The organism is Shewanella waksmanii, assembly GCF_043643685.1.
GTDB lineage: Bacteria > Pseudomonadota > Gammaproteobacteria > Enterobacterales > Shewanellaceae > Shewanella > Shewanella waksmanii_A.
Map to the genome: position 1 here is coordinate 105497 of NZ_JBHZSN010000002.1, position 57671 is coordinate 163167.

General features: G+C 44.1%; 44 protein-coding genes and 1 other RNA gene (1 of these 45 cut by a window edge). 28 read left to right on the top strand and 17 right to left on the bottom strand.

Going from position 1 to position 57671, the window contains the following annotated elements:
• Positions 1-61: 61 nt before the first annotated feature.
• Positions 62-413: a transfer-messenger RNA gene (gene ssrA, locus ACHUFW_RS03330) on the bottom strand.
• A 100-nt stretch (positions 414-513) separates the two neighbouring features.
• On the bottom strand, positions 514-1008 hold the full coding sequence (gene smpB, locus ACHUFW_RS03335; protein ID WP_394200588.1) for an SsrA-binding protein SmpB: 495 nt from the start codon (positions 1006-1008) through the stop codon (positions 514-516).
• Between the two features lie 205 nt (positions 1009-1213).
• Between smpB and ACHUFW_RS03340 the strand changes: the two genes are divergently transcribed.
• A complete protein-coding gene (locus tag ACHUFW_RS03340; protein ID WP_394200589.1) occupies positions 1214-1645 on the top strand; it encodes an SRPBCC family protein in 432 nt (143 codons plus the stop codon).
• Between the two features lie 70 nt (positions 1646-1715).
• Positions 1716-2051, top strand: coding sequence for an RnfH family protein (locus ACHUFW_RS03345; protein ID WP_394200590.1), 336 nt, complete (start codon positions 1716-1718; stop codon positions 2049-2051).
• Positions 2052-2160: 109 nt separating this feature from the next.
• Here ACHUFW_RS03345 and ACHUFW_RS03350 read toward each other — a convergent pair whose 3' ends face one another.
• Positions 2161-2685 carry an outer membrane protein assembly factor BamE gene (locus tag ACHUFW_RS03350; protein ID WP_394200591.1) on the bottom strand — a complete coding sequence of 175 codons (525 nt, stop codon included), beginning with the start codon at positions 2683-2685 and terminating at the stop codon, positions 2161-2163.
• Between the two features lie 336 nt (positions 2686-3021).
• Between ACHUFW_RS03350 and ACHUFW_RS03355 the strand changes: the two genes are divergently transcribed.
• The 5 genes from ACHUFW_RS03355 (at position 3022) to ACHUFW_RS03375 (ending at position 10420) form a co-directional block, all read left to right on the top strand.
• Positions 3022-3825, top strand: a complete 804-nt coding sequence (locus tag ACHUFW_RS03355; protein ID WP_394200592.1) for an SAM-dependent methyltransferase — start codon at positions 3022-3024, stop codon at positions 3823-3825.
• A 57-nt stretch (positions 3826-3882) separates the two neighbouring features.
• Positions 3883-4098: a hypothetical protein gene (locus tag ACHUFW_RS03360; RefSeq protein ID WP_394200593.1), complete on the top strand. Its 216-nt coding sequence runs from the start codon at positions 3883-3885 to the stop codon at positions 4096-4098.
• Positions 4098-5876, top strand: coding sequence for a GGDEF domain-containing protein (locus tag ACHUFW_RS03365; protein WP_394200595.1), 1779 nt, complete (start codon positions 4098-4100; stop codon positions 5874-5876). The genes ACHUFW_RS03360 and ACHUFW_RS03365 overlap by 1 nt, the downstream gene beginning before the upstream one ends.
• Positions 5877-6904: 1028 nt before the next feature.
• On the top strand, positions 6905-8527 hold the full coding sequence (gene aceB, locus ACHUFW_RS03370; RefSeq protein WP_394200597.1) for a malate synthase A: 1623 nt from the start codon (positions 6905-6907) through the stop codon (positions 8525-8527).
• Positions 8528-8938: 411 nt separating this feature from the next.
• Positions 8939-10420 (top strand): HDOD domain-containing protein, encoded by a 1482-nt coding sequence (locus ACHUFW_RS03375; RefSeq protein WP_394200599.1) that lies wholly within the window; start codon positions 8939-8941, stop codon positions 10418-10420.
• 22 nt (positions 10421-10442) lie between these two features.
• On the opposite strand, the gene ACHUFW_RS03380 is transcribed toward ACHUFW_RS03375, so the two are convergent.
• The 6 genes from ACHUFW_RS03380 to ACHUFW_RS03405 form a co-directional block, all read right to left on the bottom strand.
• Entirely contained in the window at positions 10443-10961 is a 519-nt protein-coding gene (locus ACHUFW_RS03380; protein WP_394200601.1) for a nuclear transport factor 2 family protein, read from the bottom strand.
• Between the two features lie 42 nt (positions 10962-11003).
• The gene (locus ACHUFW_RS03385) at positions 11004-11825 is read right to left on the bottom strand and encodes a M90 family metallopeptidase (RefSeq protein ID WP_394200602.1); all 822 of its coding nucleotides are present in this window, start codon (positions 11823-11825) and stop codon (positions 11004-11006) included.
• An 81-nt stretch (positions 11826-11906) separates the two neighbouring features.
• Positions 11907-13625 carry a diguanylate cyclase domain-containing protein gene (locus ACHUFW_RS03390; protein ID WP_394200604.1) on the bottom strand — a complete coding sequence of 573 codons (1719 nt, stop codon included), beginning with the start codon at positions 13623-13625 and terminating at the stop codon, positions 11907-11909.
• A complete protein-coding gene (locus ACHUFW_RS03395) occupies positions 13622-15031 on the bottom strand; it encodes an ABC transporter substrate-binding protein (protein WP_394201119.1) in 1410 nt (469 codons plus the stop codon). Before ACHUFW_RS03395 ends, ACHUFW_RS03390 begins: the two co-directional genes overlap by 4 nt.
• 237 nt (positions 15032-15268) lie before the next feature.
• Positions 15269-15676: a CopG family transcriptional regulator gene (locus tag ACHUFW_RS03400; protein ID WP_394200606.1), complete on the bottom strand. Its 408-nt coding sequence runs from the start codon at positions 15674-15676 to the stop codon at positions 15269-15271.
• Complete coding sequence (locus ACHUFW_RS03405; RefSeq protein WP_394200608.1) at positions 15636-16379, bottom strand: AAA family ATPase; 744 nt, start codon at positions 16377-16379, stop codon at positions 15636-15638. Before ACHUFW_RS03405 ends, ACHUFW_RS03400 begins: the two co-directional genes overlap by 41 nt.
• Before the next feature lie 508 nt (positions 16380-16887).
• Here ACHUFW_RS03405 and ACHUFW_RS03410 point away from each other — a divergent pair.
• The 3 genes from ACHUFW_RS03410 (at position 16888) to ACHUFW_RS03420 (ending at position 18113) form a co-directional block, all read left to right on the top strand.
• Positions 16888-17112, top strand: a complete 225-nt coding sequence (locus ACHUFW_RS03410; protein WP_394200609.1) for a DUF3820 family protein — start codon at positions 16888-16890, stop codon at positions 17110-17112.
• A 132-nt stretch (positions 17113-17244) separates the two neighbouring features.
• Positions 17245-17547 carry an NrfJ gene (locus ACHUFW_RS03415; protein WP_394200611.1) on the top strand — a complete coding sequence of 101 codons (303 nt, stop codon included), beginning with the start codon at positions 17245-17247 and terminating at the stop codon, positions 17545-17547.
• A gap of 77 nt (positions 17548-17624) precedes the next feature.
• Complete coding sequence (locus tag ACHUFW_RS03420; RefSeq protein ID WP_394200613.1) at positions 17625-18113, top strand: GNAT family N-acetyltransferase; 489 nt, start codon at positions 17625-17627, stop codon at positions 18111-18113.
• Between the two features lie 36 nt (positions 18114-18149).
• On the opposite strand, the gene ACHUFW_RS03425 is transcribed toward ACHUFW_RS03420, so the two are convergent.
• Positions 18150-19898 carry a bifunctional metallophosphatase/5'-nucleotidase gene (locus ACHUFW_RS03425; RefSeq protein ID WP_394200615.1) on the bottom strand — a complete coding sequence of 583 codons (1749 nt, stop codon included), beginning with the start codon at positions 19896-19898 and terminating at the stop codon, positions 18150-18152.
• 135 nt (positions 19899-20033) lie between these two features.
• Positions 20034-21128 carry a CNNM domain-containing protein gene (locus tag ACHUFW_RS03430; protein WP_394200616.1) on the bottom strand — a complete coding sequence of 365 codons (1095 nt, stop codon included), beginning with the start codon at positions 21126-21128 and terminating at the stop codon, positions 20034-20036.
• Between the two features lie 274 nt (positions 21129-21402).
• Between ACHUFW_RS03430 and rlmN the strand changes: the two genes are divergently transcribed.
• The 8 genes from rlmN (at position 21403) to der (ending at position 30323) form a co-directional block, all read left to right on the top strand.
• Complete coding sequence (gene rlmN / locus ACHUFW_RS03435; RefSeq protein ID WP_394200618.1) at positions 21403-22524, top strand: dual-specificity RNA methyltransferase RlmN; 1122 nt, start codon at positions 21403-21405, stop codon at positions 22522-22524.
• A gap of 32 nt (positions 22525-22556) precedes the next feature.
• Positions 22557-23345 (top strand): type IV pilus biogenesis/stability protein PilW, encoded by a 789-nt coding sequence (gene pilW / locus ACHUFW_RS03440; protein WP_394200619.1) that lies wholly within the window; start codon positions 22557-22559, stop codon positions 23343-23345.
• Positions 23345-24379, top strand: coding sequence for a RodZ domain-containing protein (locus tag ACHUFW_RS03445; protein ID WP_394200620.1), 1035 nt, complete (start codon positions 23345-23347; stop codon positions 24377-24379). The genes pilW and ACHUFW_RS03445 overlap by 1 nt, the downstream gene beginning before the upstream one ends.
• Before the next feature lie 28 nt (positions 24380-24407).
• Positions 24408-25523, top strand: a complete 1116-nt coding sequence (gene ispG, locus ACHUFW_RS03450; protein WP_394200621.1) for a flavodoxin-dependent (E)-4-hydroxy-3-methylbut-2-enyl-diphosphate synthase — start codon at positions 24408-24410, stop codon at positions 25521-25523.
• Between the two features lie 138 nt (positions 25524-25661).
• On the top strand, positions 25662-26936 hold the full coding sequence (gene hisS, locus ACHUFW_RS03455) for a histidine--tRNA ligase (RefSeq protein ID WP_394200623.1): 1275 nt from the start codon (positions 25662-25664) through the stop codon (positions 26934-26936).
• Between the two features lie 13 nt (positions 26937-26949).
• The gene (locus ACHUFW_RS03460; RefSeq protein WP_394200624.1) at positions 26950-27561 is read left to right on the top strand and encodes a tetratricopeptide repeat protein; all 612 of its coding nucleotides are present in this window, start codon (positions 26950-26952) and stop codon (positions 27559-27561) included.
• A gap of 11 nt (positions 27562-27572) precedes the next feature.
• Positions 27573-28760 carry an outer membrane protein assembly factor BamB gene (bamB, locus tag ACHUFW_RS03465; RefSeq protein ID WP_394200626.1) on the top strand — a complete coding sequence of 396 codons (1188 nt, stop codon included), beginning with the start codon at positions 27573-27575 and terminating at the stop codon, positions 28758-28760.
• Positions 28761-28853: 93 nt separating this feature from the next.
• Entirely contained in the window at positions 28854-30323 is a 1470-nt protein-coding gene (gene der / locus ACHUFW_RS03470) for a ribosome biogenesis GTPase Der (RefSeq protein ID WP_394200627.1), read from the top strand.
• 120 nt (positions 30324-30443) lie between these two features.
• Here the strand turns inward: der and xseA are convergent, their stop codons facing one another.
• Complete coding sequence (gene xseA, locus ACHUFW_RS03475; protein ID WP_394200629.1) at positions 30444-31772, bottom strand: exodeoxyribonuclease VII large subunit; 1329 nt, start codon at positions 31770-31772, stop codon at positions 30444-30446.
• A 119-nt stretch (positions 31773-31891) separates the two neighbouring features.
• Between xseA and guaB the strand changes: the two genes are divergently transcribed.
• The 3 genes from guaB to ACHUFW_RS03490 all read left to right on the top strand — a co-directional run bounded on the left by guaB (position 31892) and on the right by ACHUFW_RS03490 (position 37186).
• Complete coding sequence (guaB, locus tag ACHUFW_RS03480; protein WP_394200630.1) at positions 31892-33358, top strand: IMP dehydrogenase; 1467 nt, start codon at positions 31892-31894, stop codon at positions 33356-33358.
• A gap of 103 nt (positions 33359-33461) precedes the next feature.
• Entirely contained in the window at positions 33462-35039 is a 1578-nt protein-coding gene (guaA, locus tag ACHUFW_RS03485) for a glutamine-hydrolyzing GMP synthase (RefSeq protein ID WP_394200631.1), read from the top strand.
• Positions 35040-35356: 317 nt separating this feature from the next.
• A complete protein-coding gene (locus ACHUFW_RS03490) occupies positions 35357-37186 on the top strand; it encodes an acyltransferase family protein (RefSeq protein WP_394200632.1) in 1830 nt (609 codons plus the stop codon).
• A 44-nt stretch (positions 37187-37230) separates the two neighbouring features.
• Here ACHUFW_RS03490 and ACHUFW_RS03495 read toward each other — a convergent pair whose 3' ends face one another.
• Positions 37231-38052: a GGDEF domain-containing protein gene (locus ACHUFW_RS03495; protein ID WP_394200634.1), complete on the bottom strand. Its 822-nt coding sequence runs from the start codon at positions 38050-38052 to the stop codon at positions 37231-37233.
• 214 nt (positions 38053-38266) lie between these two features.
• On the opposite strand from ACHUFW_RS03495, the gene tadA reads away from it, so the two are divergent.
• A complete protein-coding gene (tadA, locus tag ACHUFW_RS03500; protein WP_394201121.1) occupies positions 38267-38743 on the top strand; it encodes a tRNA adenosine(34) deaminase TadA in 477 nt (158 codons plus the stop codon).
• 597 nt (positions 38744-39340) lie between these two features.
• Here tadA and mltF read toward each other — a convergent pair.
• A complete protein-coding gene (gene mltF / locus ACHUFW_RS03505) occupies positions 39341-40771 on the bottom strand; it encodes a membrane-bound lytic murein transglycosylase MltF (protein WP_394200635.1) in 1431 nt (476 codons plus the stop codon).
• Positions 40772-41100: 329 nt separating this feature from the next.
• Here mltF and purL point away from each other — a divergent pair, with 329 nt between their 5' ends.
• The 4 genes from purL (at position 41101) to cydX (ending at position 49064) form a co-directional block, all read left to right on the top strand.
• Entirely contained in the window at positions 41101-44982 is a 3882-nt protein-coding gene (gene purL, locus ACHUFW_RS03510) for a phosphoribosylformylglycinamidine synthase (RefSeq protein WP_394201122.1), read from the top strand.
• Positions 44983-46220: 1238 nt separating this feature from the next.
• Positions 46221-47777, top strand: a complete 1557-nt coding sequence (locus ACHUFW_RS03515; protein ID WP_394200636.1) for a cytochrome ubiquinol oxidase subunit I — start codon at positions 46221-46223, stop codon at positions 47775-47777.
• A gap of 15 nt (positions 47778-47792) precedes the next feature.
• A complete protein-coding gene (gene cydB / locus ACHUFW_RS03520) occupies positions 47793-48932 on the top strand; it encodes a cytochrome d ubiquinol oxidase subunit II (protein WP_394200637.1) in 1140 nt (379 codons plus the stop codon).
• Between the two features lie 15 nt (positions 48933-48947).
• Entirely contained in the window at positions 48948-49064 is a 117-nt protein-coding gene (gene cydX, locus ACHUFW_RS03525) for a cytochrome bd-I oxidase subunit CydX (protein WP_394200638.1), read from the top strand.
• A 450-nt stretch (positions 49065-49514) separates the two neighbouring features.
• Here the strand turns inward: cydX and ACHUFW_RS03530 are convergent, their stop codons facing one another.
• The 3 genes from ACHUFW_RS03530 to ACHUFW_RS03540 all read right to left on the bottom strand — a co-directional run bounded on the left by ACHUFW_RS03530 (position 49515) and on the right by ACHUFW_RS03540 (position 55912).
• Positions 49515-51518, bottom strand: a complete 2004-nt coding sequence (locus tag ACHUFW_RS03530) for a methyl-accepting chemotaxis protein (RefSeq protein ID WP_394200639.1) — start codon at positions 51516-51518, stop codon at positions 49515-49517.
• A 207-nt stretch (positions 51519-51725) separates the two neighbouring features.
• Positions 51726-54797, bottom strand: coding sequence for an efflux RND transporter permease subunit (locus ACHUFW_RS03535; protein WP_394200640.1), 3072 nt, complete (start codon positions 54795-54797; stop codon positions 51726-51728).
• A complete protein-coding gene (locus ACHUFW_RS03540; RefSeq protein ID WP_394200642.1) occupies positions 54794-55912 on the bottom strand; it encodes an efflux RND transporter periplasmic adaptor subunit in 1119 nt (372 codons plus the stop codon). The genes ACHUFW_RS03535 and ACHUFW_RS03540 overlap by 4 nt, the downstream gene beginning before the upstream one ends.
• Positions 55913-56051: 139 nt before the next feature.
• Here ACHUFW_RS03540 and ACHUFW_RS03545 point away from each other — a divergent pair, with 139 nt between their 5' ends.
• Together ACHUFW_RS03545 and ACHUFW_RS03550 are read left to right on the top strand one after the other, a co-directional pair.
• Complete coding sequence (locus ACHUFW_RS03545) at positions 56052-56669, top strand: TetR/AcrR family transcriptional regulator (protein ID WP_394200644.1); 618 nt, start codon at positions 56052-56054, stop codon at positions 56667-56669.
• A 165-nt stretch (positions 56670-56834) separates the two neighbouring features.
• Positions 56835-57671, top strand: partial view of a DUF6268 family outer membrane beta-barrel protein gene (locus ACHUFW_RS03550; RefSeq protein WP_394200646.1) — the 5' portion only. It continues 51 nt past the right edge of the window; the window shows 837 of its 888 coding nt (coding positions 1-837); its start codon is at positions 56835-56837; its stop codon lies off the right edge, out of view.

Genomic DNA, 57671 nt, shown 5'->3' on the forward strand with positions numbered 1-57671 from the left:
TCGCCCACACCGCTAACCAATAAAAAAAGCCCCTATCTTGCGATAGGGGCCTTTTCCGAATTGGTGGAGGCGGCGGGGCTCGAACCCGCGTCCAAAAAGCCTACATCCTCGGCACTACATGCTTAGTCTTTCTTTTGGTTAACCAACTACACTCCGAAAGACAGGATTGCAATTGGCGAGTCCAGTACTGTTTCGCGGTTCACCCCTGAACAAGGTTCCCTCGCTATCAAATGTAAAGGTGACCATCTAAATACTCTGCCCATTTGAGAAACGTGAGCAAGATGGTAGCGAGCCTAAGCTGCTAGAGCGTTATCGTCGTTTGCAACTATAACTGTGCGGCTTTTTACGAGGCCAACCGCCCCTCGGCATGCTCCTAGGGTTTCGTGAATCTTGTCGAATCCAGAATCGCCCCCAAGTACAATTTGATTGTAACCTGTGCCACCCTCGATTAACAAGGATAAATGCCACAAGTGCAATCGATTGTTCGTTATGCGTACGTTTTAGCGGTTTAACTTACTGTTGAACCGCTTTTTTCATAGTACGTGATTTTTCAATTTTCCATTCGCGCTCTTTGGTATCGTCGCGCTTGTCGTGTTCTTTCTTACCTTTACCTAGACCAATTTCAATTTTAACCCAGGCCCCTTTTCGCCAGTACATAGAGATAGGGACGATGGAATATCCTTGACGGTCAACCAGACCTTGTAATTTATCCAGTTCACGGCGGTTTAGCAGCAATTTACGGTCACGCATAGGATCACAAACGACGTGGGTAGACGCAGTGTTAAGTGGCGTAATGGTGCAACCAAACAGGTAAGCTTCACCGTCACGTAAAAACACATAGCTTTCTGACAGGTTAACTTTACCAACACGAATTGCTTTTACTTCCCAGCCCATAAGGGACAAGCCAGCTTCGTATTTTTCTTCAAACTTATAGTCGAAGTTCGCGCGTTTGTTACGGGCGATAGTTGCTGGTGGGTTTTTTGATTTTTTTGCATTTTTCTTAGCCATAGGCGGCCATTATACGCGCGCCTTTATAATTTGGAATTCCCCTTTGTCATTATTTATTGAATTTCCCGCTTTGACGACACAGTTTGCGGTTTTTTTGTTCGCTTTTAGCTAACAGCCCACATTACTGTACTTACGCGTTAACCGTGGTAAAATTTGCCGCTTTCATTGTTTATTATTGTGATACGAGTATAGGTAACCCAAACAGATGACACAGATTTCCCGTAGCGTGTTAGTTCGCTTTAGTGCTATGCAAATGTACCAGCTAGTGAATGACGTCGAATCCTACAAAGAGTTCCTACCCGGTTGTGTTGGCGGTAAGGTGCTCGAATTTGATGGTGAAACTATGGTGGCATCGGTGGACGTGTCAAAAGCTGGCATTAGTAAAACCTTTACCACTCGTAATCAAGTGATTCCTGGTAAACGCATCCAACTCGCCTTGGAAAACGGCCCATTTAAGCACCTGCGTGGTGAATGGTTGTTTACCGAGTTAACTGAGGATGCCTGTAAAGTGAACTTTGAACTGGACTTTGAGTTTTCAAGTGGGGTTGCCGATATCGCTTTTGGCCGGGTGTTTAAAGAATTAATGGCCTCGATGGTCACCGCTTTTACTGAGCGAGCTAAGGTAATATACCGTTAAGCGCTAGCGAGTCGTTGCTACGAGCGTTAGTGTGATAATTCGCAAATATGTTGAGATATGATTGAGGCTTATGGTGTCAAAACAAGCAGATAGTTTTACGGTTGAGGTGATTTACGCCTTGCCAGAGCAACAAAAGCGTATTCAGGTTGCTGTATCCCCAGGTACTACGTGTATTGAAGCCGTTAAGCTTAGTGACATGGCAAGCTTCTTTCCCGATATCGATTTAGAGTCCGTCAAGCTGGGTATCTTTAGCCGCGCAGTAAAACATCATGAGGTTCTAGAGCCGGGTCAGCGGGTAGAAATCTATCGCCCTTTGATTGCTGATCCAAAAGACGTACGTCGAAAACGTGCTGAAAAAGCCAAAGAGGAAGGGCGTGCCAATAAGGTAACCGGTGGTCGCGCATAGTGAGAAGTATTATGTTTATTTAAATCAAAAGTGCTGATTTAAACAAAAAGTGCTGATTTAAATAAAAAAGGTCGAACATGTGTTCGACCTTTTTTATTAGAGTTAGCTTTTATTCAAACTCTTTGATTTCGTTCAGTTGCTGCTCATCTTCTTCAGGTTTAGCTTCTGGACGAACTTCAGGGTTGAGCGGTTCTAAATCGCCAGTTGTCGATAGCTCTTGGGCGATTTCTGGTAATGAACTTTGCTCAAGTGGCGTATTGAAGTCTTCATTTAACTCGTAATCACCATCGACCTTACTGAGCTGTTCACCATCAAAATGGATAATCAATTCTCTGTGGGTGATTTGCGCGTTGCGACCATTTTTGTAGTGATATACATAGTACCAAGTATCGTCGGCAAAGCTGTCACGCAAAACAGGACGACCAAGAATATACTCAACCTGCTCTTTGGTCATTTCGATGCGCAATTTTTCAACTTGTTGCTTCTCAACATAGTTCCCTTGCGGGATATCGGGTTTATAAACTAACCAGTCAAATACACCGCATCCACTTAATGATAATGAAATTGCAGCAGCGCCTATTAGCGTCAGACTTCGTTTTTTTATTGTCGTTTTACTTGGCTTTATATCGGTCATTGATTGCGTTACATCCTAAAAATCTGTCGGCCATGATAACCAAGCACTTACCCTGCTGACAAGCGCTATTATCTTCTATTATTGTCAAAACCTTGTCCATTGAGACTCATATCAGATGATTAAGTTCATCTTGGCGTGTATTTGGCTATGGTTTGGTGGCGTTTTAAGTTTTTTGGCTATCTCAACACCGACATTAACTTAGGGTGGGTAAATTGCTAATAAGCTATTGCAAAGTCATTATAAAGTCGCAACAATGCAATGAGTTAGATGAACAATTACCCAAATAAGCGAACGTTAAAACATTTACCGACCATCTTTATGAATACTGGAAAATAGATGACGCAAAAAAAGGGCAGTTTGGTGTGTGTAGGCACAGGAATGCAGCTAGCCGGGCAGATAACAGTACTTGCCAAAAGCTACATTGAGTCTGCCGATATTGTGTTTACCTTAGTTCCTGAAGCCTACACAGAGAGATGGCTTAAGAAGCTCAACGGCGATGTTCGTTCATTGCAAGGTTATTATGCCCAAGAGGGGGAGGTGAAGAACCGTCGTAATACTTATGATGAGATGGTTACAGCCATACTTACCGAAGTGCGCAATGGGCAAAATGTTGTTTGTGCGCTTTACGGTCATCCAGGGGTATTTGCCTGTGTTTCTCATTTAGCCATAGAGCAAGCGAAAGAAGAAGGCTATAACGCCCAAATGCTCCCAGGAGTTTCTGCAGAAGCTTGTTTGTGGGCTGATTTGGGGATTGATCCGGGTAGCTGTGGTCATCAAAGTTATGAAGCCAGTCAATTTATGTTTTTTGAGCATAAACCCGACCCATCGACCCATTTACTACTTTGGCAAATCGGTATAGCCGGTGAGCATACCTTGACTCAATTTAATACCTGTAGTGATAAATTGCAGGTGTTAGTTGAGCACCTACTGCAATGGTATCCAGTCGATCACAAGGTCGTATTGTATGAGGCTGCAAGTTTACCAACACAGGCTCCGCGAATAGAACGTATCTCGTTGAGTTTACTGCCACAAGCGCAACTTTCAGGTATTACGACATTGCTAATCCCGCCTTCGCAAACTTTGACCTATAATGAAGCGGTATTAACAAAGCTTGGTATTACCGCTGGGGATTTAGGCTGATGCCATGTAACGGGCAAGTCAATAAATAACAATCAACTGAGTTAAAAGGGAGAGAATATGTCAGATTTGAATGATTTTTTTGAACGTTTAGGTAGCGATGCCAAGTTGTTAGAGGAATACAAAAAAGATCCTGAAGGGGTGATGAAGGCCAATGGTATCAGTGATAAGGATATTGCGATTGTGATGTCAGGAGAGGAAGATCAATTACGTAAGCAATTAGGAGATACCAAATCTGCTAAGGCCTACATAATGATTCAAGCAAATAAGAAGTAATGTATCATTTTTTTTGGTTAATTGGTTTTTTCCTTGTGCATGCCTTGTTTTCGCAAGTGCATGCTGCGGATATTAATCAGCAATTAGATGAGCTGGATCTCAAGCTGACGACGTCAGTTTCTGACGCTAAGCAACTTATTAGTGACCTCAATGAAGTTGGAGACCAGCTTTCTTCTGAACAGCAAGCTCGATTATTGGTTGGAGAATCGGTTGTAAGTTTGCTGGAAAACCGTCAGCAGGATGCGCTGACTTCGCTTGCTGAAGCTGAAAAATACACCAATACAACCGGTATGTTAACTAAGGTGTATTCATATAGAACCGTTGCCTATTTATCATTAAAGCGCTACGCAGATGCCTTAGATACGCTCTCAATGAGCCTTGCGCGGGTTGAAACCCTCGATGACGTTGACATAAAAGTGGATGCCTATATTCGTGCTTCAAATTCTTTTTTAGAGTTGGGTGCATTGAATGAGACTATTTTGTATGCCCAGCGGGCTCAATCGGCATTGTCTGCGCAAGATCAACGCCATTGTAATTTGTATTTAATGGTCGCTGCCGCGAATTTGAGATTGGATAATATTGACGCTGCTGAAAATAACTTTAGCAGTGCCGAAAGCCATTGTAGCAAAGTTAACCGCCCCATGATTGCTACCATGGCACAAAAAGGCTTGGCCGAGGTTCAGTTGAGTCGGGAAAACTATCTGGCTGCTATTTCTCGGCTTGAGAAAGCGTTGGCCGGTTATCAAACATTCAATTATGTCGCCGAAATTAATCACGTATATTCGTTACTTGCTAAAAGTTACCTAGCGCTTGGTGAGCATGACAAAGCGCTGTTTTATGTTAATAAAGTCACTGATTCTGCGCTTGAACCGAGAAACCTCGAGTTTATGAAGGTGTCTGCTAAGGTCAAAGCAGAGCTAGCCTACCGTGAAGAGGATTATCGACAAGCATACGATAATATCGTGTTGTTCCAACAAATCAGTGTTCAAGAACTGGATGTCGCTCAGGCAAAAGAGCAGGCTTATCAGATGGCGAAGTTTGAAAATAATGAGATGAGTCGCCAGTTAAGAATGCTTGAGCAAGACCGCGAGTTATACAATGCCCGCCAAGAGCTGAAGGCACTGGAAGACAGTCGCAATAGTATGATTTTATTAGTGACACTCGGTGGTATGGTGTTAGTTTCTATTTTTGGTGTTACGACGTTAGTACAAAAGCAGCGTTATAAAAAGCTGGCCCAGTTTGACCCACTTACTGGCGCTTATAATCGCGGCATCGGCCAAGAATTAGCTGAAAACCTATTCGTAAAAACCGTGGCCTACCATAAACCCTTTAGTGTGATAATTTTAGATTTAGATAACTTTAAATCCATTAATGATAGTTACGGCCATCACGCAGGAGATTGGAGTCTAAAACAGGTCGCAAAAGTCGTGCGTAAATGCATTAGCGGCCAAGACATGCTTGTTAGAATGGGCGGTGAAGAGTTTGCTATTTTCTTGCCTAATCGTGATAAACAGACTGCGCAACAGTTGGCTGAATTGTGCCGTGAGGGTATTGCTGCCATTGAAGGCAAATACAATAATTACACCTTTGATATTACAGCAAGTTTAGGTGTCACTAGTAATTTGGAGAGTGATTTAAGTTTGGACCCTATTACCCATAGAGCGGATTTAGCTATGTATCGTGCCAAAAATCAAGGCCGTAATAATGTGGTGTTCCAGTTGGACAATAGTGGTGAGTCAACTGCGGATGCTTATCAAAGTAAATTTGCATTGGGTTAGCTAAAACTTAAGTGATTGACTCAAAAGCAAAGGCTTTGGCCTTTGCTTTTTTGTTTAAATACATGGGGCGAGCATTGCTATCACTAGCACTTGCACTATCAATTTCATTATCAAAGGTGTCAGTTTGATAGCTTATGCTAATCGTGCCAGTAAACTAGTATAACTGGGTATGAATCGGCTCAAGCTATTGGTGCTGTTTATCTGGGTTTGATTTGTGTTTTCAGCTGTTTTTTAGCTTTTCTTCAAGCTCTTCTTCAACTTCTCCTTCAGCTTTCCCTTTAGCTTTTTCTTTAGCTTTTTCTATAACATGTTCTAAAGCTGAGTCTTGACACTTTCCCTTGAAAGTTGATTCAAACTATTCAATTCAACTTGCTACGAGACCTCGTATACATTCAATACTTATGCAGTATTTTGTGCTGAATTTGCTGTTTTAAGTGTGATTTTTCAGTTTTTTTTGCCACTAACCAAATTAATTTTGGATGTTGATCGACATACACGTGCGGGCTAAATAAATGGCAAAACAGCCTTTTGATTCTATTTTACGTTAACGTCAAATTAAAACAGTTGTTTGAATTTGGTGCGAGCTACTTCATAGTTATCTTTATGTATTAAAAGGGTTTTGTTTGGTTACGCTAACGGAATAGCTAAACATTATCACGGGTTACCTGGAGCGAAAAGTTTGAGGTATAGCGTACTTATTTATTTACTGGTTCTAATTTAAGTACGTAATTTAATTACCATGTGGGTGCGTGGTCAATTTGTCTGACAATTTAATAACTTGGCTGTCGCTTTAGTTTTAGTTTGTTTTAAATCATTGTTTTTAATATTTTTAATGTTTTGGTTTTACCAATTTATCATTCATGGTTTACCTGAGGATATCGTGTTTTCAAGGTTACAGCTTTGTTGCAATCGGTTTTTTATGTGGTTAGGTTTTATACAAGTTTCAGTTTTTGTGATGTAGAGAGGCGCTGAAAGATATCGCTATCTAACTATCACTGCAGCCAAATAAATGGAAAGAGGGCAAACAGATGACAATTCAAACTATTGAACGAGCGCCAACTGCGACAGGAATTGCCATTACAGGAAAGCACGTTGCTGGCCAAGAGCAGGTGTTATCATCTGGTGCGCTTGGTTTACTGACAAAGTTGTGTGAGTTATTTGGTGGCGAGGTTGCGCAGTTGCTAGAAGCGCGTACTCAAAAGCAGCAACAGGTGGATGCCGGAGAACTGCCTGACTTTCTCATTGAGACGAAAAAGATTCGTGATAGCCGTTGGCAGATCCGCGGTATTCCTGAAGACCTTCAAGACCGCAGAGTGGAGATTACCGGTCCTGTTGACCGCAAAATGGTAATCAATGCGCTTAATGCCAATGCAAAAGTGTATATGGCGGATTTTGAGGATTCGCTGGCGCCGACATGGCGTAAGATCATTGAAGGTCACCAAAACTTGATTGATGCAGTCAATGGCACGATTAGCTATACATCACCCGAAACCGGTAAACATTACAGCCTTAATGATGATCCTGCAGTACTCATTTGCCGCGTACGTGGTCTTCATATGCTAGAGAAGCACCTCACATTCAATGGTCAAGCGATACCTGCTGCATTGGTTGATTTTTGCCTCTACTTTTACCATAACCATCGCCAGTTACTGGAAAAAGGATCTGGGCCTTATTTCTATATTCCTAAAATGGAAAGCCACCTTGAAGCTCGCTGGTGGGCAAAGGTACTTAACTATGTTGAGCAACGCTTCTGTTTAGCGCCCGGTACCATTAAGTGTACCTGTTTGATTGAGACGCTCCCAGCTGTATTCGAAATGGACGAGATATTGTATGAACTGCGCTCGAATATCGTGGCATTAAACTGCGGTCGTTGGGACTATATCTTTAGCTATATCAAAACCTTGAAACAACACAGTGACCGCGTGTTGCCTGATCGCCAAGACTTGACCATGGATAAAGATTTTCTTAACGCCTATTCGCGTTTACTGGTTAAAACTTGCCATAAGCGCGGTGCGCTTGCGATGGGCGGAATGGCAGCATTTATTCCTGCGAAAACGGATCATGAAAATAATGAAGTACTTGCCAAGGTACGCCGCGATAAAGAACTTGAAGCGCGCAACGGACACGATGGTACCTGGGTAGCACATCCTGGCCTTGCAGATACCGCTATGGGTATTTTCAACGAGTTTATTGGTGCAAACCATGTTAATCAGCTGCATATTACCCGTGATGTGGATGCGCCTATACAAGCGAGAGAGTTGCTTACTCCTTGTGAAGGTAAGCGCACAGAAGCGGGAATGCGCCTTAATATTCGCATTGCTTTGCAGTACATTGAAGCGTGGATCAGTGGTAATGGTTGCGTGCCAATCTATGGATTGATGGAAGATGCCGCTACCGCTGAGATCTCTCGGGCATCAATTTGGCAGTGGATTAAGCATCAACAGCGGCTAGACAGCGGTGAGTTGGTGACCAAAGCTCTATTCAAAACCATGCTGGTCGAGGAGTTGGCAGCGGTTAAAGAGGAAGTTGGCCCAGATAAATTCACTCATGGTCAGTTTACTCAGGCTGCCGTGCTATTAGAACAGATCACCTTAGCCGATGAGCTAGTTGATTTTCTAACACTACCTGGTTATGAGATGTTGACCGAATAGTGACCTGTTTCAATCTGCCACACGTGTGCTGATTGTTCCCGTGTTGTATTCCTACGTGCAACGCGGGCTTTTATTACCTTGTTGAGCTATCAAAATCTATTGCTGTTGTAGCTCTTGCTTGTGTTTGCGACTTGTATAAGTCGCTTTTTTTGTTTGCGCGCTGTGTGTTTGTCATGGTGATAGCAAGTTCGCCCCTTCATAAACCCAACTTATGTATGATTTAGGTCAAAAACTCATCTCCCTATAGTGATATAAGGTGAAAATACTAGGTATAACAGCGTATTCTCCGCTATGGTTATATTGGTGAGTGACTCCCTTTTACACTATTCATTAAAGGCAGCCGGGTAAGTTTAGCTTGTTTAATTTATCGAAGTTTCCGGGCTTTAGTGATGACTGAATACAGAGAGCGTATTGAAAATAGCTAACCTCCATTCCCATCAATCGAAAGGAGTCGATTACTGGACCCAGCGTATTAGCGAGCAGGAGATGCCCGCGTTATGCTCCACCGTCAAGTCTTTAGAGAAATTGGCTAAAGATGATGTATCTTCGTTGGCGATTTTAGGTCGCAGTGTGATGCATGACAACGCGTTGACCTCAAGAATTCTTAAAGTTGCCAATAGCGCAATTTACAGTAAAGGGATCACTCAAGTTACGACGGTAAGCCGTGCGGCTGTGGTGTTGGGGTTTGATACCATCAGAAATATTTGTATCACAGCGAAACTACTTAGCAGCTTGCTGGAAAACAAAGGTCTGTCCGAGAATGTCTATCAACGGTTGATCAAGTTGATGGCCAGCTCTTTTCAAGCGGCGATGCTGTCGAAAATGATGCTTAAAGATCATGGCGAAGACCTGCAAGAGGAAGTGTTTGTTGCAGCACTGCTTTACCAGCTCGGTGAAAGTGCGTTTTGGAGCATGGGGGGAGAGCCAACCGAACAACTTGATAGGCTGCTAAACGAGTGTGAGGATGAAAAAGGCCATAAGGCCGTGGTTCGCCAATACCTTGGAGGGTCATTCAATCAGTTGTCGATAGGGATCGCTCGCAGCTGGGGGCTTGGCGATGTGTTACTTAAATCATTAAGTCACCCTAATGAGCGCACACCTGAAATACGCGCTATTTTTTTAGCAAACCAAATCAGTGAGCTAATGGTGCAACCCCATGTTGATTTGCATCGATTGAACCAGAGAATTGCGCAAGCAGCAGAAATGCTAGATATCGAAGCCGACGAGCTTAAAGGCAGGATGATTCGATGCACTAAGGCAACGGCTAAACTTGCTGAAGCTTATGGCGCCAAAGTGTTGGTTGACTTTCTACCGAAAACTGAACTCTTGACGTTGCCAAATGAGCCTGTAGAGGCGCAACAAACCGTTCGTGAGCCCAATCAACTTATTCAGCTAAAAAAGCTGCGAGAACTGACCAGCTGTGCGGTGGAGCAAGCCGATTTTAATCGGGTTTTGACGGTGACGTTGGAGGGAGTGCTCGATGGGTTAGGGGTTGATCGTTGTGCGTTAATGTTACTGTCTCCCAATCGCAAGCGTTTGCAGCCAAGAATAGTGCTCGGTGAGCAAGCTGAAAAAATGAAGGCCGAGTTTCTGATTGACGTATCAGATAAAAGTGGCGTATTTGCGGATGCGATAGCGTTAAAGTGTCCGATGTTTGTTGATGATCCCCATTCAAGTAAGTGGCGCATGTATGTCGATGCAAGTCTGAAACAGCTTACTGGTGAGTGTAGCTTTATGTTAGCGCCGGTGGTGGTGGAATCTAAAGTCATCGGTGTGATCTATGCGGATAGGTTCCATACTGAGCGATCGTTAACGGCAACGGAGTACGATGGTTTTACGCATTTTGCCCAATTAGCCAATGTCTGTTTAGGCGCGACTTTGCACGCCCAATAATTTTAGCAGCGCTATTTCGACGCTATTTCGACGATTTGGTTTCGTGGGCCTTAATCATGCCCGTGATGTTTTTTGCAATGTCATTGGGGATAGGGAAACTCAAATGATATTGCGCGATTTGCCAACCATTTTCTGTCAAAATTAAGCTACCTGTACCACGGCTTGTACCATAAGACTGACTATCTAGTAGTTCATCAAATACCATGGTGTTGCCATATTGCACCATGCGGCGACTGACTGGGGTGTAACGCCATCCTTTAGTGGGTCTTGCATAAGATGCGAACTCATCCATGGTCCAATATTCATTGGCATCAGTACCGATAAATACCGCATTGTTGGTATATAAAGCGAAATAGTTATCCCAATCCGCATTCGCTGCGTACTGGTGCAGTTTATCCAGTTGTTTACCTGCAGCATCTTTTGTCATCGCTGTGGCCAGTTGTTGGCCTTCAGAGTTGGCATTGGCAGTGATGCTAAATAAAGCGAAGATAAAACCGGTTAAGATTAACAGTCGGCTCATAGGAGAAGGTTGTACTTTCATTGGTCAGCGTCATCCTTTGGTATTGATGAAGGTTAACTATGTTTAGTGCCAGTTTACTGGATCGAGTTTAAAAAAGTGACTGAGCTGTTGATATAAATGCCGATGCTGGGCAAAAAGCGCATGAGGCTGCTCAAAAAATACTTCGGTTATCACTGCGAAAAATTCGGCTGGGTTGGTCGCGCCATAATAACTAAACAGTGAATATTCGTGTTGGTGTGCTGCGTTTTGTAGTCGCTCAAACTCTCTAGCAAGTACAAGTGACCATTGTTGGTAGTCTTCGGTTTTTTCTAACTGCGGCGCGCCGTTAGCAGGTCCGGTTTCTTGATCTAGCTGATGGGCAAACTCATGTAATACCACATTGCTGCCGTCACAAGGATTCGCAGTATCTTTTTGAGTTGTTTGCCAAGATAAAATCACAGTGCCTGTATCCCATGACTCGCCTGCTAATACTCGTTGTTGTTCAGATACGACGCCTCCAGGGGCCGTGGTTTGATTATTGACGATAAAGGGGCTTGGGTAGATAAGTATTTTTTGCAATTTTGGATAATAATTGGTTGGACGATTTAGCAGTAGCAAACACGCTTGAGCCGCTACAGTGAGTCGAATTTCATCAGTTATTTTGATGCCGTCGCAGCCGATAAATATTTTTTCATGCAAAAATATCTGGATATGTTTTTTTAACTGCAACTGTAGGTCTGTAGGCAGATGTCGGTAGTAAGGCACTTTAGCTTGTAACGTTTTACGCCAAGGGTGCGGAAATGGCTGATTCGCTATGCGCTGACGCCGACGTTGTAGCCTGATTTGACTCGTTGCTACCCATAAGATAGCGGCAGCGCTTATCAGTAGAATCAGCACGATCATCATGGTTAACGTCCTAGTTTCAATTTATTAGTTAATATTGATATAGGGGCCTTTTTGTGGTTTTCAACATTAACCTTAGTGGAGTTAATCTGGTTCGTTAACTTTGATGGTGTTTCTGCCGCTGCGTTTAGCTAAATAGAGCGCTTGGTCAGCGCGTTCAATTAACGATATGGGGGTGTCTTGTTCTGTTACTGTGGTACAGCATAACCCTAGGCTAATGGTTAGCAGGCCAAAGTACTCGGAATCTTCATGGGGTATGGCCTGTAATCTAACGGCATGCTTCATCTTTTTGGCGATATTAAATGCATTGTCTCTTGAACAATTAGGCATTAGTACCACAAACTCTTCGCCGCCATAACGGGCAAAGGTGCCATGATTGATTTCATCCACCCGCTTGATGGTCCTAGTAATGGTTTTTAAACACTGGTCTCCAGCAACATGACCATAGCGGTCGTTATATTGCTTAAAGCTGTCTATATCGAACAAAATAATGGCAATAGGCTGTTGATAATCGGATGACTTTTTCATTTCGATTGCCAATTGTTGATCAAAGTAACGCCGATTAAAGACCCCTGTTAAGCCATCAATTTCTGAGATTGATTTAACTTTAGTGGCATATCGCTTTAGTGTGGTGAGCGCGTTGACCATTTGTTGTAGTTCAAGGTTGTTGGTTTGTGGTAAAGGATGGTATGGTTTTTCATTTGCGATGGCATGCATTGCCGAGCTGGTGGCTATAACGGGTCTGATGATACCCTGAGAAATCAAACGCCAATTAGTTAGGGCGATAACTAAGGTATATAGTACGCCAGCACAGAAAATTAAAACCACAAACCAATCACTTTCTTGTTTTAGCTGTTCTCCCCTTTGTTGTAGTTTATTCTCTCCTTTACTCACAAAATCAAGGGTATAATCAGAAATTCTTTGGGAAAACTTGGCTTGTAAATCAAGGTGGGCGTCTGCAATGCTATCGGTATTACTGGCGTTTCGATGCAACTGAAATAAATTATTTTGCCCTGTTATGAAACCATTTAATTGTTGGAACCACTGCGTTGATTGTGGCAGTAGCGACTCATTAGCTCGTTGCTGCAGCTGGATATACTGACGCAAAGATTGCCGCTGAATAAGGTTAATTTGGGTAATGTCTTTGGTGTGACGCAACTTAGCTAAGTTAGCAAATAACGACTGAAACTGTTGCTGCAATGCAGTCAATATTTGATGCTGATGAATGATAGCTTGTAATGTCGATTTTGGTGCTTGTTGTAGATGGCTCATCATCTGTTGATCATAACTCGATAACTGCGCCTGAATTTGTTGAAAAATTTGTTGTTCATGCTGCCTTAATAGGGCTTGTTTTTCGACAATGTCTTGCTTTGCCGCCAGTGCTGAACGCGTGAGTGAATTAAGCAGGGGTAACTGTGATTGCTCTTTGTTGAGTTTGGCTTCAAATTTTATCAACCGTTGTTGCTCGTGTTCGGGCAAAGGCATCAATTGCAGCTGTTGAGTGGCTTCTCTGAGCAGCTGCCATTGCTGTGACAATTGTTGCAATAACTGTTGTCGCTCGCTTTCTGTGGTAAATGATTTGAGTTGGTTGGTGACAACCTGTAATCGCTGTGCATCTTTAGCCAATCTTAATGCTGTGGTGATTTTCACTGTGTCATGGTTGACTAAGTTATCGATACGCTGCTGCAGTGCAGTAGATAGAAACAATGCAACGCTACCGATGAACAGCGACATCAGCGCAATAATGATAAAAATGAACTTTGAGCTTTGTTTTAAGCTTTTTAATGGTTTTATGTCTGTCATTTGACTATAGCTGGAACCTCACCATAATGATTTTGTATTTCCAAAATACGCTGTTGAAGCAACTGAACTTGGGTATCAATATCGTTATTCGGATTAGCAAGGTTATAACAGGCTGTGGTCAGTTCTGGGTAAATTCTGCCCATGGCACTGCTGGTGAAGTGGCCCTGTTGGTTAATGTTTTTTGCCCATGCAATATTAGCTTTATGACTTGCTGTAAAAGCGCCATTGATACTTCTATGCTCTGGCTTGGCTAATTGGGTAGATAACACTACATCGGCTCGACAAGGGTTACCACCACCTAATGCATAATCATATTGCGCTTGGTATGACCCCATATATTTTAGCAACCAATAAGCAGCCCGTGGATTTTTTGAGTCGTAGGCAACGGCGAACGCATAGGCGCCATTATAAGGCTTGCCGCCTGGAACTTGAGCAACATTGAGTTTAGCACCTTCGACGTTTGCTTCGACAGCATAGGAAGCATGCCATAAATTGTTGTAGGCAAAAGGCCACATGGCAACATGGCCTTGTGCAATTGCATTAGCGGCTTGTTCAAATGCAAAGTTTGCGTCTGTAGGGTAAGCAAATGTTCGCAGTTTCCTGTAGATACCGGCTGCCTGTGCCAGCGGCGGGTTGTTGGCGGCAATCGTAAATAGCGTTAATGCTTGCGCTTCATAATGAGGTTTTAGCCAATTGCCTTCTAGGCTCCATAGGATCGCTGAAAATTCATCGTTGATATGAGGGCGGTTACCAGCCATTAGCGCTACGCCATAAAAGGGCGCAGTGAGTTTTTTGCCAGCCAGTTTTTCGCCAGCTTGGCGGGTGAAAAATTCACTGACATCGAGCAATTGCTGCATATCTATGGGGGGCGCCAAGGCGTAATCAAAGCGTGCTTTAAAGGCGGCTTTTTCTTGTGGGTGTTCAAACAAATCAGCACGATAATGATTGCCCATAACATAGTTGTTATAGGGGATTGCGTGTATTTGATTGCGATAAGATAAGATGTTGAGTAGCGAGGCGTAATAGGGCTCAAGATAATGATCTATAGATTGCTCACCAAGCGGGTCGTAGAGCTGCGCTAATTCGTTTAATGGAACGGTATAACCGTTAGAAGCCCACTCTTTAGCCCAGCCAGCCTCCATGGTTAACAAGTCAAACTGCCCTTCACCAGCAAGTAAAGATTGGGTTTGACGTTGATACATATCATCAAGTGACAATGAAATAACTTTGACTGGCACTTGAGTTTGGGCTGTAAATTTTGGTAACAGTTGCTGCTGCAAGTAGTCGGTCCAAAAACCTTTTTCAGCGACTAAGGTAAGCGGTTGTTTGTTTTCTAGCGGAGGAATTTGTGCCAGAGAAAATTGGGCCTCAACAATATGTGATGTTACGCCGAAGCTAAAGATAATAGTTTTAAAAAATACGCGAAACACCAAACATTACTCCGATAATATGTATTGGGTAGTGTATTAATACTATTCTAGTAGCAAGTTGTACACTTAAATTTTACCATCCATTTACAAGTGGCGGGTGGCAGAGGGAAAAAAACTGGCAGCTCGGAAAGTACTTTATGGGAAAAGTAAGCTGCCAGTGAAAGGTTGGGAGGAACCCAAAAGATTGCGTACATACTTTGGTTTTACAGGCGTCTACTCCACTATCATAGTGCTTTCGACTCGTCTACGTTCACTCTCACTGAGCGTGTAATGATGCTCAATCAGAAAACGTATTAGTTTAGATTTAGCGATGTCACAATCGTTCGCTAAATCAGTTAAGTGGGCGATAGCTGACTCACTTAAGGTGAAAGTGGCTTTGCGAAATGGCGCATTACCTTTACCTATTTTGCGAACAGTATCGACGTGTTGATTAGCCTCTTGGTGAGGTTTGAGCTCAATGATTTCAGCTAAGTTACTTTGTCGGCCGTCGCCTGCCGCGTATAACGTGGCTTGATCAATAAACCCATCAATCATGGCATTGAGTGACATCTGCTCAGGGGTATTGAGCGTTTGCCTACGATTAGACTGCGTAGAGTTTTTCTTGAGATCGGCTAGTCCCATAGTCACCCCTTAGTTTGGCTTGCTGTTTTTGTGCAAGTTGGTTGCGGATCTCTGTAGCACTTTTTACCTTAAACACTTCACAGGCAATATTACGGATCTCATCGGCTGCTTTGCCGTTAGGCTGAATTTCAATAACGGATAAGCCCGACTCTTCGCTGTCGTCATAGATGTTACGACTGTAGGTAATGGCATCGAGTACATTGATGTCATAGGTACGACACACATCTTTGGCTTCAAAAATACGATTGGCCTGATTAGGGAGGCTAGGGCACTGAGTGATCACAAATGAGGCTTGCATTTTAGGGTTGATCATCATGCAGGTCGCAACGATATCATCCATATGACTCACGGTTTTAAGGTCTCGACGTTTTGGTCTTAACGGCATGAGTACGTGAGAAGCTACCGACATGGTTGCTCTTAATGCTAAGTTGTCTTGGCCGCCACAATCGACTATCACATAGTCGTAATGTTGCTCCAAGCTCAGTAAGTCATTGCGAATTTTACCGTATAACTGCACGCAGTTGATGCCAGTTAATTCGGGGTTATTGTTTCGTGCTTGAATCCAGTCAGAAGTTGTTCGTTGGGGATCGCAGTCAACCATGATGATGGAGGCACCGCATTCAGCACTTAAAAATACTGCAAGATTTTGAGCAATACAGCTCTTGCCACTGCCTCCTTTTTCTCCGCCGACGAGTATGATCATATTGTTCCCCTTGGTAGCACCGATTTATAACGATAGGTCGAATTAGCTGCTTAAATAAGTTGTTATTTGGCCATGAGGTGGCATTTTGTCATAAATTTAAGCAGTTAACGCTTTTCTAATGTCAAATTTAGAGTGTAAAGATAATAGGGTCAACTGTATGATTTTTGACGATTTTTGTTTTTTTGACTGGCGTTAGAACGTTGACGGATTAGCTAATTAGACGGTTATTTGACAAAGGTAGCGTAAATTTAAGTCTAATTATTAATTATAAAGCAAATACAATATGTTATATCATTGTTATGGTTTGCGTTGTTAGCTTCAGTGGTTAACTTGGGGGGGGGGATTCACTCACACTGTTCATCTTTAATAACCAAAAACAACACTTTTTTCATTTATTATGTCTATTTGGTATAGGGCTGATGGATATTTTTAAAGCTATTAAGGGTTTACCATTTAGTTAAGGCTATGGTCCAATGGCAACCGATAATGGCAAATGGATGGTATTGAGGTGGAAGAGAAACAGTTAATCGAGGCAATTAATCAAACCATGCCTTTTGGTAAGTATGCAGGTTGTAAACTGTTGAATTTGCCAGAGCCCTATTTAGTCTGGTTTCACTCAAAAGGCTTTCCTGAAGGTAAACTCGGCCAGCAACTGGCATTGATGTATGAGATAAAATTGAATGGCTTAGAGCAGATGCTACAGCCACTACTGAATAAAGTTCCCAATAAATAGCCTCTCCTAGCAGCAAATGAGAGCTATGTCTAAAACTTTGCAATCCAACTGCAATTGGCTACTTTAGGTAGAGATTTATTATTGAACGCGTGCTTTAATAATTGGCAAATCTAAATCGTTAAGGAAATTGTAATGATAGCTAAATTGGTCAAACTCGCAGCTGCAGCAACGCTAGCGTTGGGTATTTCTAGTGCGTGGGCTGCTGGTGTTGTTCATGAAGGTACTGTTGTCGATACCATGAACGGTGGTGGTTATACCTACGTAAAGATCAAAGAGTCTGATAAGACTTTTTGGGCTGCTGGTCCACAAGTTGAGATTAGCAAAGGTGATACTGTAGTTGTTCAAGAGCAGATGTGGATGAATGATTTTACCAGTAAAACTTTAGATCGTACTTTTGACGAACTGTTGTTTGTTGGTCGCATTGATAAGAAGTAGTTCACAGATTTTTAAAACGGCGTTAATAGTTTACTATTAACGCCGTTTTTTTATCTGCGCCATTATAGGGAGGAGCCATGCAATTTGAATTAGTCGATTTTGATAACCGCTATGCTTCGCAAATCCCTTTGCTCTATCATCTAGCCGTACATGGCTATCAAGGTGACTTTTATAACCAAGCACAATTACAGGCATGGTCAGCGAGACCGCGCTCTGTCTATCATTGGCGTGCTAGGTTAAATCGCAGTCGCTGTTGGTTGGCGCTGATTGAAGATAAATGTGTTGGATTTATTAACGTCGAAACCCATTATCATACCCGTGGCTACGTAGACAGCCTTTACGTGTTACCCCAGTATCAAGGACTCGGAATCGCAAGTGCACTGGTTGCTAAAATGGAAAGCTGGGCGCGAGCACAAGGCTATATTCAGCTTAACGTTGATGCCTCTATTTCATCTAAACCGCTATTTTTACGTCATGGATTTAGCTTGCACCACAAACGCTACCAGCAAAAGCGCGATCAAGTGATTGTTGGTTTTGCCATGGTCAAACAGCTTGAAAGTTCGTAAGCCAAGTGCCTAATCACTTTCTTATGCCGATTGGTACTATTCATTGTGGCTATTGTATTGGTGGTGGCTTTGATAATTCACTTGTGGTGAGAGTACATCATCAATATGTTGCTCTTGCATGTAGGCGATGAACGCGGATGGTAAAGTGACACCATCTAATGTTTTCTGCCAGCAAGCTTGCAGTAGCGGCGCGTAACCTTCTTTGCCCGATGTGGTGTAAGCCGATGAGACACCATGATAGTAATGATTCGGATCGATGGTTAACCAGTTGTCAGTATGCTGGTGACTAAGGACTTCGACTTTAACGATGCGCTGACCAATGGGCTTACGGCCATCATAAAAATACCTAACGCCGTAGGTATAGGGAAAGCTGCCTGCGCCAGTTCCTGTGACACTGTTATTGGTCGCACTGTTGATTGCCGATTCTAACGCTTCAATTAAGTAGGTGCCCTTAATACGATACTTAACTAAGGGTAAGTCGAAGGGTAAAATACGCCCAACTACATCGGCAAGGGTGAGCTTACCTTTGTTGAGTGATTGTCGTACACCGCCAGCGTTGTGCAATACAAAATCGATTTTACAGTGATGTCGCTGTACTTGGTGATAGATACTTTTACAGATCCAAGGGGCGATTTCACTGCCATGGGGAAGGGCTTTACTGGGTAGTCGTGTATGGACCAAGTTACGCGGAATGAACCCTAAAACTTGATGTTCCATGGCATCGATAGCTGGGCGATAATGATCATCAATAACCTGTTGTACTTTTCGGCAGCGCTCGTCAGTCAACAGGTTTGGGTGCTCAGCGATGATCTTGGCTAGATGTTCATGTTGGTGCTGGCTGACTCCAGAGGCTGATTCAGCAAGGAAAGCTTTATCAAGCATGAAATAGTTGCTACCGGTGAGCTTAGTGATTCGGCCTTGTGCATCAAATTCCATGCTGGCTAAACCTATGGTTTCCGCATACTTCCCTGCTTGTACGATGGGGGTGTGGTTATGCATCTCGCCATAAGGGGTCGCAACTAACCCTAGTTGTTGAAAATCGCCCTGTAAGCTATGGCTGTGACCACCGACAATAAGGCTGATGCCATCCACTTGTTGTGCAAGCACTCTATCTTGAATCAAGCCCAAATGACTCAACACAATAATATGATAAATACCTTGCTGGTGTAGATGAGCGATGGTGTTGCGCGTGGCCTCGATAGCATCGACAAATTCTGTGTCTTCATCAGGGCGGGCAATCAGTTTCATTTGGTCTAAAGTGATACCAATAATGGCCAATTGCTTGTCATGGAAAGGCTTTAGTATGTACTTGGCAATACCTTGCGTCGCATCAAAATCGTACAAATTGGAATGATTCGCCAATTGATGGGATTTGTGTGGGCTCTCTGCGCTCAAATCCATGTTACCCGCCAGCAGAGGGAATTGAATGTTATCGAGAAAGTCACACACAGGCGCGTTACCAGCATCGATTTCATGGTTACCCAAAACCATCGCATCGGGTGCCAATAGGTTTAATAGGTGCGCGTTGGCTTTGCCTTTAAACTGGTTAAAATACAGAGTTCCTTGAAAACTGTCGCCACCGTGTAGAAACAAAAACGGCTGTTGATTGGCTGTGGCTAGTGCGCGGGCTTTGTCAACTTGGTAGGCAATTCGTGCTGCACCGCCACTGTGGCTATAGACTTCAAATAGCTTATCATCTAGCTGAATATCGAACTGCACATGGTTAGGGTCAAAGTGCGAGTGGGTATCATTAATGTGTGCTAGCGACAGCGAATAAGTAGTCATAAATTTCCTCAGATAACGCGGCCGCAAAGTTTACCATAGCTTTTGTGGGCCAAGCTAAGCGTTTTACACTTTAGTTTGTAAGTTTTGGCTTCAATAAAAAAGGGAGCCGTAGCTCCCTTTAAAGTTGTTGTGATTTTAATTGTCTTTTTCAGCTTGAGGCGTTTCTACATAGGAGTCAAATTCGCCATCAGATGACAAGCGAATTCCTTTATGCTTCATGCGGCGCTTCCACAGTTTACGGGCAAGTTGCTGCATGTCCGTCACTGGGTCATTGCTATCAACAATCTCTAAACCTAATAAAGATTCAATGATATCTTCAAGGGTGACAATACCTTGTCCACTGCCATACTCATCGACCACCATCGCCATTTTAGTATTACGCTTAATCATCAGTTCAAACAGCGGTAATATTTTTGCTGTTTCTGGCACAACAATCAGACTGCGCTTTAGATCTAAAATGCGACTTTGCGGCGTTTGACGCTCAGCCAGCAAAATATCATTACGATTAATAAAACCGATAATATCATCAGGTTCATTATGGTAAATCGGTATGCGAGTAAATGGTTTGGCTTTATGGAGCGTCGCAAACTCTTCTTGGGTCATATCGCTTGGTAAGCTAAACATCACCGTACGCGGCGTCATGATTGCCGTCACAGGCATCTCTTTTACTGACAGCATCTGCGTTAGAATTTGTGACTCTTGTTCATCCAGTTCGCCTGATTCTTGACCGATTTTCGCCATCGCACTCATTTCTTGACGAATATACTGGCCCTCATCACCTTTACCCATTAATTGGGTCACCTGCTGTGACATCCATATTAGCGGCTTAGTGAGACGTTCCATCCACATCAGTGCATAAGACACTGTTGGTGCGAGTGAGCGCCAATAATTGGCACCAAGTGTTTTTGGAATAATCTCTGAAAAGAACAGGATTAAGAAAGTAAGCACACCTGAGAACACACCAAGCATTTCATCACCAAACACTTTAGCCGCTTGTGCACCTGCAACGGCGGCACCCACGGTGTGAGCAATGGTGTTGAGTGTCAAAATAGACACTAGCGGCGATTCTACATTGGCTTTTTGTCTACTTAGGCGATCGGCAGCCTTGGCATTAGTTTGACCTAATGTCGCAATATAACTAGGCGTGACAGATAGTAGAACAGCTTCAAAAACACTACAAAGAAATGATATCCCGATAGCTACAAGGATAATAACAATGAGGGTGACCATGTGGGTGGAAGAATAACTCCGAGTATCAAGCCAAAATTAGCTCGTCTGGATTCTAACACAGTATTTTTAAAATGTGCTTAAGATCTTTATTGATTAAACAATATTCATAAATTAATCACCAAAGGCTTATATATCATGGGTCAACATAGACTCAGTCAGGTGTTTTTACCTTTGTGACTCTCAGTGACCTTATCGCGAGGATGCTAGCTATAATGATAGGGAGTCTGTATAATTCGCCGCCCTGTGGCGGGTTTTCGTGTTGAGGTTGTGCAAAATGAGTGAGAAAAAAATCAATTTATTGGATCTTGATCGTAAGGGATTAAGAGCATTATTTACCGAGATGGGTGAAAAGCCGTTTCGTGCCGATCAATTGATGAAATGGATTTACCATTTTGGTATTAGCGACTTTGAAGCGATGACCAATATAAACAAGGCGTTAAGAGCTAAATTAGCTGCGCGTTGTGAAATCGTCGCACCGGAAATTTCAAGTTATCAAAAGTCTAACGACGGCACCATTAAGTTCGCGATCAATGTTGGTCAAGGCCAAGAAGTTGAAACGGTTTATATTCCTGAAGAAGACCGCGCAACGCTCTGTGTGTCATCACAGGTTGGCTGTGCACTTGAGTGCACTTTCTGCTCTACTGCTCAGCAAGGTTTTAACCGTAACCTCACCGTATCAGAAATTGTTGGTCAAATTTGGCGCGTTTCGCATTTCTTAGGTTTTCAAAAAGAAACCGGAGAACGCCCGATCACTAACGTTGTGATGATGGGGATGGGGGAGCCGCTACTTAACCTTAATAATGTTATTCCAGCCATTGATATTATGTTGGATGATTTTGGCTTTAGCTTATCAAAGCGTCGCGTAACGGTCTCTACTTCAGGGGTTGTTCCAGCGCTTGATAAATTAGGTGATGTGTTAGATGTGGCATTGGCTGTGAGCATCCATGCACCCAATGATGAGCTAAGAGATGTGTTAGTTCCGGTTAATAAAAAGTACCCGTTGGAAGACTTTCTGGCGGCGATTCGCCGTTATTTGGCTAAGTCCAATGCTAATCGCGGTAAGGTAACGGTGGAATATGTGATGCTTGATCACATTAATGACAGCACTGACCAAGCCCATGAATTGGCAAAGGCGATGAAAGATACGCCATGTAAAGTGAATTTGATTCCGTTTAACCCTTATCCTGGTTCACCTTATGGGCGTTCATCGAATTCTCGAATAGATCGTTTCTCTAAGGTATTGATGGAATATGGTTTAACCGTCATCGTGCGTAAAACTCGTGGTGATGATATCGATGCTGCATGTGGTCAGCTAGCAGGGGATATTCGCGACCGAACCAAACGTTTAGCGAAAAAACGCATGCAAGATAATCAAATATCGGTCACAATAAACTAACTCATTGTATCTTAAGTTAGATAGGCCCATTGATGAACCCAAGTGTGCATAAATTATCAGTGATTATTGCGCTGTCATCATTGTTGATGACAGCCTGCGTAACAGAACGCACTTACAGTGGTACTGATGTGCCGGTCACAGAGCGTGAGTTTGACAATACCGCTGCCGCACGACAAAGGGTACAATTGGGTCTGACTTACCTGCAAAAAGGTAACAGCGAGCAGGCAAAATACAATTTAGACAAAGCAGAAGAGTTTGCGCCGCACCTTGAAGATGTGCATGTGGCACTGGCCTATTACTACCAATCTGTTGGCGAACTAGAGCTAACAGAGAAGGCATACCGCAAAGCCATTAACGCCAGTGATGCAACGGGAGACTCGTTAAATAACTTTGGGGTGTTTTTGTGCCAACAAGAAAAGTACGCTGAGTCTGAACAAATGTTTCTGCGCGCGGTCAAAATGCCTAAGTACACCCGTTCCGCCTCAAGTTATGAAAACTTAGGCATATGTAGTCGTAAATCCGGTGACTTGGCAAAAGCACAACAGTATTTTGGTATGGCGCTCAAGTATGACCCACGAAGAAGTGTGTCGTTGTTAGAGTTGACTGAGATAGAACTTGAGCTGAAGAATTACCAGCAAGCTAAGCAAGGACTGGCGCGTTATCATCGCGTAATACCTGAGTCCGCAGAAAGTTTAGCTTTAGGCATTAAAATTGAGCATGGCCTTAACGATACGGAAGCCGCGCGTAAATTTGGTATTTTACTATTGGCGAAATTCCCCGCATCAGAAGAGGCTAAGCAATATCGAGCAAGTATGCACTAATGACAGATAAACAGATCGATATGCTAGAAGATAAAGACGAAGTCGCTGACTCTCCAACGATAGGTGAGGTTTTGGCGGCTGCGCGTAGTGAGAAAAGCTTGTCAATTGAACAAGTAGCCAAATCGCTAAATTTGCGACCAGGTATTGTGAAAGACATCGAAGCCGATAACTTTGATGATATGGGGTCAACCATTTACGTAAAAGGTTATATTAAAAATTATGCACGCTTAGTTTGTGCAGACCAAACCTTGATCGAACAATGTGTAACCAAGCAGTTTCCTCCTGTTGCCGATCCGGCAATGCAAAGCTTCTCCCGTAAAACCTCTCGTCAAGCCCGTGATGGCCGCTTTATGTTGGTCACCTATTTGATAGTCGCGGTGTTATTGGCTTTGTTAGTGTTATGGTGGGTACAAAAGTCCAATATGCTATCTGGTATCGACTTTTCAAAACCGACCGTGGAAGAAGTTGCTGAGCTAAACGCACAAACGTCCTTACAAACCCTGCCCAGTAGTGCAGCTGTGATGCAATCCGCTGTCGCTTCCAATGCTGCTGATTTAGTTGAGCAGATTATTGAGCAGCCGCAACCGGCAGCTGACGAGATCCAACTGGCGGCAGAAGATAATTCGCACCAAGTGAGCACAGTTGATGGCCTTGCGGGTCAAGATAGCACTGTCGTAGATAGCACTGGCGAAGATGGCTCCGCGCAGCAATACCTTGCAAATGCTTCTGAAACTGAGCTACCTGTTACGTCTGCTGTGATGAGTGTGGGTGAGGCCGATACAGTCAACACAGAAACATTGAGTCTGATACTTGATGGTGATTGCTGGATCCAAGTTAAAGATGCCGAAGGCACCCTATTAATAAACGATTTAAAGCTTGCAGGTAGTGAACACCATGTTAGTGGTCAAGCACCGTTTAATATTACCTTAGGCGCGCCGCAAGCTGTAACGCTAAAATTAAATGACCAACCCATTAATTTAGCGCAGTATCCAAGCGGTCGCGTTGCGCGCCTGACATTGCCCGATGTGCAGTGAAGCTTGATTGAAATAGAGTAAATTGATCATGTATAACGAATCCCCCATTATTCGCCGTCCATCGACTCGTATCTATGTCGGTGATGTACCGATTGGTGATGGCGCCCCAATTGCCGTGCAGTCAATGACTAACACCCGCACCACAGATGTGGCGGCAACGGTTGCGCAGATTAAGTCTTTGGAAAATGTCGGCGCGGATATTGTACGTGTTTCGGTTCCTACCATGGACGCGGCGGAAGCATTTAAGCTAATCAAGCAACAGACAAGTGTGCCATTGGTTGCAGATATTCACTTTGATTATCGAATCGCCTTGAAAGTGGCCGAGTATGGGGTTGATTGTTTACGCATTAACCCAGGCAATATCGGTAACGAAGAGCGCATTCGTAATGTGGTTGAGTGCGCGCGAGATAAAAACATTCCTATTCGCATAGGCGTGAACGGCGGTTCTTTAGAAAAAGACTTGATGGATAAGTATAAAGAGCCAACGCCTGAGGCCCTGCTTGAGTCGGCCATGCGTCATGTTGATATTCTCGATAGGCTCAATTTTGATCAGTTTAAAGTCAGTGTAAAAGCCTCAGATGTGTTTCTTGCCGTTGAGTCTTACCGTTTACTTGCTAAGCAGATTAAACAACCATTGCACCTCGGTATTACTGAGGCCGGTGGTGCTCGCGCAGGCTCAGTTAAATCAGCCGTTGGACTGGGAATGCTGCTAGCCGAAGGAATAGGCGATACCTTGCGCATCTCTTTGGCAGCCGATCCCGTTGAAGAGATTAAAGTCGGGTTTGATATTTTGAAGTCTCTGCGTATTCGCTCGCGGGGCATCAACTTTATTGCCTGCCCATCTTGTTCACGCCAAGAGTTTGATGTGATTGCCACGGTTAACGAATTAGAGCAACGTCTTGAAGATGTCGTCACGCCAATGGATGTGTCTATTATTGGCTGCGTGGTCAATGGCCCTGGCGAAGCATTGGTGTCAGATATCGGTCTTACTGGCGGTAATCGTAAAAGCGGTTATTACGATGATGGTGTGCGTCAAAAAGAGCGCTTCGACAATGACAATATTGTCGACTCTTTAGAAGCTAAAATCCGCGCCAAAGTTGCGATGATGGATGAGCGTATTCCAGCAAAGGATATCTCTAAGTAATTTTCCTTGTTACAGGTTTCGCCAATAAACGGCGAGTAACAGGATGACTGGTGTGTTAGCCAGTTTTGCGTTTAGTATTGAAGCGCCTATAATGCGGGGCGCTTTTTATTTTTTAGTTTAAGTCGGATGAGTCATAACGTGGCAAAACAGATCCAAGCGATTCGCGGAATGAATGACATTCTGCCTACTCAAAGTCCATTGTGGCAAAAGTTAGAAACAGTAATTCGTGAAACTGTAGCATCATACGGTTACAGTGAAATCCGTACTCCTATCGTTGAAAGTACAGACCTTTTTAAACGCTCTATTGGTGAAGTAACCGATATTGTTGAAAAAGAGATGTATACCTTTGAAGATCGTAACGGGGACTATCTTACCTTACGACCAGAAGGCACTGCATCAACGGTACGTGCCGGTAACGAGCATGGCTTGTTGTATAACCAAGAACAGCGTCTTTGGTATATGGGGCCAATGTTCCGCCATGAGCGTCCTCAAAAAGGGCGTTATCGTCAGTTCCATCAGTTTGGTGTTGAAATCTACGGTATTGCTAGTGCCGATATGGATGCCGAAGTGCTGATGATGTCTGCGCGTTTGTGGCAAAAGTTAGGTATCACAGAACATGTCACGCTTGAGTTGAACACCTTGGGCGATCCGCAAGAGCGCAGTGTCTATCGTGATGCTCTCATTGCCTTTTTAGAGCAGCATAAAGAAGTGTTGGATGAGGACGCTAAGCGTCGTATGTACAGCAACCCTCTGCGTGTTTTAGATACCAAAAATCCAGATATCCAAGCGATTTTAGTCGACGCTCCCGCCTTAGATGACTATTTGGGTGAAGAAACCAAAGCACATTTCGCACATTTATGTGAACTACTTGACGCTGTTGGCATCCAATACAAAATCAACCCGCGTTTAGTACGTGGCTTAGATTATTATAATCGTACCGTTTTTGAATGGGTTACCGATAGTTTAGGGGCGCAAGGTACGGTATTAGCCGGTGGTCGTTATGACGGCCTGGTTGGTCAACTAGGTGGCAAAGACACCCCTGCTGTTGGCTTTGCAATGGGATTAGAGCGCATCGTATTAATGTTAGAAACCCTAGCGTTGACTGATGATGTTAAAGGTGCCGTTGATGTCTATGTCACTGCAATGGGTGATGCTTCAAAGATTGAAGCGATTAAAATTGCACAAAGCTTGCGTGATGCTTTGCCAACACTTAAGGTAATGAGCCATTGTGGTGGCGGTAACTTTAAGAAGCAGATGAAACGCGCCGATAAAAGCGGAGCGCAAATCGCGTTAGTTATTGGTGAGAATGAACTGGCCAATAATCAAGTTGCATTAAAGCACCTACGTGAAGATAAAGAACAACAATTAGTTGCTCGTGATGCACTAGCAACTCATATAGCAGAACTGATTTAAAGGGGAAGTATAAGTGGAAATCTATAGCACAGAAGAACAACAAGTCGATGCTATCAAACAGTTCTGGAAAGATTATGGTACCTCCATTATTGGCGGTGCAGTGATAGGCTTTGGTGGCCTTTATGGCTGGAACTATTATTCAGATCATCAAGTTGCGCAAGCTCAAGCCGCTTCAGAAGCGTTTCAAGTTGCAAGCGTTAATTCTGGCTCAATGTTAACTGCCGCGGAGAATTTTGCTAAGAATCACTCACAGCAAGGTTATCAATCACTGCTTGATCTATTGGTCGCTAAAGCGGCTGTTGAAGCAGGCGAACTGGACAAAGCTGAGCAAGCGCTAAAACGTGTTTTAGCCGCTAAGCCTGAAGAAAGTTTAGTGATGGTAGCTACGCTACGTCTTGCGCGTGTGCAAGCTGAACAAGGTCAATTAGCGACTGCGATTACCACGCTAGATTCAGTATCAGCACCATCATTTGCCGCTCAGCGTGATGAACTAAAAGGTGACTTCTTAGTGCGTCAGGGTGATGCTGATAAAGCTAAAGCTGTTTATCAGGCGGCGATTGATAACGGCGGTCTGAGCACTAGCCCAGCACTGCAAATGAAGCTTGATAATCTGAACAAGGCATAAGGAAGCTGCCCATGAAGTCTTGGTGTAAAACGCTGCTTGCCTGCGGATTAAGTATTGGCCTGTTATCGGCTTGCTCTTCTAGTGATGTAGAAGAGGAAGTTGTCAGTGAATTAACGGAAATCGAAGCGACTGTTTTTCCTGAGATTAGTTGGAGCACCCAAGTAGGGGAAGGGGTAGGTGATTATTACTCCAACCTTCGCCCTGCGGTTCGCTACGACAAGCTGTATGTTGCAGATCGCTTTGGTGAAATTAGTGCTTTTGATGAAGCAACTGGCGATAAGCTGTGGAGCAAAGATATTAGCTCTGCCTTTAAAGATAATTTATTAGCTAAAAATAAAGGTGCTCGTCTTGCTGCAGGTGTGACCGTGGCACGAGACAAAGTCTTTATCGGTGGTGAAAGTGGCTTGTTTGGCGCACTAGATGCTGAAACCGGTGACACTAAATGGCATGTAATGGCAGGTGGCGAATTACTTTCTGCGCCGACGGTCGGTGATGATGTCGTAGTGGTGAACACAGGTTCAGGTAATCTTGAAGCCTTTAATATCGAAGATGGCGAGAAGCTTTGGACTTATGAGACCAAGCTACCTACGTTAACATTACGTGGTACTGGTTCTGCAAGTTTTGAAGCTGGCGGATTTTTCGTTGGCACCGCAGACGGTAAAGTGGCTGTAGTGATTAAAGATAATGGTCAAGCCGCGTGGGAGCAGGCTGTGTACACGCCAAAAGGGGGTAATGAATTTACTCGTATGGCGGACGTTGATATGCAGCCGCTTATCATAGGTGAGAACCTGTTTGCGGTTAGCTATAATGGCAACTTGGTATCGATGGAGTTACGTTCAGGCCGTGTTGTATGGTCGCGTAAATATTCTAGCTTTAATGAGTTGGCGCTATCTGGCTTAAATCTGATTTTGGTTGATGACCATAGTCGTATCTACGCCGTCGATAGACGTAACGGCCTCGAGTCTTGGAGCAATAGCGAATTGACTAACCGTGGCTTAACGGCAGCAGCAGCTTATAAAGATTATATCGTTGTTGGCGACTTTGAAGGCTACTTGCATTTCCTTGAGCGTAGCACGGGTAAGATTGTTGGCCGAATCCAAGTCGACAGCTCTGGCCTATATAGTCAACCGCTTGTGGTAAATGATCGCATCTATATACAGACGCGAGGCGGAAAAGTCGTTAGAATAACGCTCCCTTAAAATAAGCGGATTAGGTTTTAAAACCCCTAGACGTTTGTTCTGGGGGTTTTTTATTTTAAATATCAGTAAGTTTTGTGAATTAGAGGCAAGAAAATGATTCCAGTAGTAGCCTTAGTAGGTAGACCTAACGTAGGTAAGTCGACGTTATTTAATCGACTGACCCGTACTCGTGACGCACTTGTTGCCGACTACCCTGGTCTTACTCGGGATCGTAAGTATGGCCGTGCGCATTTGTCAGGCTATGAGTTCATTGTTGTTGATACTGGTGGTATCGATGGCACTGAAGAAGGTATTGAAACTCGTATGGCTGAGCAGTCCCTCGCCGCGATTGAAGAAGCGGATGTGGTGCTGTTTTTGACTGATGCGCGTGCAGGTTTGACTGCTGCCGATGAAGCGATTGCTGATCATCTGCGCCGCCGTGAAAAAGTCACCTTTGTGGTTGCCAATAAAGTTGACGGTATTGATGCTGATTCAGCGTGTGCTGAGTTCTGGTCACTTGGCTTAGGTGAAGTTTACCAAATGGCGGCATCACAGGGCCGCGGTGTTACCAACATGATTGAGTATGCACTGACGCCTTATGCTGAAGCGATGGGAATCGATCGAGCTGGTGAAGGTGACGAGCAAGAAGATGTGCGTGAATACACCGAAGAGGAAGCGGAAGCTGAGCAGCAACGTTTGCAAGACTTGCCGATCAAGTTAGCGATTATTGGTAAGCCCAATGTGGGCAAATCAACGCTAACTAACCGTATTCTAGGTGAAGAACGCGTGGTGGTTTATGATGCCCCAGGCACGACCCGTGACAGTATCTACATTCCCCTTGAACGTGATGGTCAAGAGTACGTCGTTATCGATACTGCTGGGGTTCGTCGTCGCAGTAAAGTTCATGAAACCGTTGAAAAGTTTTCCGTCATTAAGACCCTAAAAGCCGTTGAAGATGCCAACGTGGTGTTATTGATTGTTGATGCTCGTGAAGGCATAGCGGAACAAGATTTGGGTTTACTTGGCTTTGCACTTAATGCGGGCCGCGCATTAGTGATCGCAGTGAACAAGTGGGACGGTATTGATCAAGAAGTGAAAGATCGGGTTAAAAGCGAGTTGGACCGTCGCCTTGGCTTTATTGATTTTGCGCGTATTCACTTTATTTCTGCTCTGCATGGTACCGGCGTTGGCCATCTGTTTGAGTCTGTGCAAGAAGCCTATGAAAGTGCGACTCGCCGGGTAAGTACATCGATGTTGACGCGTATTATGCAGATGGCACAAGACGATCACCAACCACCATTAGTTAATGGTCGCCGAGTTAAACTAAAATATGCTCATGCTGGTGGTTATAACCCACCAATCGTGGTTGTCCATGGTAATCAGGTTAAGAAGCTGCCAGACTCCTATAAGCGCTTTATGATGAACTACTACCGTCGTTCATTGAAGGTTATGGGCACGCCGATTCAAGTGCGTTTCCAAGAGGGTGGCAACCCATTTGAAGGGATGAACAGCAAGAAGCTAACGGTAAGCCAAGAGCGTCGTCGTAAACGTATGATGAGTCATATTAAAGACAAGAAGAAATAGCTCAACCAGCGAGTGTTCGACCTTTTGTCATAAGAAAAGCCAGCAGATTTGCTGGCTTTTTTGTGTGAGTGACACCTTGCCCTGTGATGATGCGGGATTTGTTGCTCAAACCCAAAAGCGTTAAAGCACTTTCGAGCTGACTTCACCTTGTAACAGTTTGGTCGTGATCACATCACCAGCTGCTAAATCACTACTAGATTGAACGACTTTCCCCTGACTGTCTTGAGTAATACTGTAGCCACGAGTTAATGTTGCTAGTGGGCTGACTGCCTCGAGCTGGTGGGCGGCAGTATGGAGCTGGCGTTGCAGATCTTTCATCTTGATACCCAGCGCTTGATCTAAGCGGCTAGATAATGATGTTAGTTGGGTATTAGCATGATTTAATTGGTGCGCTGGGCTTTGATTATTGAGCCGTAGACGCAAATTTTGCTGCCTAAGGGTTAATTGTTGCAACTGACTTTGCAGGGCATTACACAACCTAAGCTGCATTTCATCAAAAGTTTGCTCGAGTTGCTGCAAGCGTCTTTTGGGATCTTGGCGAGCTAGACGGTGATCTAATTGGGCGCTACGTTGTGATTGACGCAATAAATAATGTTGCCAAGCTTGGCGTAATCTTAACTGTTTACTGGCTAGGTGTTGCGCTTTATTTTCTGCGTCTGCTGACAACAACTCAGCACCTGCAGATGGTGTAGGGGCACGCTGGTCTGCGACATAATCACTGATGGTATGGTCAACCTCGTGACCGACCGCACTGACCACTGGAAGTGCACTGTTATAGATACAATGGGCTAACATCTCACTATTAAAGCACCATAAATCTTCGAGTGAACCACCGCCGCGAGTTAATAGTAGTACATCGACTTCTTGGCGCTGATTGGCGATATCAATGGCGTGGCATAATGCGTGTTCTGCACCATCTCCTTGCACCATAGCGGGGTAGATGATGACTTCGATTGATGGGTCGCGGCGCTCAAGCACATGTAGTACATCTTTAATGGCTGCACCAGTGGGAGAAGTGATAACACCAATGCGTGTGATGCCTTTAGGCAGTGGGCGTTTAGTCTCTTGGGCAAATAACCCCTCGGCTGCCAGCTTCATTTTTAATGCTTCATATTGCTGAGCGAGCAGTCCATCACCCGCAGGTAACATAGATTCGATGATTAATTGATAGTCTCCGCGCGGCTCGTAAACGCTAATGGCGCCCTTGACTAAAACCTGTTGGCCATTGCTTGGCCTAAAGGTTACCGTACGATTTTTGCCTTTAAACATGGCTGAGCGGATTTGGGCGTGACTATCTTTTAAGGTTAAATACCAGTGACCTGAAGCGGGTGATGCAAAATTAGATATTTCTGCTTCTAACCAAATCTTGCCTAATTCACCTTCGAGCAGTTGTCTGACTTCTCCATTGAGTCGAGACACAGTGTAAACATTATTTTTCGGCATTTTCATAAGAATTTTGCATCTAAAGCGACTTTTTTCCTATTTTCCATTTACCAAGCCCAATATGCAAGGTATAATCCCGCCGCAATATTTTACCTCTAATCATACCTACATGGGGAGATGTTGCCATGCTACGCCTAAAAAAAGAAGCACTTACCTTTGATGATGTATTGCTTGTCCCTGCACACTCGACTGTACTCCCTAACACTGCTGTTTTAAAAACTCGTTTAACCAAAAAGATCGAACTGAATATGCCAATTGTGTCTGCTGCAATGGACACAGTGACCGAAGCGCGCCTAGCGATTGCGATGGCACAAGAAGGTGGTATCGGTTTTATCCATAAAAACATGAGTATTGAGCAGCAAGCCGAGGAAGTTCGCCAAGTAAAAATCTATGAAGCAGGTATCGTACAACAGCCCGTTACTGTTACACCGACTACCACACTTGAAGATTTAAAAGTCCTTACCAAGAAAAATGGCTTTGCTGGATACCCGGTTGTCAATGAAGCCAATGAACTTGTGGGGATCATTACTGGCCGTGATGTGCGTTTTATTACTGACTGGACTCGCACTGTTGATCAAGTGATGACGCCAAAAGAGCGTCTAGTGACCGTTCCTGAAGGAACAGCGCTAGATGAAGTGCAAAAACTGATGCACGCTCATCGCGTCGAGAAGGTATTAGTTGTTGATGACAACTTTAAGCTTAAAGGGCTTATTACCGTAAAAGATTTCCAAAAAGCCGAGCGTAAGCCTAATGCTTGTAAAGATGAGTTAGGTCGTTTGCGTGTTGGTGCTGCTGTTGGTGCTGGTGCCGGCAATGAAGAGCGCGTTGATGCGCTCGTTAAAGCGGGTATTGATGTGTTGTTGATTGACTCATCTCACGGCCACTCAGAAGGCGTTCTTCAGCGTATTCGTGATACGCGTGCTAAATACCCAGAACTACAGATTGTTGGTGGTAACGTTGCTACCGCTGAAGGCGCATTAGCGCTGGTTGAAGCAGGTGTTGACGCCGTTAAAGTGGGTATCGGCCCAGGCTCAATCTGTACGACTCGTATTGTTACTGGTGTAGGTGTACCGCAAATCACTGCCGTATCTGACGCTGCCGCTGCAGTTAAAGATTTAGGTATTCCAGTGATTGCTGATGGTGGTATTCGTTTCTCTGGTGATTTAGCTAAAGCACTTGCCGCTGGAGCATCTTGTATTATGGCAGGTTCAATGTTTGCCGGTACCGATGAAGCACCAGGTGAAACCGAGCTATACAATGGCCGTGCATATAAGTCATACCGCGGTATGGGCTCGTTAGGTGCGATGACTCAAGGTTCTTCAGATCGTTACTTCCAAAGCGATAACGCTGCTGACAAGCTAGTACCTGAAGGTATTGAAGGCCGCGTACCGTATAAAGGTAAGCTTAAAGAGATCATCCATCAACACATGGGCGGTCTGCGTTCATGCATGGGATTGACGGGTTGTCCAACGATCAAAGATCTAAATGAGAAAGCGGAGTTTGTCAAAGTGACTTCTGCGGGTATGGGCGAGTCTCATGTTCATGATGTGACTATCAGTAAAGAAGCACCGAACTACCGTAGCGGTTCATAATTGATGTTGGGCGACACACTGTGTCGCCCAATTTATATCCTCAGTCGCTAATAAGATTAGCGCTGTTCGGTTAATAAATAAGTTTAAAGATAAAAGGTTATCCATGAGCAATATTCATGATCATAAGATCCTCATTCTTGATTTTGGATCTCAGTACACGCAATTGATTGCCCGCCGTATTCGTGAAATCGGTGTTTACTGCGAACTTTGGGCATGGGATGTTTCTGAAGAACAGATTAAAGCGTTTGCACCTAACGGAATTATCCTTGCAGGTGGCCCTGAAAGTGTCACTGCCCAAAACTCGCCTCGTGCTCCAGAATATGTGTTCAATGCCGGTGTGCCAGTATTGGGTATCTGCTACGGCATGCAGACCATGTCAGAGCAGCTTGGTGGTAAAGTGATTCAAGGTGTAGGTGAAGGTGAGTTTGGCTACGCGCAGGTAGAAATTCAAGCACCATCAGCATTGTTCAAAGCCATTGAAGATGCGGTTAGCTCAGACGGCAAGCCACTACTTGACGTATGGATGAGCCACGGTGATAAGGTCTCAGAAATTCCTGCAGGCTTTGTTGCGGTAGCTAATACTGATACCTGCCCTTATGCGGCAATGGCCAATGAAGACAAGCAGTTTTATGGCGTGCAGTTCCACCCTGAAGTAACTCATACTCGCCAAGGTAAGCGCATGCTTGAGCATTTTGCTTTGGATATTTGTCAGTGTGAAGCCAACTGGAAACCGGCATCAATTATTGAAGATGCTGTTGAGCGTTTAAAGCAGCAGATCGGTGACGATGAGGTTATTCTAGGCTTATCTGGTGGTGTTGATTCTTCCGTTGTTGCGATGTTATTGCACCGTGCTATTGGCGATAAGTTAACTTGTGTATTTGTTGACAATGGCCTGTTGCGACTCAATGAAGCTGACCAAGTACTAGAGATGTTCGGTGATCACTTCGGTTTGAATATTGTTCATGTTGATGCTGAAAACCGCTTCCTTGATGCACTTGCCGGAGAAGCCGATCCTGAAGCTAAGCGTAAAATCATCGGTCATGTATTTGTCGATATTTTTGATGAAGAATCTAAGAAGTGCGTTAATGCGAAATGGCTAGCTCAAGGAACGATTTACCCTGATGTGATTGAGTCTGCTGGCAGCGCAACCGGTAAAGCCCATGTTATTAAGTCTCACCACAATGTTGGTGGTTTACCAGATGATATGGAGTTGGGACTTGTTGAACCATTACGTGAGCTGTTTAAAGATGAAGTCCGTAAAATCGGTTTAGAGCTGGGTCTACCTTATAACATGCTTTATCGTCATCCGTTCCCAGGACCTGGTCTTGGTGTACGCGTACTTGGCGAAGTGAAAAAAGAGTACTGTGACCTATTACGCCGCGCTGATGCCATCTTCATTGAAGAACTGCATAAGGCTGAGCTTTACCATAAAGTCAGTCAAGCCTTTACCGTATTCCTACCGGTACGCTCTGTTGGCGTGATGGGTGATGGTCGTAAATATGATTGGGTTGTTTCCCTGCGTGCGGTTGAAACCATTGACTTTATGACAGCACACTGGGCACAACTACCTTATGATTTCCTAGGTCGTGTCTCTAACCGAATTATCAATGAAATCGACGGCATTTCTCGCGTCGTTTATGATATTTCTGGTAAGCCGCCAGCGACGATTGAGTGGGAATAAGAAACGCAATTGATTTTGTCCGTTTTGTAATAAAAGCCAGTAGTGTTTGCTACTGGCTTTTTTTTGGGTATTTCATCAACTGTTTCGCGCTGGGGTGTGCTGTTTTTGTTGCTGACTTCGCTAATCTATAAATCCTTTCTTATACTCAAAGTTAAATAATTCTTCGTTTCAAATTCAGGGATTAGATATAGGGAGAGTTGCATGCGCTATCGTAAAGAAATTGATGGTTTGCGGGCCATTGCGGTTATCCCCGTCATTTTGTTTCACGCAGGCTTTAGTTTTTTCAGCGGTGGCTTTGTTGGTGTGGACGTTTTTTTTTGATTAGCGGCTACCTTATTGGCAGCATCTTACTGACTGAATTTGAACAAGGAAAATTCAGTATTATTACTTTCTATGAACGTCGAGCTAGGAGAATACTTCCGGTTTTATTCTTTGTTATGGCTTGTACTGTTATACCAGCGTGTTACATCTTAATGCCCTTGGATTTGGAAGATTTTTTCCAAAGTGTTATTGCGGTAAGTGTATTTTCATCGAATATATTATTTTGGGCTGAAAGTGACTACTTTGCGACAGCGGCAGAATTAAAGCCTTTACTGCATACATGGAGTCTTGCCGTTGAGGAGCAATATTATATTTTTTTCCCATTGCTCTTAATGCTAACTTGGCGTTTTGGCAAAACCAAATTGATAGCAATATTGGCGATGCTATTTTTCCTTAGCTTAGCGTTAGCACACTGGGCCGCTTTTAATAAACCTAGCGCAAATTTTTATTTGTTACCCAGCCGAGGTTGGGAGCTGCTAATCGGCGTTTTTGCTGCATTTTATTTACTTCATGCAGAGCCTGAAAAAATGCCACACAAAGCTCAGCAGACCTTAAGCTTTATTGGCTTAATGATGGTGATTGCAGCGGTTGTGTTATTTGACCACCACACACCTTTTCCGAGTTTGTACACCTTATTGCCAACCGTTGGCACTTTGCTAATTATTTTAGCGGCGCATAAAGGTACTTGGGTATACGGTTTATTGAGTCAACGCTTGTTAGTCGGTATTGGTTTAATCAGTTACAGCGCTTACTTATGGCATCAACCTATTTTTGCTTTGGTTAAATATAGTCACTTCTCTCAGCCCAGTTTATGGTTGATGACAAGTTTAGTCCTAGGCTGTTTAATATTATCTTATTTTAGTTGGCGCTTTATTGAAATGCCGTTTAGAGATCGAGGGCGGTTTAAGCGACAGTTTATTTTTAAGTCGTCTTTTATGGGGACGATGCTGTTTATCATTGCATCAACCGGGGTTTTATCTCTTGGTGTGCAGCAAATATTGCCAGATAGACAACAGATAGTATTAGGTGGCTATCGTGCAGAAAATCGTCAACTTCAGGTCGAGAGTTGGAATCTGCTAAGGCAGCGTACAGCAGATGATCAATATGGTGTGTTAAACAATGAATATGACAATCAACTATGGTTTGATGAGTTTGACCAAAGGCGGCGAGTCTTGCTGGTTGGTAACTCCCATTCAAAAGATTTGTACAATGTGTTAGACGCCAGTCAGACTGCTAAACAAGCGTTTCAACTCGCTCGTTTTGGCGTGGAGCTCGGTGAAATAGACCAACAATTATTTCAGTCTGAAAATTATCTTTCAGCGGACATAGTGATATTTGTCAGCCAGTTTAAACCTCAAGACATGACGCATCTGCCCGTGGTGATAGCCCAAGCAATCGCGGATGAAAAGCTCACTGTAGTTGTACGCAACATCTATGAATTTGAAGTTTTTGGTAGCCGCACTTATGCGGACTTTTTACTCAATGTTCTTGCCAATGATAAACCGGTTACGCAGATTGACAAGTCAGATGTCGATGAAATTAATAGAAAGCACTATTTGCAGCTTAAACAGCGACCTGTGAGTATGCTCATTCAGCAGTCAAATGAGTTGATCACTAAGCTCGCTAGCCAATACTCTCAATTAGTGGTACTGGACCGTATGGAGTATATTTGTGAGTCTTTCATGCAACGTTGTTTTGTGCTGAATACTAACTACCAAAAGTATTTCTATGATTATGGGCACCACACTGAAGTCGGTGCAAAGTTCTTTGGTGATCGAGTCGATAGTGTACGATGGTTATCGCCATTAATGAGTGCTTTGGATTAATTCTATTACTTAATCGCTCTGGACTGTTGGAAACGACTTTCACGTTAAACCGGAGGTTGCAGTTTTGTTTGCTGGTTTTCAAAAAGGTGTTGCTCTGCTGCTTTCACGCTATCAATGATATTGAGGTGCTGGGTTGCACTGATACCAATCGTTAAAGTTATCGGGATAACGTTACCTTCTATGATGAACATCTGAGTGGCTATGGTATCAGTCAAAGAGCCTGCAAGTGCATCGATGGTATGTTGATCTTCGGTATGCCCGAATATGATAAACTCATCATCAGACCAGTGCCCAATTTGGAAATCATCACTGCAGTGTTGCTGTATTAGGTTGCATAATTGCTGAAGTAATAGTTCAATTTTTTCGAAACCATAGCTTCTATTCAATTGTTTAAAATGGTCAACACTCAAGATTAAAATGCCTAACGGTTTGCTATGATCTAGATTTAAGCAGTAAAGCGCGGCTAAACAACCTTTCCGATTTAAAACTTGAGTTAACTGATGATGTATTGATTGCTTAGCGAGTAATTTGACTTGATATTGGTAGTGCGAGGTCCAATTGATGATGCCAATAATCGCTAGAATAAACCCAATAGTGATTAAAATGTCTTCAGTAAGGTCTACTGTAGTGTGATTAATTTGTTGAATGTCGTCTAGCATATTTAGTAGGCTGCCATAAAATAGCGACACCAGCCCTAACAACAAAGGGATATATATTTGTGTATGTGATTTCGTTCTTTCTATGTAAAACATGGCTATGATACAAATCAACACTCTGATCGTTTCTGAAGCCAACTCAAATGAATGAGGCGTTGGGTTACTGCTGGTTGCTAACATGAGTAAACTCGTCATTAGAGTCGCAAACATGATAGCAAGTGCTTGATTAGCATATTTGGGTAACACAAGATGGCTCATTTTCCGGAAGTTATACAAAAAAGTATAGACCTGAAAGAACCAAGTTGTTCTAGGAATTTATTTTATAAAGTTAGCAACTTTTATAGTGTAATTGGTTTAATATTGATAAATGAATAATTTTGTCCTGCCACCGTCGACGCCTGAAGCGGAAGTTGACATTTTTTTTATGAAGGTTGCTCAAGAGCTAGCCGCTGAAGCCGAACGCAATGGCGAGGTACCCGTTGGTGCTGTTTTGGTGAAAGAAAATAAAGTGATAGCAACCGGTTATAACTTGAGTATTGCTAATCACGATCCGTGCGCCCATGCTGAAATTGCTTGTATTAAGCAGGCAGGGCAAGTATTACAAAATTATCGTCTACTCGATACGACATTGTATGTCACCCTAGAGCCATGTGCTATGTGCGCAGGGGCTATGGTACATGCGCGTATCAGCCGTTTAGTTTTCGGAGCCGCCGATGCCAAAACTGGCGCAGCGGGTAGCGTGATTAATTTAGTTAACCACAACGGGTTAAATCATCAACTCGAGGTGTCATCTGGAGTATTGGCTGCAGAATGTGCTGAGCAGTTGAGTAGTTTTTTTCGTCGCCGTAGAAAAGAGAAAAAAGCGGCCAAAGCATTGGCTAAGCAAACTGATACTGATTGAAGCGAATGCTCATTGAAGCTAAGACGAAATTTTGTGATTTGGTAGAGCATGTCGGAGCCGCTTCATGCTCTACTTAGATGATTTCGGATCACTCCGAAGGTTTGATAAAGACGAAAAACTGCTTTTGACGATTAAGTGTACGTTGGTGACGGTTTTTCATCTGAGTACGGCGTCTAGAAGCCATATTATTTAAAGATTTCCTACGCATTTTATCCTCCAATAACCAGCTTATACACTTTGGGTTTCATCAGCTCAAAGGTGGTAGCCAGTGCTCGTATTATAGCGGTATATTCTAATTTGTGGTGAGGCTTTAGTTCATAATTTGTTACCCGTATATCTACCTAGCTAAGCTTAGTTGAAAACGGTGACGATTGTGTGACAAATAAATCGAGTGCTTAAGGTTAGTGTTGTTGCTTATATACCCTTCATACTTGAAGCTGCAGCTTTTTAACTGCGCCAATTGACACTAATCACATAGAACACCTAATCACAAAGAACACCTAATCACAAAGAACAGCTAAGCTCATAGGGATAAATTGGCTTGTTGTCGCGCTGTAACTCCAATTCTCTTGGGGATAGAGTTACACTGCCGAACCACTATTGAGGCTGGGCCGCGGTTATCTCGTCTGTTACAGCAGAGTCTGCGGTTTGGGTTTCGGTGTCATCGGGTAGCGCATCGATCTGTTGGTTTTGATTATCTATCCAAACCAAGGTGTCATAATAGCGTCGAATGCTGTCGACATAGTGCACGGCTTCATTGCCCCTTGCATAACCGTAGCGGGTTTTTTGATAATATTTACGTTTATGAAGTAGTGGTAAAACTTGCTTCAAATCCCGCCATGCACTTGGGTTCAACCCCATTCCTTGTGCTAGGCGTCTGGCATCTTCAACGTGGCCGTAACCAATATTGTAGGAGGCGAGGGCAAACCACATACGCTGGTTTTCCGGAATAGATTCAGGTAATCGCTTTAAAATGTCGTTGAGATATTTAGCCCCACCCTTAATACTTTGAATCGGATCGAGGCGATTACTGATCCCCATCTGTTTCGCTGTGGGTAGGGTAAGCATCATCAGGCCACGAACCCCGGTTGGCGAGCGTGCATTGGGGTTCCAATGTGACTCTTGATAGGCGGTTGCAGCGAGTTTTCGCCAGTCAATATCGCCGGCATATTTAATAAATTCATCTTTGTATTTCGGTAGTTTACTGTCAATAGCCCTTAAAAAAGCCCGGGTATCGACGTAGTCAAACCGTTTGACATGTGCAAAATATTTCTCGTTTAGATGGGCTAGCGTTCCTGCGACTCGCTCACCATGCCAAAAACTCAGTAAGTCACTCATTAACTGGTCACTGTTTTTCGCGGGCAGCAACCAGACAATGGGCTGTTTTTCTTTCAGCACAGGCCCAGGTCTTAGCTCGGGCATAAATCGGCGGCTGATTTCAAAAGTGGTTGAGTCAGCGATGGTATAGCGGATATCGCCACGGGCTATCATGCCTAGCAGCTCTTCACTGTCTTTTTCAGACTCTTGATTCCAGACTAAATCAGGATAGAGCTTTTGCAAACTCGATAAAGTCTCAACAAAAGATGAGTCACTGATCACGGTGATGACATCGTCTAGTTCTGATACATCTTTTGGTATGGGGGTACCTTGTTTATAGACCAATAGTTGGTTGACGTAATACAAAGGTGGGCCCAAGCGGAAATGCTGGCGCCGGTGTTCGGTGTCAGTGAGACCTGCCGCCAGTAGGTCGACTTCCCCATTGTTCAGCGCAGCGTACAGCTCTCCAATATTGCCATAGGCTTTCATGTTCAACTTAAGACCTAAGAACTGGGCAAATTTACTGGCCATTTCATAATCGAAACCGGCTTCACCTTGGCCTGTAGTGACAAATATTTGTGAACCATAAAGGGTGCCGACATTTAGGTGAGTTTTAACTAATGGCGCTGAGGGTTTTACTGGCTCCACGACCACAGGCTGGCATGCTGCCAGTAGTAGGGTTGTGGTGAGGATCAGTAAAATCTTTTTCATTAAATTGAGTGTCTTATCAATGGTTTTTATTACATCCAGCAGTGAATTATATCACAGCTTAGCGCAACGCAATAATGACCTTGTTATCCTTGACGCAACGGCGGTTCCTTTGCCTGAGCTGTCGGTTATCTCAGCTCTAATTATGTGCCATAAATGTTGAGTTAACCGACTTTGTTTGTCAATTGATGGTTTTTTTTGTTCGCAGACCTTTTTTTATGACAGGAAACTTTGTTTTGAAGCCAGAACACGGGTGATTTGTCGGTGACATTTCCCTATAATAGCGCCCAGATCTGACCCTGCAATTATAATTTATAAGGTGAATAGACGTGATGGAGATCATCCGCGGAGCCCCAGCATTATCAGCGTTTAGAATTCAAAAGTTAATGGAAGCGTGTAAAAGTGCACAACTGCCAGTAACTGATATCTATGCTGAGTTTGTCCATTTAGCTGATTTAACTGAATCTTTAGAGGAAAATGAGCAACAACAACTTGCCAAGTTGTTGACTTATGGTCCAGCGATTGAAGCCCATGCACCTGAAGGTATGCTTCATTTCGTGACCCCTCGTCCTGGAACCATTTCTCCATGGTCATCTAAAGCCACAGACATTGCCCATAACTGTGGTTTAGACAAAGTTAAGCGTTTAGAGCGAGGCGTAGCTTACTACGTCCAAGCGGATGCCTTAAGTGAGTCACAACAGCAAGTTCTCAATGGGTTACTTCATGATCGTATGGTTGAAGTGATCCTTCCTGAGTTTCAACAAGCACAAGTGCTGTTTGCTCGTACCGAGCCGGCGAAATTTACCAGCGTCAATGTACTTGGCGAGGGGAAACGCGCATTAGAGCTTGCCAACGTTGAGTTAGGCTTAGCATTAGCGCCTGATGAAATTGATTACTTAGTTGATAACTTTGTTCGCTTGGGTCGTAATCCAAATGATGTCGAGTTGATGATGTTTGCTCAGGCGAACTCAGAGCATTGCCGTCATAAAATATTTAATGCAGATTGGACGATTGATGGCGAAGTTCAGCCAAAATCATTGTTCAAAATGATTAAGAACACCTTCGAGAAAACACCTGATCACGTGTTGTCTGCTTATAAAGATAACGCGGCAGTGATGGAAGGTAATGTCGCGGGCCGCTTCTTCCCAGAGCAAGATGGGGTTTACGCGTATCATACCGAACCTATGCATATCTTAATGAAGGTTGAGACACACAATCACCCAACCGCAATTAGCCCATATCCAGGTGCTGCGACGGGGTCTGGCGGCGAGATCCGTGATGAAGGTGCAACTGGTCGTGGTTCTAAGCCTAAAGCTGGATTAACTGGATTTAGCGTATCGAACCTTAAAATTCCGGGGTTTGTCCAACCTTGGGAAGGGGATTACGGTAAACCCGATCGTATTGTCAATGCTTTAGATATTATGACTGAAGGGCCATTAGGTGGTGCGGCATTTAACAATGAGTTTGGCCGACCAGCGCTATTAGGTTATTTCCGTACATATGAGCAGGAAGTCAGCAGTCACAATGGTGTGGAAGTGCGTGGTTATCACAAGCCTATTATGCTTGCTGGTGGCTTAGGTAACATCCGCGAAGAACATGTTCAAAAAGATGAAATCACCGTTGGCGCTAAACTGATCGTCCTTGGTGGCCCAGCAATGAACATTGGTTTAGGTGGTGGGGCTGCATCATCAATGGCATCTGGCCAGTCTAGTGAAGACCTGGACTTTGCCTCAGTACAACGTGAAAACCCAGAAATGGAACGTCGTTGCCAAGAGGTGATTGATCGTTGCTGGCAAATGGGTGATGACAACCCAATCCAGTTTATTCACGACGTGGGTGCTGGTGGGTTGTCAAATGCGTTTCCTGAATTAGTTGATGATGGTGAGCGCGGTGGTCAGTTTGAGCTGCGTAATGTGCCTTCAGATGAGCCAGGAATGAGTCCGCTTGAAATCTGGTGTAATGAATCACAAGAACGTTACGTGTTGTCGGTTGCGCCAGAAAACTTAGATACGTTCACGGCAATTTGTGAACGTGAGCGTGCGCCGTTTGCCGTTGTGGGTGTCGCCACTGAAGAACGTCACCTATCGCTAAGCGATAACCACTTCGACAACAAGCCAATTGATTTGCCTTTAGAAGTGTTACTAGGCAAAGCACCGAAAATGAGCCGTGATGTGGTATCGGCCAAAGCGCAGTCACCAGCCATTGACCAGAGTAAGATTGAGATCAAAGAAGCGGTGCGCCGCGTATTACGCTTACCGACCGTAGCTGAGAAAACCTTCTTGATCACCATCGGCGACCGCAGTGTGACCGGCTTGGTTAATCGTGACCAAATGGTTGGCCCTTGGCAGGTACCTGTTGCTGATTGTGCAGTTACAGCATCAAGCTTTGATGCATACACCGGTGAAGCAATGTCTATGGGTGAACGCACACCGCTGGCATTGCTTGACTTTGGTGCATCAGCTCGTATGGCTGTGGCTGAATCGATTATGAATATTGCTGGTAGTGATATTGGTGCACTAAAACGCATTAAGTTATCAGCTAACTGGATGTCGGCAGCAGGTCACCCTGGTGAAGACGCTGGCCTTTATGAAGCAGTGAAAGCTGTTGGCGAAGAGTTATGTCCTGAGTTGGATCTCACCATCCCAGTGGGCAAAGACTCCATGTCGATGAAAACAGCGTGGCAAGATCAAGGTGTTGATAAAGCGGTGACTTCACCGATGTCATTGGTGATTACTGCTTTTGGTGCCGTGCAGGACATTCGTAATACCGTCACCCCAGAGCTTCGCAGCGATAAAGGCGAAACCGAGCTATTGCTACTTGATTTAGGTAACGGCAATAACCGTATGGGTGGCTCAGCTTTAGCACAAGTTTATGGTGAGCTAGGTGATACCGCGCCTGATTTAGACAATGCTGCACAGTTACGTGGTTTCTTCGAAGTGATGCAGCCGCTAGTGGCTAAAGGTGAGGTTATTGCTTACCACGACCGCAGTGATGGCGGACTACTTACTACGTTAGTTGAAATGGCTTTTGCCGGAAACGTTGGTTTAGACATTGACCTAGGGTCACTGTCAGGTACTGCGGTTGAGCAACTGTTTAATGAAGAGTTGGGTGGTGTGGTGCAGGTAGCTAGTGACAATGTTGCCGCAATCACCGCAGCATTTGCTCAAGCTGGTGTTGCTGTTCATCGCATTGGTCAATTGGTTGAAGGTGATAGCATAACCATTAACCATGGTCAGCAGCAGTTGCTGCAAGAGTCGAGAACTGAACTTAGAACGATTTGGGCTGAGACAACGTACCGCATGCAAGCGATGCGTGATAACCCTGAGTGTGCTAAGGAAGAGTTTGAACTTAAGCAAGACCCAACAGAGCCCGGCTTAACCGTTGATTTAACCTTTGACCCAAGTGAAGATATCGCTGCACCGTATATTCTTAAAGGTGTTGCGCCAAAAATGGCTATCTTGCGTGAGCAAGGGGTTAACTCTCACCTAGAAATGGCGGCAGCCTTTGACCGCGCTGGTTTTGAGAGCCGCGACGTGCATATGAGTGATATCCTATCGGGCCGTATTAGTTTGGATGAATTCCAAGGTTTAGCGGCTTGTGGTGGTTTCTCTTATGGTGACGTGTTGGGCGCTGGTGAGGGGTGGGCTAAGTCTATCTTGTTCAACGCCCGTGCTAGAGAGCAATTTAGCCGCTTCTTTGAGCGTGAAGATAGCTTCTCGTTAGGTGTATGTAATGGTTGTCAGATGCTATCTAATCTGAAAGGTATCATTCCAGGCACGGCGCATTGGCCGCACTTTGTGACTAACCGTTCTGAGCGATTTGAAGCGCGCTTTAGCTTGGTACAAGTTCAAAAGAGTCCATCTTTGTTCTTCCAAGGTATGGAAGGCTCAAGAATGCCAATTGCCGTTTCTCATGGTGAAGGCCGTGCAGAGTTTGCTTCAAATGAAGCGCAAGCTGTCGCTGAAGCTTCAGGAACCATTGCGTTACGTTATGTTGATGGTCGAGGCCAAATCGCGACTAAGTACCCACAAAATCCCAATGGTTCACCTAATGCACTAAGTGGTATTTGTAGTGAAGATGGTCGTGTCACGATCATGATGCCACACCCTGAACGTGTGTTTAGAACCGTTGCTAACTCTTGGCATCCAGATGAGTGGGGTGAAGATAGCCCTTGGATGCGTATGTTCAGAAATGTGCGTGCTAATTTAGGTTAATTTTAACCTAGTAGAATGTTTTGGTTTAGAAACGGGCTTCGAAATTTCGAAGCCCGTTTTTTTTGTGCCCAATCGACAAAGAAATACAACCGTATAACCAATGAGTTAGCTTAGTCTAAATGATTAGGTATTACTGAAATTGATCAAAGTTAGCGTTTGCAAGCCAAAATTACTGAAAGTGCTATTAGTCGGTTTTTTTAATGTAAATGTATGAGCACTGGAAACATAGTAATATTAAGCTATGCTAAATTACTGTTTGACTTATATTGAGCAGTGGAGAGATTGCTAGGTCACTATCGATAATAAAAAGCCGCTTTAACATGGCTGTTAAAGCGGCTGTTTTGCGCTAACAAAACTTTCAATTACTGCGGTCTTAAAGCTCGCGAGCCGTGTATAACTCAACGAAAGTACGCTTATAACGGTTAACCAGACGATCGAATAGGTTTTTCATAATGTATCTCCACAAAGTTTCAGTTTAAGTAAGCGGAGCGAGGTTTTCCGGGCTGCTTCACCGGGTTTGATAAACCGTCTCCTTAACACAGGAGCTATATTAGCAATCTAAATAACGGTCAACAAACGAGAAAAATTTCATTATCAAATTAGAAAAACTTATCCGTTGATAATTTTTTAACGTGATCTATATGCTGTGTTTTTTTGGTAAGCTTTTGAAGTTTAAGATTTTTGATATTGTTTGTTAAATGTTAAGAGTTAAAATAATTTACCCTTAAATCTGTTATTTTGTTTGTTTTATCGGGTATTGGCTGTTTATTTGCTATGTTGGTGTTTTTTCTGGTTCTATATCGCCGCGACCCATCTCCTATCATGTTTTTAAATGTTTTTCAATAGTGTTGGGGTGGGAAGTGTGTCCAAGCGCTCAAAACCCATTATCCACGCGGGGTTTGATTGATTTGAATCAAATTACAATGGTATAAATTAATGGTGAAATTAAAGTTTGTTAATCGCAAGCTGCTGAGAAATAAAGATTTGTTGTTTTTGTTACGACACGCTGCATGTCTGGTGTCACAAAATTGGCGAATTATGTGACGCGAGTCTCGATGGCGGGTTGTTTTATCACTAATGATGTAATTTCGCGACGAAAGATAGAAAATTTAAATTTAGCCGTTTGCGGAGTAAATGCGAAGCAAACACCTTTAAAAATAAAATTCCTAAATAGGCATTTTTCATAGTTGATGGGGATCTAAATATGAAAAGTGACAGTAGCACCTAAGGAGTCACTGATGATCGTAGAAGAGGTTGTAGAGTTATCGCGCTTGCAGTTTGCGTTGACCGCTATGTATCACTTCCTATTTGTACCCTTAACATTAGGTCTAGCCTTCTTGCTTGCCATCATGGAATCGCTTTATGTGATGACAGACAAGCAAATCTACAAGGACATGACTAAGTTCTGGGGTAAGTTGTTTGGTATTAACTTCGCACTTGGTGTCACCACCGGTTTGGCGATGGAATTCCAGTTTGGTACTAACTGGTCATATTATTCTCATTATGTTGGTGACATCTTCGGTGCACCACTGGCGATTGAAGGTCTGATGGCATTCTTCCTAGAGTCTACCTTAGTGGGTATGTTCTTCTTTGGTTGGGATCGCTTCAGTAAACGCCAACATCTAGCGGTAACTTGGTTAGTTGCCCTAGGCTCAAATATGTCAGCGTTGTGGATTCTAGTGGCCAACGGATGGATGCAACATCCAGTCGGTTCGGTATTCAACTATGAAACCATGCGTATGGAAATGACCAGCTTTGCAGAGGTACTGTTTAACCCAGTTGCACAGGTTAAGTTTGTACATACTGTGGCTTCTGGTTATGTTGCTGGTGCCATGTTCGTACTATCGATTAGTGCTTACTATATTTTGAAAAAACGCGATCTACCTTTTGCAAGACGCTCATTTGCAATCGCAGCGAGCTTCGGTATGGCATCGATTTTATCTGTAATTGTACTAGGTGATGAGTCTGGCTATAAAGTGGGTGAAGCGCAACGCGTTAAACTAGCAGCGATTGAAGCTGAATGGCATACAGAACCTGCTCCAGCTGGATTTACTGTGGTTGGCATGCCTAACAGTGAAACGATGCACAACGATTATGCAATCAAGATTCCATATGCAATGGGTATTATTGCCACCCGTTCATTAGATGAAGAAGTTACCGGGATTATTGATTTAATCGACGAGCACGAAGTCCGTATTCGCAACGGTATGGAAGCATACGCCATGTTGACTGAATTACGTGCTGGTAATGAAACACCTGAGCTTCGTGCGGCATTTGAAGAAGCCAAAGTTGACTTAGGTTATGGCCTATTGCTCAAGCGTTATACTGAAAATGTTGTTGATGCAACTGAAGAGCAAATTAAAGCGGCAGCTAAAGATTCGATTCCGTCAGTTGCACCACTATTCTGGTCATTCCGTGTGATGGTTGGTTTAGGTGTGGTGATGTTGTTCGTATTTGCTGCAGCGTTCTGGCAAAGCACACGCCATAAGATTGATGAGAAGCCTTGGGTACTTAAAGCTGCACTTTACAGCTTGCCGCTACCTTGGATTGCCATTGAGTGTGGTTGGTTTGTTGCCGAATATGGTCGTCAACCATGGACCATTTCAGAAGTTCTGCCGACATTCATGTCAGCGTCGAGCTTAACTGTAAGTGACCTTTGGTTCAGTATTATCAGTATTACCTTGTTCTACACAGTGCTACTCGTTATTGAGCTGTTCTTAATGATTAAGTTCGCGAAGCAAGGTCCAAGCTGCTTGAAGACTGGCCGTTATCACTTTGAAAAGCTAGACGCCTAAACAGGAGATCTGATTATGTTTGATTATGAAGTATTAAGATTTATCTGGTGGGCGCTAATTGGCGTGCTCTTTATCGGCTTTGCCGTTACAGATGGCTTTGATATGGGTGTAGGTGCGTTGTTACCGATTATCGGTAAGGACGATACTGAGCGTCGTATCATGATTAACTCTATTGCCCCACACTGGGATGGTAACCAAGTTTGGTTAATCACCGCTGGTGGTGCGTTATTCGCAGCATGGCCAATGGTATACGCAGTATCATTCTCAGGTTTTTATGTTGCAATGATGCTGGTGTTATTTGCGTTGTTCTTGCGTCCTGTTGGTTTTGACTACCGTTCAAAAATCGAAGATCCAAGATGGCGTAAGGCGTGGGACTGGGCACTATTTGTCGGTGGTTTCGTTCCTCCACTTATTATTGGTGTGGCATTTGGTAACTTGCTACAAGGCGTACCATTTAACTTCGATGAGTACCTACGTGCTTATTACCATGGTGGTCTACTTGGTCTGCTTAATCCATTTGGCCTATTAGCTGGTTTGGTTAGCGTATCTATGTTCATCATGCAAGGCGGCGCATGGTTGCAAATGAAGACTGAAGGTGAGCTACGTGAGCGTGCTGCAATGGCGACTAAAGTTGCTGCGGGCTTGTTGTTTGCACTATTTGCAGCAGCTGGTGTATGGCTAGCTAATGGTATTGATGGTTATGTAATCACTTCAGCCATTGATACTGCAGGTGCGTCTAACCCAGCGCTTAAGACCGTTGCTGTTGAATCAGGTGCTTGGCTTGCTAACTATGACAAGTACCCAATCACTATGCTATTCCCAGTGATTGGACTTGCAATGCCGTTATTAGTTTTAGCGAGCAGCCAGTTTAATCGTAGCGGTTTTGCTTTCTTCTTTAGTTCACTGGCAGTAGCAGGTGTGATTCTAACTTGTGGTGCAGCAATGTTCCCATTTGTTATGCCATCTTCGCTAGAGCCAAATGTGAGCTTAACAATGTGGGATGCGACAGCAAGTCATATGACACTTACTGTAATGACTTGGGCTGCTATCATCTTTGTACCGATTGTATTGAGCTATACAATTTGGACTTACTTGAAGATGTTTGGTCGTCTGACTCGTAACTACATTGAAAACAACAAGACGTCACTGTACTAATAAGGAGCCCTTACTATGTGGTATTTTGCTTGGATATTAGGTATTTTGCTGGCGTGCTCATTCGGTATTATTAATGCCCTATGGCTAGAAAATACTGAAAACATGGATCGTGACGCCGACGCTGAAAAGTAAACCGGCCTAGTCCTAAAAGCCCTAGCTAATAGCTGGGGCTTTTTTATTCCTAAAATTTGCCCTTTGGGCGCTTTTTCGGCTGCCTACTTCTTCGTTGAATAACTACCCATTAGAGCCACTATTACTTAAGTGATTCGCCTCGAACTAGTTTGCCAAAAACAGCTCTGAGTAGATCACTTTCTTATGCCGATTGGTATTAACCCTAGTTTCAATCAAGCGTACCAATACCGCTGAAGCAGTGAGTTGTTAAAATGGTTGCCAGCTTGGGTTTAACGCCTGAACGATACTGTTTGACACCCTCATGCTTTCAATGAGCTTTGGTGATTGCAGTTGGTTCTGGTGAGTTGTTGACAGCGTAAACTCGCGGTTAGCTTATGGTTAAATAAAGACAATGAAAAAAGGCCTGAGTGTTAACTCAGGCCTTTTTGATAACGGCGTGATCTGGTCTATTTATGCTTTAAAGACGCTAATTTTCTCTTTTAATTCTTTGGCGAGGTTGGCCAGCTCTAGCGCCGCATCAACCGTTGAGCCTGCACGTTGTTCGCCATCACGGGCAAGTTCGGTGATTTGATGCAGATTACGAGTAATTTCATCGGCAACGGCGCTTTGCTGCTCGGTGGCACTGGCAATGCTGCTCGATGAGATTGCGAGCTCTCCAATACTATGGGTAATGTGGTCAAGCTGCTCACTGGCTTCTTCCCCTTGGGTAGCAGATTCATTACCTAACTGGTGGCTTTGTCCCATTTGGTCAGCAGTCACTTTAATTTGAGATTGCAGTTGGGTGATAGTTTGGCCAATTTCAGAAATAGAGGTTTGCGTCCGTTGTGCTAAGGTTCTTACCTCATCGGCAACAACCGCAAAACCGCGACCCTGCTCGCCAGCACGAGCGGCTTCAATTGCCGCATTCAGAGCAAGTAGGTTAGTTTGCTCAGCGATGGAGTTAATCACTTCTGTGACTTGGCTGATAGCTTCACTTTCTTTGCTGACATTTTCCACGCTTGTGTGGCTATCATTAAGCTGCTGGCTAAGCTTAGCCAGACCTTCTACAACCAATGCAAGCTGCGCATGGCCTTCGCGCGATGCGGTGTCGACCTGTTGGCTCTTATTGGCGCCTTCACTGGCATGGGTGGCGACATCGCGTATCGATGTTGACATCTCCTCAATCGCGGTAGCGATTTGGTCGGTTTGTGCCATAAGAGATTGCGCTTCTTCACCGTTAAGCTTAGCGATTTCTTGGGCTTCACTGGCGCGGTCTTCAAGGGTTGTTACTGACTGGCGCAGGGCCGTAATGAGCTGACGCAATCCTTCAGCCATTTGTGATGTGCTGATGGTAATTTTATCAACTTCATTTTGGCTGTTGCTATCAGGTGTGGCAAATTGCTGTGATAAGTCACCACGTCCTAGCTTATCGAGTTGCTTTTGTAGCACTCTTAATGGTTGCAGGGCTTTAAGCAAAACAAATGACAGCATCAAGGTAATAATGATGATGCCAAATACAGCGACACCGGCGTTGATACTGAGTAGTTTGAGGCTCTCTTCTTTTAATTCTGCGACTTTTGTTTGCCCAATCAATACCCAGTTCCAGCCAGGGATTTTCAAACTATAGGCATACATTTGCTCACCATTATTATTGGTGTATTCCCACGAGCCTTGATCGGTATTTGCTTGGCTTTCAGTCAATCCATTTAACACATTGGCAGTTACTTTAGTGCCAAATTCGAATTGAGGATGGGAAACGATGCTTTGATCGATCGCGCGAACTAACATGAACAAACCGGATTCTTCCAGTTTTAGGGAGTTCATTGATTGACGCAGTTCGACCAAGGATTCGGTGATATCAAAACCTATGTATAAAATACCGATGACATTACCCTGTGGCCCAGTGATTGGGCGGTATACGGTCATGTAATCTTTACCAAATAGGTGGGCGTAGCCTTCATAAACATCACCGCGAATTAACGCGTTGTAGCCAGGGTGCTGTTTGCCTAAGTAAGTCCCTAAAGCGCGTTTGCCATCGGCTTTTTTCAGCGATGTTGAAATACGGATAAAATCATCGCCATCGCGTACAAACACTGTGGCATTGCCGCCTGTGAGGTTAGAGTAGCGGTCAACTTTACTTTTAGATGCGTTTATTTGCTCACGTTCGTGCGCTAATGCAGGGGTGGGTTTTCCGAGAACTTTGACGGTTTTATCAGGTAATCTAAACTGGCCAGGATACATGGCACGTAGCACATCGGCGTTGCGTCGAGCGATGGCAAGTAAGCTACTGTATTGCAGCTCAATCAGATCGGCAGTGCTTTGCATCTGATCTTGCATGGCTGAAATGCCTTTTTCTTCTAGCACCTTAGCAGCAGTATAGTAAGAGATACTGCCTAAGACGCTAAACACTAAAATCGTCAATAACAGTGAGAGCACACCAATTTGCTTGGCAATTGGCCAATTTTTGTAGTTCATCTGCGGTTCTTCCATCACTCGTTTTTATTGTCAGCTCAATGTATATCAAAATGTGATTGAATTAATTGATTTAGGTCTAAGGTAAGGCGACAAAAAACACAGACTATTTAGTTCGTGTTGCGCTTTTGCTGATGATCAAACAGTATTTTTGCGCAGAAAAAGTGGTGTCTTGACAGTGATTATGCTGCCAAGACACCAAAGGGTTGATTAGGCGATATTTGCTTGCTGCAGGTTCTGTTGGCAGCGAGGCTTCATGATGAGCTTGTACATGGTTGGTACCCATACCAAAGAAAGTAGGGTGGTTAATAAGGTACCGCCAGCAATGGCAATTGCAAAAGGTGGCCAAAACCCGCCGCCAGCAATGATCAGCGGTAAAAATCCACCAATGGTTGTTATCGTGGTTGAGCCAATATGGCGACCACAACTACTGACTACATCAACAATCGTCTCAACACTACTTTGTCGAGGGTTTGGTTGATCTTCAAGCTCAGCTAAAATCACAATTGCGGCATTAATGGCTAAGCCCATTAATCCCAGTAAGCCAATAATGACGGTAAAGCCAAAAGGGTAACCAAATAGGTAAACCGCGAGTAGACCAAGGCCTGTAGATTGGAACGCACTGGCGAGAATGATCGCGGTTAATCTAAATGAGTTGAAAGACAGTACGATGGTGGCTAGCAACAGTGTCATGACCAGCACGATATTAGACAGTAAGTTGCCAACGGCTTCGTCACGTTTTGCGCTTTCGCCACCGACTTCGATGTGATATCCAGGCGGTAGTGTGAGGCTATTGAGCTTATCTTGAACATCATCAAGCACGGTTTGTGGTAGCACTCCGGCGGTAATGTATGCTTCAACAGTATTAACCCGTTGTCCGTCTCGACGAGGAATCGCACCTCGACTCACTTCAATATGATTGCTCGCCAATGCCGCTAGCGGTATGCCATTGCCGTTGGCACTGAGTAGGTTAATATCATTGAGTCGAGTTTGTTGTTGGCGGGTCATATCGTCGGTTCTAACTCGAATTGGCAAAGACTCCGTCTGTTCTAAAATACTGCCGCCATTTAGACCCGTAGTCGCCATCTGAATTTGTTTGGCGATGTCGGTGAGCGATAAGCCACTCATTAAACTGGCGTCTTCATTGACTTGAAACCACACTTTTGGCGCACCAGCACTGAGAGTTGAGCGGGTATGAACTACATCGTGTGTCTGCGATAAGATGCGGCGCACTTCATCGCCAATAACTCGCAGTTGCTCGAGGTTTGGACCAAACACGCGCAACTCAACGGGAGCATTAAATGGCGGCCCTTGTTCAAGTTTTCTGACTAATATTTGTGCGCCAGGGTAGTCGTTATCTAACTGAGTTTGCAACTCCGGAATAAGTGCATTAGCGCGGTTAAAATCGGTGACTTTAATCATTCCTTGAGCATAGTTGGCAGCGCCTTGCTGACGTTGCAGTAGGTTGTAATAGAACGAGGGGGCGTTGCCGCCCACAACCCAATCAGCACGTTCCACGCCTGGCTGTTGCCGAATCTGGTCATCGATATCTAGGATAAGTTGTCGTGTGTTTTCAATGCTGGAGTATGGAGGTAGGTGTACCTCGACTTGGAACATGTCACGATCGCTAGGCGGAAAAAACTGCTCTGTCATTTGTCCAGAGGCAATAAAGCCACTGATAGGTAAAATGCCAATGACTAAACCTGATAGCAGCGGGCGGTTAAGTGCAAAGGTTAATGACTGTCGAAATGCGTTGCTAACTATTGGTAGATCGATCCCTTTTTGATACCAGTGCTGGCCTTTACCATTGGAACCAAATCGCCCAGCTAGACCTGCGATAAGGGTATGAGAAATCAGGTAGGAGCCGAGCAGGGCAAACATGACAGAAATCGCGATGCCGCCAACGAACTCTCCTGCTGCACCTGGCATCAACACGATGGGCGAAAAAGCTAACATGGTGGTGATGGTTGAGCCAGCCAGCGGTAGCCAAAAGTGCTTTAATGTATCGGCAACTGCTTGTAATTTACTTAATCCTTGCGTACGTCGCTGGGCAATGGCATCGACAATGATAATGGCATTATCCACCATAATCCCTAAGGCAACCACTAAGCCTGTGACGGACATTTGATGAATTGGCAGGTTGACATATTTCATGCAGGCGAGGGTAAATAGCGCGGTTAACGGCAAGGATATCGAGACTATGACCGCATTACGTAGTCCCAGGGTTAGCATGAGCACTAGCAAAATAATAATGAAACCCATTAATAGGCTGCCAACGAGATCGGTGAGCCGAACTGTGGTGTAGCTTTCTTGGTCAAATAACCACTGTATTTCGATATTGGCAGGGAAACTGGCTTGTAGCTCATTCACCACGGCATCGACTCTCAGTAACCACTTATCTATGCGAGTATTACTGAGCATACGCGCTGAAACCATAACACCGGGATCTCGCTCGATAAGCGCAATACTATTGAGTGGAGTTTTGGGTTGGCGACTAATGGTGGCAACATCAGCTAATCTAACGATTTGTCCACTGTTATCGACTTTTAAAGGCACTTGGCTTACTCGGGTCACAGAGTCGAGTTCACCTGACACTTCAACCAAAGCACGAAAATGGTTATTACTAATTTCTCCTGCAGAGACTTTTGAATCAGCATTGGCAAGAATGCCTGCGACGGCTTCTGGAGATAGGCCAATTTGATTCACACGTTGACCATCGAGTTGTACCAAGATTTCTTCTTCTGGTGCCCCGTAAAGTTTGACAAAATCTGTCCCTGAAACCAAACGAAGTCGGCTTTGTAACTCTTTGGCGTAGCGATTGAGAATATCGGTTCTTACTTCGCCGCCACCTTTCCAAACCAAGCCTAATATGGCGGTGTTGGCATAGCCTAATTGGTCGTCTAAGATACTGTTTCTTGCCTCGACTGGCAGCTGCGCGCGGCCATCACTGACAAGATCTCGTGCCCTGGACCAAACAGAATCTGTATCTGTTATGCTGTCTTTGAGCTCGAGTGTGATCACTGAGATACCGGGGCGAGACGTTGATTGAACTAACTTTAACTCTTCTAACCTTCTTAGCTGGTTTTCAAGTACTTCAGTGACTAAGGCTTCGACACGTTCAGCCGATGCGCCGGGGTATTGGGTAATAACCGAAGCAAACCGATTGGTGATCTCCGGATCTTCCATGCGCGGCAAGCTGCTAATCGCACCTAATCCAGCCACAATTAACAGAGCAATAGCTAGGCTTGCTAGGCGGCCGTTTTCGACTAATGACTTAATCATAGTGACCTCGCCGCCATATCGGTTGTGACATTAACTTTTTGTCCAACAACCAGCTTGTGAAGCCCTTGGCTAACGAAGTGTTCATCGTTTTTAATGGCGCCGACGATGAAAGCTTGTTCATCGCGGGTGTACAATATTTCCACATCGCGGCGCTCTACAATAAACTTGTTGTCATCACTTGGGGTAAGGACATAAAGGTTCCACAGGCCTCTTAGCCCATCTGTTAGTGCCGCTACCGGCACCCAAAAGCCCGTTTGCTGCATCGATTTATTGTATTTAAGGTAAGCCAATTCACCATTAATCACCTTAGCATCCGTTGGTAGGCGTAACCTTAAATCAACGGTACGTGTGACAGGGTTCACTTCGGCGCCAATCCCGGCAATCGTCGCCATATACTGCCTAGAGCCAACAACTAACGGCAAGTTATCGCCACTATTGAGCGTTTGAGCAATATTGACGGTGACACCAACATTTGCTTGTGGGTTGTTATCTTGCACTAAGGTAAATAGCGGCGTTCCCGCAGTAACGACTTCGCCCAAATTGTTGTTTCTTTTTGAAATGGTGCCTGAAAAAGGGGCTGTTAAGGTGGATTTTTCAATGCGAAGCTGATTGGCCTTTAGCGAGGCAGTTAAGCGACTTTTTGCGGCTTTAAGGCTGTTGAGTTGGCCTTTAAGTTCATCCAAGGTTTGCTCTGATGTGTACCCTTGCTCTCTTAGGGCTAAGCTACGATCCAGCGTACTTTGTGCCAGCGCTAAATCAGCGTGGTTTTGGTTGATGCTGGCGTTCAATTCCTGTTTTTCAGCTTCCAGTAATACGGTGTCCAGCTCTGCTAATAGCTGGCCTTTAGCGACTTTATCACCGCTGTCGACTGCGAGCTGTTGGATTTTCCCTGAAAGCTCAAAGCCGACTCCGGTGGTATTACCTGCACGGATAGTTCCAGTAAAAGTTTGGGTAATTTGATAGTGGTCGACTTGATGCAATGCTTGGCTGGCTACCGACTGATAGTTAATTATAGCGATATCGTCAGTTGGCGCCTGCTGACAAGCACTGACTACGGTGAGCAAAGTGAGTGCCACACTTAGTTTGGTTAATTGACTCGCAGCTAAAATAGTCATAGGTCACTCTTCCATTAGTTAACAAAAATCGATATTGCAGCTAAACTAGACTAGCGAGTCTAGATTATTAAAACTGGACTGTCTAGTCTAGTTTTTGTAAAGTTGTTACGAAAAATAAATAATAATGAGTAGAAAGGCGATGACGACAAATAGCCAACCGTTAAGTCGTAGTGAGAAGAAGCGAGCGCAAGTGCTTGAATCTGCAATAGAGTTGTTTTGCGCTCAAGGATTTCCTAATACCAGCATGGATGAAGTTGCTAAACATGCTGGGGTATCAAAACAAACTGTTTATTCACATTTTGGTAGCAAAGACGATCTGTTTATCGCATCGATAACGTCTAAATGCGTGGTCCACAATATGACCGAAGGCGCGTTTGTTGATGTGGAAAACCCTGTACAAGCGTTAGTGGAGTTTGGCATTCATTTTAATCAAATGATTGTTAGTCCTGAGGCGATAACGGTGTTTAGAGCCTGTGTCGCTCAACATGAAACTCACCCAGAGGTTTCAGAGCTGTTTTATGATGCAGGACCTGAAAACTTATTAGGCTTGCTCGCTAACTATTTAGAGCGGCTAGAACAAGGGGGAAGTTTTCAGTTTGATCACTACCGTCACGCCGCAGTGAGGTTATGTTTGATGCTTTACGGTGAAATGCGTTTAAAATTAGAGCTAGGCCTAGATGCTTCTGATCTTGAAGATGAACGTATTGAGTATGTTAAACAAACCGTCAATATGTTCTTGCGTGCCTACCGTATATAAGTAAAACAGCACAAACTGTAACCTAAGTGAATAATCTTTATCAAATTGTCACATAAAGGTGATCGACATTCAGTGCCGTTTCGTAGATGATTTCATAAAAGAATGTTGTTGATGGCAAAGCGCTAAGGCAAACCATCAACTTTAATTAACGCTAATGGAGTTAGCATGAATTTTGCGAAAATTAGTACTGCTGTTGTTGTCACTTCTTTGATGTCAGCTCCAACTTTGGCTGCGGGCAAGCCCTATTCTCCTTTTAGCGTGTCGGTGTCGAGAATATCGACCTTTGAAGCAGATGTGAGCGATCAGGGGCAGAGCATTCAACGTGATACTTGGTTGCTGGGAGCTAAAACGGCGATACCCATTAATCGCCAGTGGTCCATTGGGATTAGTGTTAATTATGACAAACTCAATTTTGATTGGGCTCAAGATAATCAGATGTTGTTTGCCAATAACATTCAGCCTTGGGGCGACGTAGACCGTTACGGTGCAGGTGTGTCACTGGTGTATAGACCCAATGAGCAGTGGATGTTCATGTTAGCGCCTAAATTGCAATATGCTTACGCTGATGGTGCATCATCATCCAATGCTCAAAGTTATGGTATTGTCGGGTCAGGTATGTACCGTTTTGGTAATGGCAATATGCTCGGCTTGGGTGTGGCTTATCTTAACGATATCTCTGAAGTGAGAACGGTGCCGTATTTGGCGGTGAACTGGCAAATCAGTGATAAGTTAAAATTGAGTAACCCATTTAGTGCCGGCTTTAGTGGCCCGGCTGGTTTGGAATTGAGTTACCAGTTTAGCGACAGCTTAGATATGGGGTTTGGTGCTTCTAAGCGCACGCAACGCTTTTTGGTGGCAGATGATGAGCAAACCATTGAAATTGATGAATGGGTGAGTTTCTTGCGTGCGGGTTGGTCAGTGACAGATTCTTTAATGTTAAACGGTTATGCTGGTTATTACTTTAATAGTGAAATGGAGCTAAATAGCCCTGAAACCGTTGAA

Excerpts from the sequence above, each read along its gene's own strand:
- smpB (WP_394200588.1), bottom strand. The coding sequence starts at position 1,008 with ATGGCTAAGAAAAATGCAAAAAAATCAAAAAACCCACCAGCAACTATC.
- ACHUFW_RS03340 (WP_394200589.1), top strand. The coding sequence starts at position 1,214 with ATGACACAGATTTCCCGTAGCGTGTTAGTTCGCTTTAGTGCTATGCAA.
- ACHUFW_RS03345 (WP_394200590.1), top strand. The coding sequence starts at position 1,716 with ATGGTGTCAAAACAAGCAGATAGTTTTACGGTTGAGGTGATTTACGCC.
- ACHUFW_RS03350 (WP_394200591.1), bottom strand. The coding sequence starts at position 2,685 with ATGACCGATATAAAGCCAAGTAAAACGACAATAAAAAAACGAAGTCTG.
- ACHUFW_RS03355 (WP_394200592.1), top strand. The coding sequence starts at position 3,022 with ATGACGCAAAAAAAGGGCAGTTTGGTGTGTGTAGGCACAGGAATGCAG.
- ACHUFW_RS03360 (WP_394200593.1), top strand. The coding sequence starts at position 3,883 with ATGTCAGATTTGAATGATTTTTTTGAACGTTTAGGTAGCGATGCCAAG.
- ACHUFW_RS03365 (WP_394200595.1), top strand. The coding sequence starts at position 4,098 with ATGTATCATTTTTTTTGGTTAATTGGTTTTTTCCTTGTGCATGCCTTG.
- aceB (WP_394200597.1), top strand. The coding sequence starts at position 6,905 with ATGACAATTCAAACTATTGAACGAGCGCCAACTGCGACAGGAATTGCC.
- ACHUFW_RS03380 (WP_394200601.1), bottom strand. The coding sequence starts at position 10,961 with ATGAAAGTACAACCTTCTCCTATGAGCCGACTGTTAATCTTAACCGGT.
- ACHUFW_RS03385 (WP_394200602.1), bottom strand. The coding sequence starts at position 11,825 with ATGATGATCGTGCTGATTCTACTGATAAGCGCTGCCGCTATCTTATGG.
- ACHUFW_RS03390 (WP_394200604.1), bottom strand. The coding sequence starts at position 13,625 with ATGACAGACATAAAACCATTAAAAAGCTTAAAACAAAGCTCAAAGTTC.
- ACHUFW_RS03400 (WP_394200606.1), bottom strand. The coding sequence starts at position 15,676 with ATGGGACTAGCCGATCTCAAGAAAAACTCTACGCAGTCTAATCGTAGG.
- ACHUFW_RS03405 (WP_394200608.1), bottom strand. The coding sequence starts at position 16,379 with ATGATCATACTCGTCGGCGGAGAAAAAGGAGGCAGTGGCAAGAGCTGT.
- ACHUFW_RS03415 (WP_394200611.1), top strand. The coding sequence starts at position 17,245 with ATGATAGCTAAATTGGTCAAACTCGCAGCTGCAGCAACGCTAGCGTTG.
- ACHUFW_RS03420 (WP_394200613.1), top strand. The coding sequence starts at position 17,625 with ATGCAATTTGAATTAGTCGATTTTGATAACCGCTATGCTTCGCAAATC.
- ACHUFW_RS03425 (WP_394200615.1), bottom strand. The coding sequence starts at position 19,898 with ATGACTACTTATTCGCTGTCGCTAGCACACATTAATGATACCCACTCG.
- ACHUFW_RS03430 (WP_394200616.1), bottom strand. The coding sequence starts at position 21,128 with ATGGTCACCCTCATTGTTATTATCCTTGTAGCTATCGGGATATCATTT.
- rlmN (WP_394200618.1), top strand. The coding sequence starts at position 21,403 with ATGAGTGAGAAAAAAATCAATTTATTGGATCTTGATCGTAAGGGATTA.
- pilW (WP_394200619.1), top strand. The coding sequence starts at position 22,557 with ATGAACCCAAGTGTGCATAAATTATCAGTGATTATTGCGCTGTCATCA.
- ACHUFW_RS03445 (WP_394200620.1), top strand. The coding sequence starts at position 23,345 with ATGACAGATAAACAGATCGATATGCTAGAAGATAAAGACGAAGTCGCT.
- ispG (WP_394200621.1), top strand. The coding sequence starts at position 24,408 with ATGTATAACGAATCCCCCATTATTCGCCGTCCATCGACTCGTATCTAT.
- bamB (WP_394200626.1), top strand. The coding sequence starts at position 27,573 with ATGAAGTCTTGGTGTAAAACGCTGCTTGCCTGCGGATTAAGTATTGGC.
- der (WP_394200627.1), top strand. The coding sequence starts at position 28,854 with ATGATTCCAGTAGTAGCCTTAGTAGGTAGACCTAACGTAGGTAAGTCG.
- xseA (WP_394200629.1), bottom strand. The coding sequence starts at position 31,772 with ATGAAAATGCCGAAAAATAATGTTTACACTGTGTCTCGACTCAATGGA.
- guaB (WP_394200630.1), top strand. The coding sequence starts at position 31,892 with ATGCTACGCCTAAAAAAAGAAGCACTTACCTTTGATGATGTATTGCTT.
- guaA (WP_394200631.1), top strand. The coding sequence starts at position 33,462 with ATGAGCAATATTCATGATCATAAGATCCTCATTCTTGATTTTGGATCT.
- ACHUFW_RS03495 (WP_394200634.1), bottom strand. The coding sequence starts at position 38,052 with ATGTTTGCGACTCTAATGACGAGTTTACTCATGTTAGCAACCAGCAGT.
- tadA (WP_394201121.1), top strand. The coding sequence starts at position 38,267 with ATGAAGGTTGCTCAAGAGCTAGCCGCTGAAGCCGAACGCAATGGCGAG.
- mltF (WP_394200635.1), bottom strand. The coding sequence starts at position 40,771 with ATGAAAAAGATTTTACTGATCCTCACCACAACCCTACTACTGGCAGCA.
- purL (WP_394201122.1), top strand. The coding sequence starts at position 41,101 with ATGGAGATCATCCGCGGAGCCCCAGCATTATCAGCGTTTAGAATTCAA.
- ACHUFW_RS03515 (WP_394200636.1), top strand. The coding sequence starts at position 46,221 with ATGATCGTAGAAGAGGTTGTAGAGTTATCGCGCTTGCAGTTTGCGTTG.
- cydB (WP_394200637.1), top strand. The coding sequence starts at position 47,793 with ATGTTTGATTATGAAGTATTAAGATTTATCTGGTGGGCGCTAATTGGC.
- cydX (WP_394200638.1), top strand. The coding sequence starts at position 48,948 with ATGTGGTATTTTGCTTGGATATTAGGTATTTTGCTGGCGTGCTCATTC.
- ACHUFW_RS03530 (WP_394200639.1), bottom strand. The coding sequence starts at position 51,518 with ATGAACTACAAAAATTGGCCAATTGCCAAGCAAATTGGTGTGCTCTCA.
- ACHUFW_RS03535 (WP_394200640.1), bottom strand. The coding sequence starts at position 54,797 with ATGATTAAGTCATTAGTCGAAAACGGCCGCCTAGCAAGCCTAGCTATT.
- ACHUFW_RS03540 (WP_394200642.1), bottom strand. The coding sequence starts at position 55,912 with ATGACTATTTTAGCTGCGAGTCAATTAACCAAACTAAGTGTGGCACTC.
- ACHUFW_RS03545 (WP_394200644.1), top strand. The coding sequence starts at position 56,052 with ATGACGACAAATAGCCAACCGTTAAGTCGTAGTGAGAAGAAGCGAGCG.